Genomic DNA, 54854 nt, shown 5'->3' with positions numbered 1-54854 from the left:
CAGGGCCAGACGGCTGCGGCGGAACCGGTGCAGGCCGGTGCGGGGTTCAACATGATCGGGCATTTCGCTTCTCCTTCGTGAACGATGTCGCCCTTTTACGAATCGTCGCCCCCGCCACGCTGAACCACGCCGTTCAGTTCCCGTTTGGCTGGAAGCGATAGGTCGCGGTTGGAGGAAACGGTCAATGCGCATCCTGTTGGTGGAAGACGATCCGACCCTGGCGGAGGGCGTCGCCCGCGCGCTGCGTACCCAAGCCTTCGCGGTCGACCTTGCCACCAATGGCGAGGACGGCGCGCATCTGGGGTCGACCGAACGCTATGATGCGGCGGTGCTGGACCTGGGCCTGCCCAAGAAGGACGGCGTGACGGTGCTGCGCGAATGGCGTGCGGAGGGACGGTCGATGCCGGTGCTGATCCTGACGGCGCGCGACGGCTGGTCGGACAAGGTTGCCGGGTTCAAGGCAGGCGCCGACGATTACCTGCTGAAACCCTTCCGCGTGGAGGAACTGGTGATGCGGCTGCGCGCGCTGATCCGACGTTCGGCCGGCCATGCGTCCGCCGTCATCAGCTGTGGTCCCCTCACCTTCGACGCGCAACTGGGTACGTTCGAGCTTCATGGCCTGCCGGTAAAGCTCACCGCGTTCGAATGGCGCGTACTGTCGGTCCTGATGCTGCGGCCGGAGGTCGTGGTCGACCGCGCCGAACTGATCGAGCGGGTGTACGAGGGGGATGCGGATGTCGACTCGAACTCGGTCGAAGTGATCGTCGGGCGTCTACGCAAGAAGATCGGGGCGGACATGATCGATACGGTGCGCGGCCGCGGCTATCGCATCACGGCCGGCGCGGCATGAGGATGGTCCCGCGCTCGCTGGCCGGGCGCCTGCTCGCCATATCGACGCTGACCACAGTGGCGGCGCTGGTATTTGCCGCCTTTGCAATCGGGCACATCCTGGAACGCGTCGTGATGCGCGGTCTCGACCAGCAGCTGGAGGCGGAGGCGACGATGCTGGTCCGCGCCATCCGTCCCGACGGTACGCTCGACCGGGCGCGCGTCGTCGATCTGCCCGGCTTTGCCAAACCGGGCCAGGGCTGGGGCTGGCAGGTCACCGGCCCCGGCGGACGGTGGACCGAAGGCGACGCTTTCGACGGCGCTTCCCTCCCGCCGCCGGGGCCCGAAGCAGGACCGCCCCCGAAAACCCCGCCGCTGCCAAAGCCGGGCTCGACATCCCCGGAACCGCCTCCTCCCGGCATGGCGGGAGGAAGGCCGGCAGACGCCCTGACGGCCGATGGCGAGCCCGTTCACATGCTGGAACAGGTGATCCCGTCTGAGGCAGGGCCGATCCGCATCATGGTCAGCGGCCCCCGCCAGGTGGTTCTCGCGCCGTTGCGGGATGCGATGGCGCCCTTGTTCGGGTCGCTTGCCGTTCTGGGCGTTGCGCTGGCGCTTGCCGTCTGGGCACAGCTGCGCCTTGGCTTGCGACCGTTGCGGACCCTGCGCATCGCACTCGGTGAAGTGCGCACGGGGCGTCGCCGTCATGTTCCTGCCGACCAGCCGGCGGAGCTGGTGCCTCTGGTCGCCGACCTGAACGCCTTGATCGACCAGAACGAGGCGCAATTGGCCCAGGCACGCCGCCATGTCGCCAATCTGGCTCACGGGCTGAAGACCCCCCTCGCTGCCTTGGCCGTGCGGCTGGAGGAACAAAAACATGATCCGGACGGCGGCCTGCGCGCCATGGTCGCCGACATCGACGGCCGCATCCGCCACCATCTCGGCCGCGCGCGGGCGGCCGCGCCGGGCGGCCCTCAGCGCGCGTCCACTCCCCTCGCCACGGCCATCGGTGATCTCGTGACGGTCATGCGCGGCATCCATGCGGACCGACCCTTGACCGCCGCCGTAGACGTCGCACCCAACCTGTCCGTCGCCGCCGACCCCCAGGATCTGGACGAGATGCTCGGCAACCTCCTGGACAATGCGTGGAAGCACGCCTCCTCGGCAGTAAACGTGTCCGCCTCACGCACCGGCGCGGGGGTAGAGGTCGTCTTGGAGGATGATGGACCCGGCCTGACCGACGAGGCCGTGGCCGAAGCCCTTGTCGCCGGGCGCAGGCTGGACGAGCGTGGCGACGGCCACGGTTTCGGCCTTCCGATCGCACGCGAGTTGGCGGAGCTGAACGGCGGGTCACTCTCGCTGGCCCGGTCGGCACGCACCGGCGGGCTCCGCGTCGTCCTCACCCTACCGGTTCAGCGAGACAGGAACTCCGAGGCATAGGCGAACAGGCCCGGAACCCCGCCGGTCACCAGGAGCAGCACAGCCCGATCACGCCATTGTCTACTCTCTATGCCGGCCAGAAAGCCCGCAAAGGCGTTCCCGCTATACACCGGGTCGAGCAACAGGCCCTCACTCGTCGCCATCAGCCGTATCGCCTTGTGCATGGCCAGGCATGGCGGGCCATAGCCATAGCTATCGCCGAGCTGGCTGCCGTCGACCTGTACCTCCTCCGTCTTGAGCCGATCCCTCGCGCCCGGTCGGCTTAATTGCAGCGCGCCTGTCGCGAGCCGTCACGTCACGCATTCGGCATCCTCAGCCGGACCCATGACGGCAAAGGATCGCGTGCCCGATGCGGTGTCACCCGCCGCTATCAGCCCTGCGACCAGACCAGCATGCGTTCCCGAACTGCCGTTGGGGGTAACGATCGAACCGACACGCAGGCCCATCATCCGTTCCAGTCGCAGCAGCTCGGCCGCGCAAGCAACATAGCCCAGGCACCCCAGCGGGGTAGATCCGCCTGCACCCACCACGAACGCGCGCCGGCCACCACGCTTTAGTTCGTCGGCCCGGTGCCGTGCGAAGGCGATCGGATCAGCATCGCCCGAGAGTCGGTGCACCGTGGCTCCTAACAGATCGTCAAACACCAGGTTGCCGTTCCGTCGGTACTCAGGCTCGTGCAGCGGAACGCCGTCGGTCAGCACCAATTCGCATGACAGCCCTGATCGAGCGGCTGTCGCCGCGCTCAAACGTGCGTGGTTGGATTGCGCACCCGCTGGCGCGGGCATCACCCAGCAGGCATCCGAGCCTGCGCAGCCTGTTGCCGCCGCCGCCATGCCCATCAGGTCATCGCGCTTTACGAACAGGCGCGCACCCCTGACTTCTCGCCCAACACGGCCTCGAGGCGGTGCAGTCGCTGGATCGGCGTGACGCCATCAAAAAGCTTCTCTCGCGGGGAAAGCCTCCACCAATCCACTCAGCGTCTCGACTGACATGGTGCACTCTCCGGAACCGGTCTAAAGGCACTGGTGGCAACGCACGCCGGGATGCCAGGAACCAAACCCGTGAATCTAGTGCGCTGGCACGTTGCCTCAGCAGATTTCAGCGTCGTTCTGTCCGAATGCAGAGCGATGAGCTGGCCGCCTTCGTCGCTCGGGTGCGCGCCACGGCAATCGATGCCGATGTCAGGCAGCTTACTGGCGGACCGACTGCCGCCCTAAACAGCCGGACCACATAGACCGGCTAAGGCGAAAAAATGCGAAACCCCACCAGCCCGTTGGGATGGTGGGGTTCAAGTGGTGGGCGTGGCAAGGATTGAACTTGCGACCCCTGCGATGTCAACACAGTGCTCTACCACTGAGCTACACGCCCGCCAGGAGGGCGCGTCTAGCCGCGACCAACGGCGGTGGCAAGCGGCGTGTTCAAAAAATCACAATCCCGTCGCGGTCCCCACCTCGAACATGCGGTCGACCTCCATTACCAGGTCGCGCAGGTGAAACGGTTTGGACAGCACGCGGGCGTGCGGCACGGCCTTTCCGGCCTTCAACGTCACGGCGGCAAAGCCAGTAATGAACATGACCCGCATGTCCGGCGCGATGTCGGCCGCCTTTTGCGCCAGCTCAATGCCGTCCATTTCCGGCATGACGATGTCGGTGAGCAACAGGTCGAACCGCTCGCTGTTAAGCAAGGGCAGAGCGGCCGTGCCGCGATCAACCGCGGAAACGGCATAGCCGGACCTTTCCAGCGCCCGAGCCAGATACTCACGCATGACCTGATCGTCCTCGGCCAGCAGGATTCGTATCATCGCATATGCCTTGTTGGTGAGGTCGAACAGTAGCCCGGCAGCGGTTAAGATTTCCAGCCCTCGTTGCGGGCGACTGCGCGGGCGCCTAGCGTGATCGGCGATGACGCAACCCGCCTTTGAGCGCCTGGGGCCGGAGAGTCCCGACAGTCCCGTGGTGATGTCGGTCCCGCACGCCGGACGGAATTATTCGTCGGAGTTGCAAAACCTGCTGGCGGTGCCGCTGGGGGCGCTCACGGTTCTGGAGGATCGCCATCTGGACGCGGTCGCGATTCCGGCGCGGGGTTTGCGCACCATGCTGCTCCAGCGCGTCCCGCGGGCCTGGATAGACCTGAACCGCGACGAGGCGGAGCGCGATCCCCGCGTCGATGCAGGCGCCGTGCCCGGCCGGAGATCCGAGCAGTCGATGAAGCTGAGAAGTGGCCTGGGCCTTGTCCCTCGCCGGGCCGGCCAGACCGCCGATATCTGGCGCCGGCGCTTCACCGACGCGGAGATACGGAAGCGGATCGCGGAGGTGCACCGGCCATACCATGTCGAACTCGGCCGGCTGTTGGCCGCTGCCCGCGAGCGTTGGGGGATAGCGGTTCTGCTGGACCTGCATTCGATGCCCCCCCTGCTGCCGGCCGGGCCCCAAGTCGTACTAGGCGATCGATACGGACGGGCATGTGGCGCAAGGTTCGTCGCCCGGACGGAGCGGATATGCGCTCAGGCGGGCTTGCGCGCCGCGATCAACGCGCCTTATGCGGGCGCCCACATCCTGAACCGCCACGGGAACCCGTCCCGAGGCGTGCACGCACTCCAGGTGGAACTCGACCGGAAACTCTACCTCGATTCCGCGCTCGATCAGCCGGGAGCCGGCGTTGCCAAGGCGATCATACTGGTCCGTGCGATCGCGGACGCACTTGCGGATGAGGCTCTGTCGGGCCGGCTTGCGGCAGCGGCGGAATAAAAAAACCACCCCGTGCTGGTGCACGAGGTGGCCAAGGTTCAGGGAGGAGACACGTCCAAGGACGTGTCGCACGATGTCGCGAAAGGGGGGAAACACGACAACGTACAGTGCATAAATGGCCCGCCCGCCAATTTGTTCAAGAGGGCGATAGCAATTTTCCCCTTTCTTTTGTTTTCCCCTCGATCAGTTGACGAATTCAGGCTGCGGCGCCTTGCCCTGCTGCAACTGGCGGCCGAACACGTCGCGCATCAGCGACAGGGAGAACAGGTGGGCGTGCAGCAGCGGCAGCATGCCCGACTTCATCATCTTGCGCAGCTGATCGCCGCGCAGGTCGTTCAGCTTTTCCTCGTTCACCATCTGGAACCCGCGATAGATAAAGGGCTGAGTCGCGCCCTCAGGCTGGATCGACATCTCGCCGTCCATCAGCAGGTCCATCTCGCGCAGTTCGGCCATGAATTGCTGAGTGCGGGCGCCCGCCTGTTCGAACGATTCGGCGAACGCCAGGATGCCGCGCGTCACCTCGGTCGGCTGGCCGTCCTCGAACAGGGCCTGGCCGTCATCGAACTCGCCCAAGGACGGCGATGTCGGGTCGAAGCACAGCGACAGCTCCTGCGCATCCGGGCGCAGGCGAGCCAGCATGTACGGATAGCGGCGAACGTACGCCGGCACATAGATGTTGGGCTCCAGCAACTCGCCATTGTCACCGACGAAGACGTTCACGCCCTCGTTCATTCCCATCAGCGCGAGCGGCACGGAGTCGTCGCCGGACGAGAACACGATCGGCATGAAGCGCTGGATCAGCGCGAACTCGTCAACCGTCACCGGGATGGCGTGCTGGTTGGCGAGGAACGGCGCAGTCTCCTGCGGCTGGATCTTGTAGTTTGCGTGAAGTTCGCTCGAAAGCGGCTCCAGGCCGTTGTAGAACAAGGGAAGCGACTGCTGCTGCGGCGCGCTGGCCATGGCGGAACTCCGTCGAAAACGCGTCTGGCGGACCCCCCGCCACGTGCGCGGGGCTTATGACCTGGGACGAACGGGTGCAAGCGCCACGAGCTTTCCGGGGTTGAACAGCCAATCTGGGTCAAACGCCTGTTTGATGGCGCGCAATGCGGCGATCCGGCCCGGCGGCGACACGCGCGCCAGTTCGTCACGCTTCATTTGGCCAATGCCGTGCTCGGCGGAAATCGTGCCGCCGGCCGCGACCACAAGATCGTGGACGTAGCGGCTGATCGGCGGGCCCTCCGCCGCCTGCCACGCCTGGCGCTCGGCGCCCGCGGGCGCGCGCACGTGGAAATGGATGTTGCCGTCGCCCAGATGACCGAAGCCGCTCGCGCGGGTTCCGGGAAAGCGCGCCTCCACGTGCCTGGCCGCCTCGATCATGAAGTCCGGCATCGCATCCACCGGAACGGCAATGTCGTGCTGCACCGCCGGCCCGGTCGCGCGCTCCGCATCTGAGAGCGAGTCCCGCAAGCGCCAGAACGCCTCCGCCTGCGCCTCGCTCTGGGCAATGACCGCATCCTCGATCTGTCCGTCGTCTAGCGCCGTGCCCAACAGCCCCTGTAGCAGAACAGACGGAGAAACCGCCGCCGGATCGGTCGACACAGCTTCGATCAGCAGGTGCCAGCGATGTTCGCCAGCCAGGGGTGATCGGGCTCCGGGGAGATGGGCCAGCGCCGCGGACAAAGTCTCGGCCGGCATGATCTCGAAGCTCTCGATCGAGTCCGTCGCCGCCTGCAAACTGCGAAGCAGGGCCAGACCCTGATGCGGGCTGGTCACCCCGGCCCAGGCGACCGCTCGCTCCGCAATCGCGGGAACCAGCCGCAGTGTCGCGGCGGTGACGATCCCCAACGTGCCCTCCGCCCCGATCAGCAACTGGCCGATGTCGTATCCGCGATTGTCCTTTTTCAGCGGCGCGAGTCCGTCATGGATGGTGCCGTCGGGTAGTACCGCCTCCACCCCCGCGACCAGGCCGCGCATCGTGCCGAAGCGCAGCACCTGCGTCCCGCCGGCATTGGTGGACACCAGCCCACCGATCGTGGCGCTGCCCCTGGCGCCAAGCGTCAGCGGGAAACGACGTCCCGCAAGCAGCGCCGCGGTGTGCAGGTCCGTCAGGATCACGCCCGCTTCGGCCACCGCCAGCCCCCCCCCGGCATCCAGCGACCTCAGCCGGTTCAGCCGCCGCGTCGACAGGATCAGGGCACTGCCGTCCTCTGGCGGCGTCGCGCCGCCCACCATGGAGGTATTGCCACCCTGCGGCACCAGTGGCACGTGCCTCTCTGCGGCGGCCTGGACAACGGCCTGCACCCCTTCCCGCGTGTCGGGAGCGATGAGCGCCGGCGCGGCACCCCGAAAGCGGCAACGCCAGTCGGTCAACCACGGCTCGATATCGGCAGGTTCGGTGACCACTCCCCCGACACCCAGGACCGGTCGGAGGACATGGATCAAGTCGGCTTGTGCGGGAGTCATGCGAGTGACCTAGGCAGAGTTCATCACCTGTTCAACGACCGCACCTATTCAGCGACACGCATATCATGAGCCGAGTCCTGCTTCTTCCAACGATGCTGTTCGCCCTTGCCGCGCCAGCCGCCGGTCAGTCCGATGGGCCGGGCGAGGTGGAGCTGGCGCAGATGACTATCCGCGAGCGCATCATCGTGCGCGTGCCTCGGATGACTGCCCGCGCCGCCCCCGCCCTGCCCACTCCCATGCGGTGGAAGGAAAAGGGTGGCCCGAAGTGCGTGGTGGCCGGCGACCTGGCGGGTGCGCTGGTCACAGAGCCGGACTCGGTCGACCTGGTACTGAACGGGGGCGAACGGGTGCGCGCGCGGCTGGATGGACGGTGTCGGTCGCTGGACTTCTATTCCGGCTTTTACCTGAAGCCGTCAGCGGACGGAAAGGTCTGTGCCGATCGCGATTCCCTGCGGCTTCGCTCCGGGGCGAGTTGTGGCATCGCCAAGTTCCGGACGCTGAAGCCGGAGCGGGTTTCGCGCTGAATTCTTGACAATCCGGCCTGATTGCGCAAGCGGCGGAACGCCGGCGCGGGATGCGTGCCCGTACCATCTATCCGGACAACCTGATGAACTTTGCCGATCTCGGCCTTTCCGACGAACTCCTGGCCGCAGTGACCGACGCCGGTTACAGTGAGCCGACGCCGATTCAGGCCAGCGCGATCCCGTCGGTGCTGATGATGCGCGACATGATCGGCATCGCCCAGACCGGAACGGGCAAGACGGCCAGCTTCGTACTGCCGATGATCGACATCCTGGCCCATGGCCGCAGCCGCGCGCGCATGCCGCGCAGCCTGATCCTGGAGCCGACGCGCGAACTCGCCGCACAGGTCGCGGAGAATTTCGAGAAATACGGCAAGAACCACAAGCTTTCGATGGCGTTGCTGATCGGCGGTGTATCGATGGGCGATCAGGTGAAGGCCTTGGAGAAGGGCGTGGACGTGCTGATCGCCACCCCCGGCCGCCTCATGGACCTGTTCGGGCGCGGCAACATCCTGCTGACTGGTTGTTCGCTGCTGGTGATCGACGAGGCGGACCGGATGCTCGACATGGGGTTCATCCCCGACATTGAGGAAATCTGCACCAAGCTGCCGGCCAACCGCCAGACGCTGCTGTTTTCGGCCACCATGCCGCCGCCGATCAAGAAGCTGGCGGACAAGTTCCTGACCAATCCCAAGACGATCGAGGTGGCTCGCCCGGCTACCACGAACACCAACATCAAGCAGATGCTGGTGCCCGCCCCTGCGCAAGGCTTCAAGAAGCGCGACCTCCTGCGCCGCCTTCTGCGTACCGATGATGTCGGCACCGCGATCATCTTCTGCAACCGCAAGACCACCGTCCGCGAACTGAACAAGAGCCTAAAGAAGCATGGCTTCCGCTCAGGCGAAATTCACGGCGACATGGAACAGCCCCAGCGCTTGGCCGAGCTCGACCTGTTCAAGCGCGGCGAGATCAACATCCTGGTGGCCAGCGACGTCGCCGCACGCGGGCTGGACGTGAAGGGCGTCAGCCACGTCTTCAACTTCGACGCACCATGGCATCCGGACGACTACGTCCACCGGATCGGCCGCACTGGCCGTGCGGGCGCGACCGGGACCGCGTACACGCTGGTGACCCCGGAGGATGCGGAGAACGTTGCCAACATCGAAAAGCTGACCGGCCAGACGATCGAGCGGCTCGAACTCAGCGCCTCGCCTGAAACGGCGGAACTGGAAGAGCCGCGTACGTCGTCGAGCGACCGCGCGCGGGGTGACCGGCGCCGTGGCGGACGCGGCGGTGACGATCGCGGCAGCCGCCCCGATAGGGCCGTGCCAGAGCGGAACGCGTTTGAAGATGCGAAACCGGCTCAGCCGCGCCCAGAGCGTGGGGAGCAGCGCGGTGACGCCGAGACAGGTCGCCGCGGGCGACATGGCGGGGACCGTCGCGACCGCGAGGATGCTGCGTTTGCGATCGATGGGGTTGAGGGTGACGGCGGCTGGAACGGGCCGATCCCGGCTTTCCTGAGCGCAACCATCACCATTTCAGCCTAAAGCGGGCTAAGTTGCTGGCCTTGCCGGAGTAAATCGCTCGCCCGATAGTCGGACGCTTTAAGTCCATGCGTTAATTATGCAGCGCTGGAACGACGCTTGTTCCGGCGCAAATCCTCGCGCGCGCTCTGCTTTTCTAAGAATGGGGAGCGCTGGATCACCTTATTACAAGCTTGGAAATCGGACCCGCGCGACCTGCGCCTGTTTTCACACAGGCGCAGGTCGTAGCTCCAATCAGCGGCGGAACGGGTCGTCGAACAGTGCGCGCGCCTGATCCTCGATGCTGCCACCCTGAGCCGGGTCGCGCGACGCTGCTTCGCGTTCGGCGCGCAGGCTGGCGATCAGGGCCTCACGATCCCCTTCCAGACGCGTGTCGGTCTGCTGGTTCTCGATACCTGCCGCCTTTGCAGCCTTTGCAACCGCAGCGTCCAGTTCGCGCTGTGTCGTCAGTCCGAGCGTTACCGGATCCTTGGGCGTGATGTTCGCGATGTTCCAGTGGCTGCGGTCGCGGATCGCGGCGATGGTCGTGCGGGTCGTGCCGATCAGGTTGCCGATCGCGCCATCCGCGATTTCCGGATGGTTGCGGATGATCCAGGCGATACCGTCCGGCTTGTCCTGCCGCTTGGACACCGGCGTATAACGCGGCCCCTTGGTGCGGCGGACCTGCTCCGGCCCCTTGTTCATCTTCAGCGCGTAAGCGGGATCGGCCTGCCCGCGATCGATCTCCTCCTGCGAGATTTCGTGCGCGCGCACCGGATCGCGGCCGGTCAGCTTCGTTGCGGCGGTGTCGTCGGCGATCGCCTGCACCTCCAGGATATGCAGCCCGCAAAACTCCGCGATCTGCTCGAACGAGAGCGATGTGTTGTCGACCATCCAGGAAGCGGTCGCGTGGGGCATGAGCGGCTGGGCCACGGGATGAACTCCGTCCGATACAGAAACGGCCGCCCCTCACGGAGCGGCCTTGGAATTGCGGAGACTTAGTCAAAGGTGCGGCCAGAGGCAAGTCGCCGCCTGTTTGCAGACGGTGACGCGCAACACCGGCCGGCCGTGGGCGTTTGTGACACCAATTCAAGGAGACCGCACCATGTCCATCGCCAAGATGATCCAGCTTCACCCGGATGTGGGTGACGACTTCAACGAGCCGCTGGCAACGGCGGCGCGGCACGCGATGTGGTGCGCGCTGATGTGCACGTCCTGCGCCGACGCGTGCCTGGCCGAGGACATGGACATGCGCCAGTGCATCCGCACCTGTCTCGATTGTGCGGACGTGAGCACGGCCGCGTCTCGGTTGATGGTGCGGCGTACGGGCCAGGATATCGGCATGCTCCGCGTGCAGATGGAAGCGTGCATCCGCGCCTGCGAACTGTGCGCGGAGGAGTGCGGCCGGCACGACCATGAGCATTGCAAGCTGTGCGCGACGATGTGTCGCGAGTGCCTGGAAGACTGCCGCAAGGCGCTGCCTACGGTGCAGTGATGCCATCCCTCGATGAGGTGAAGTGGAGAAAGTGGACGAATGAACGCGCACCCATGCGCGTTCATCGTTTCCAAATGGAAACGATCGGCGACAGCGTTGCGAAAGAGCGGCAGCCCCTATGCCCGATGAGCAGGGTGTAGGACAGCGGCCGCTGCCCCACGTCAGTCGATCGTCAGCACGATCTTCCCGACATGATCCCCCGCCTCCATGCGCGCATGAGCGGCGGCGGCGGCGGCGAGCGGGAACGTGGCGTCGATCAGCGGCTTCAGCCGCCCGGCCTCGACATGCGGCCAGACCGCCCGGTGAAGCTCATCGGCCACCAAGCCCTTGAAGGCGGAATCGCGAGGGCGAAGGGTGGAGCCGGTCAGGGTCAAGCGGCGGCGCATGATGTCGAACAGCGGGACGGTCGCGGTTGCGCCGCCCTGCACCGCGATGGAGACGTGCCGCCCGTCCTCATCCAGGCATTTGAGGTTGCGCGGGACATAATCGCCGCCGACCATGTCCAGCACCGCCTGAACGCCGCGCCCTCCGGTGATTTCGCGCACGCGGTCGACGAAATCCTCCGTGCGGTAGTTGATCGCATGATGCGCGCCGATCCGCCGCGCCGCCTCGCACTTCGCGTCCGAGCCGGCGGTGACGATGATCGTGATGTCGAACAGCCGGCACAGCATGATCGCCATGGTGCCGATGCCGCTGGTGCCGCCATGGACAAGCACCGTGTCGCCATCGGTCGCGTAGGCCCGCTCGAACAGATTGGTCCAGACGGTGAACAGCGTCTCCGGCAACGCGGCCCCTTCGACATCCGACAGCGCGGAGGGCAGCGGCAGGCACTGTGCGGCGGACACCGCGACATATTCGGCATAGCCACCGCCCGCGAGCAATGCGCAGACCCGTTGGTCGAGCAGGGTCTCCGGCGCACCCTCCCCCAACGCCACCACCTCTCCCGCGACCTCCAGCCCCGGGATGGAGGGCGCGCCCGGCGGCGGCGGGTAATTGCCCCGGCGTTGAAGAACATCGGGCCGGTTTACCCCGGCCGCGGCGACGCGGATCAGCACTTCGCCCGCGGCGGGGCGCGGCACGGGACGCTCGACAAGCGTGAGCACCTCCGGCCCGCCGGGCTGGTCGGGGTCGATCGCCTGCATCGTGGCGGGGATGGCGGTCATCGGCAAACGGCTCCGGTGCCCGGAAGGGCGCGTCCTTATTGACCGCTCCCTTATTGACAGCGCCGCCGGAGCGGTCAACGCTGGTGCCATGGATTTCGACGACGCTCCCCCGCGGCCGAACGACGCCCTGGCCGACCTGGTACGACAGGATCTGGATCGGCTGTCGGTCGCGGAGCTGGAGGCGCGGATCGCCACCCTGGACGCCGAAATCGCACGCTGTCGCACCACGATCGAACGCGCCGTTAACCATCGTGCAAGCGCGGACGCGCTATTCCGGTGACCGGCATCGGGCGTGATCGCCGCGTTCCGTTGGACGCAGGGAACATCGCCCGGGTGCTTGATGCGTGGCTGCCCGATCACGACATAGGTCGAAACGGGAACGCACGGTTCTAGCGGCCCGACTGGAGTTACCATCCATGCCATCCTTCGCCCCCGCACTCGAGACTACGCTGCACAAGGCGCTCGAAGCCGCATCCTCGCGCCGCCACGAATATGCCACGCTGGAGCATCTGCTGCTGGCGCTGATCGACGACGAACACGCATCCAAGGTGATGGACGCGTGCAACGTCGATGTCGGCGAGTTGAAGACCACGGTTGCTCATTATCTGGACACCGAACTCGACGCGCTGAAGGTCGCCAGCGCCACCGACCCCTCCCCCACCAGCGGGTTCCAGCGGGTGGTGCAGCGCGCGATCCTGCACGTGCAGTCGTCGGGCCGCGACGAGGTGACGGGCGCGAACGTGCTGGTCGCATTGTTTTCCGAGCGTGAAAGCTATGCAGTGTATTTTCTGCAGCAGCAGGACATGAGCCGTCTGGATGCGGTCAGCTTCATCAGCCACGGCGTCGGCAAGAACGGCCAGTCCGCACCCGAAGCCTCCACGCCGAAGGGTGCCGAGGAGGAAAAGCCCGCCAAGCCCGGTGAAAAGGGCAAGGCCGAGTCCGCGCTGAAGCAGTTCACCGTCGACCTGAACGAGAAGGCGAAGATCGGCAAGGTCGATCCCCTGATCGGTCGTTCCGCGGAGGTCGACCGTACGGTCCAGATCCTGTGCCGCCGGTCCAAGAACAACCCGCTCTATGTCGGCGATCCGGGCGTCGGAAAGACCGCGATCGCGGAGGGTCTGGCGCGCAAGATCGTCGAGGGCGAAGTGCCGGAGGTCCTGAAGGAGGCGGTGATCTACAGCCTCGACATGGGTGCCCTGCTCGCGGGAACCCGTTATCGCGGCGATTTCGAGGAGCGGTTGAAGGCGGTCGTCAACGAACTGGAGAAGATGCCGCACGCGGTTCTGTTCATCGACGAGATCCACACGGTGATCGGCGCCGGCGCGACAAGCGGCGGGGCGATGGACGCGTCCAACCTGCTGAAGCCCGCTTTGTCGGGCGGCACCATCCGCTGCATCGGGTCGACGACCTACAAGGAATTCCGCAACCACTTCGAAAAGGACCGCGCGCTGCTACGCCGGTTCCAGAAGATCGACGTCAACGAGCCGACGGTGGAGGACACGATCAAGATCCTCGCCGGGCTGCGTTCCGCGTTCGAGGAGCATCACTCGGTCAAGTACACGCCCGACGCGATCAAGTCGGCGGTGGAACTGTCCGCGCGCTACATCAACGACCGCAAGCTGCCCGACAAGGCGATCGACGTGATCGACGAGGTGGGCGCGATGCAGATGCTGGTGCCCGCCGCCAAGCGGAAGAAGACGATCACGCCCAAGGAGATCGAGGCGGTGATCGCGACGATGGCGCGCATCCCGCCGAAGACGGTCAGCACCGACGACAAGAAGGCGCTGGAGACGCTGGAAACCGACCTGAAGCGGGTGGTGTTCGGTCAGAACGCCGCGATCGAGAAGCTGGCGTCCGCGATCAAGCTGAGCCGTGCGGGGCTGCGCGATCCGGAAAAGCCGATCGGCAACTACCTGTTCACCGGTCCGACGGGCGTCGGCAAGACGGAGGTGGCCAAGCAGCTGTCCGCGATCCTGGGCATCCCGCTCCAGCGGTTCGACATGAGCGAATATATGGAGCGGCACTCGGTCAGCCGTCTGATCGGCGCCCCTCCCGGCTATGTCGGATTCGACCAGGGCGGGTTGTTGACCGATGCGGTCGATCAGAATCCGCACTGCGTCCTGTTGCTGGACGAGATCGAGAAGGCGCATCCCGACCTGTTCAACATCCTGTTGCAGGTCATGGACAATGGTCGCCTGACCGACCAGCACGGCAAGACCGTCGATTTCCGCAACGTCATCCTGATCATGACGACCAATGCGGGCGCGTCCGACATGGCGCGCGAGACGGTCGGCTTCGGCAACCTGACCCGCGAGGGTGAGGACGAGCAGGCGGTGCAACGCATGTTCTCGCCGGAATTCCGCAACCGTCTGGATGCCATCGTGCCGTTCGGATACCTGCCGCCGGAAGTCGTCGCGCGGGTGGTGGACAAGTTCATCCTGCAGCTTGAACTGCAGCTGGCCGATCGTCAGGTCCACATCCAGCTGGACGAGGAGAGCAAGACGTGGCTGACCGAAAAGGGCTATGACCGTCTGTACGGCGCGCGTCCGATGGGCCGCCTGATCCAGGAAAAGATCAAGCAGCCGCTGGCCGAGGAATTGTTGTTCGGCAAGCTGGTCCATGGCGGCGAGGTCACGGTGAAGATGAAGGACGGCACGCTGTCCTTCGCGATCGAGCCCGCCGCGCCCAAGAAGCCGCGCAAGAAGGGTGGCAGCAAGACCGAGCCGGCCGAGGCGAAGTAAGCGCACACGCGAGCGGTCGCACGGCCGCTCTCCCCCGAACGTCGCCGAGCAAGTGACGCACATGTAAATCACACCGCCGGTCCGGCTTCTGCCTGGCCGGCGGTTGTCGTTAACGCCTCCTTTGCCGGCGCGCCTTAGGTGTCCCGCCCATGGGGCGGTGGATCGGGTTTCTGTGCTGGTTGCTGGTGGCTGCCACGTGTCTGGCGCAGCCGGCCGTTGCCCGCATCCCGGCGGGTGCCGTGGGCCAGCCGATCGGTGCCTGCGTGGCGCGCGCGGACGTGCGGCTGGATGCCCGTACGTTGCTGTCGCGACCCGGCCATTTCGATTGCCTCACGCCGCAGCGGGATTTCGGCAGCGGCGATTTCGACGTGCTGTCCGGCAAGCTGCCACGCGGCGCCGGCCAGGCGGCGCCGGCGCACCTACGGTTCGCCAGCGCCTGGCAGGAGCGGGTCACGGTGTTCGCGCATTATGCGGACGGCGTGATCGCACGCGTCGATCTGGACGGCCGCGGCATGTCCCGGACGCTGGCCTCGGGCGCGATCTTCGACGTGGCGCTGCCGTTTCGCAAGGTCGCGGTCGATCGGGTATTATGGCGGACGAAGGCTTCCGTGAACACGCGCGCGGTGGTGCTGGCCCCCACCATCGCAACCGCACGGGAAAGCGCGACGTCGAACCTGATCCTGGCCGCAACCTATTGCGGGTTCCTGGGGATCGGTCTGGCGCTGCTGATCCTGAACCTGGCGCTGTGGTTCGCGCTGAAGCACGGGTTCCAGCTGACCTATTGCGCGATGATGGCTGCGTTGATGCTGTATGCGCTGTCGTCATCCGGGTTGCTGGCCTGGCTGTGGCCGGACATCGTCAACACGGATCGGATGCGGATCAACGGCCTCACGCTGGGGGCAGCGGCGATCGCCGCGCTCCTGTTCGCACGCAGCTTCTTCGAGCCCGAGGTCTTCGGCGGTCGCACCGGACTGATGGCGCGCGGCATCATCGGCGCGCTGGTCACGACATGCGTCGCCTACACCGTCCTGGCGCCGTGGCAGGCGCGCTTGCTGGACCGGCTGTACACCTGCGCCTTCGCAGCGTTGCTGGTGGGCGTGTTCGTCGTGCTGGCCAAGGCATATCAGAAGCGCAGCCGTTTCCTGTGGCTGTTCGCCTTTGCCTGGGGCGCGCCCATCGGCTTCACCGCCTTGCGCGTCGCAGCCGCGTTCGGCCTGTTGCGGTGGAGCTTCTGGATCGACAATTCGACCATGCTGGCGATGACCTGCGAGGGCCTGTTGTCCAGCCTGGCCATCGCTTATCGCATCCACCTGCTCAGTCGGGAGCGTGACGAGGCGCGCGAGAAGGAGATCGCCGCGCGCATGCTGGCCGATACGGATCCGCTGACCGGCCTGCTCAATCGCCGCGCCTTTCTGCGCGAGGCGGTGGGCCTACCGGGCGATCGGCGGCTGGTGCTGATCGACATCGACCATTTCAAGCGGATCAATGACACGATCGGCCATGACGCCGGCGACGAGGTGTTGAGGATCGTCGCCCGCGTGCTGCGCGAGACGAGCGAGCCGGGTGCGCTGGTCGCCAGACTGGGCGGAGAGGAATTCGCGATCGTCGGCTTGCCGGGTCGCACCTGCGATCCCGAACGGCTGCTGGACGCGCTGCGCGTCGCGCGCATGCCGTTCGACCTGACGGTCACGGCCAGCATCGGCCATTGCACCGGGCCGCTGCTGCGCGAGGCGGACTGGAAGCTGTTGTACCGTGATGCCGACCGCGCGCTGTATGCCGCGAAGGAGGCCGGCCGCGACCGCGCGCGGGCCGCGACGACGCTGTCCTTTGCGGCGTGATCCGGTGCGGAGAGCGAACGGGGATGGCTCTTCGGCACGACATGGTTTATGGCGACTCCCACCGGGAGGCTGGCCATGCGACGTCGCAGGATCGGATTAGCTGTTGCGACATTGCTGCTGATCGCCGTGTCCGCCACGCGACATCCCAGCGCCGACATACGCCTGATGATGCATGACCCCGCCGACCCCGCACCGCACCGGATGCAGGCGGCGCTGGACCTGGGGCTGGTGGGCGTGTCGCTGCTCTACACCTGGACCTCCCCGCACCTGCGGTGATCCACGCGGCGCGCGGATCGGGTTGCGCGCGGCAGGTCGGTGCCGCATAGCGCGGGCATGACCACCGAAACCCCCGAATTGCCGGTCCAGGATCTGTCGTTCGAGGACGCGCTGAAGGAACTGGAGCGGATCGTCTCGCGCCTGGAAAGCGGCGACGCGACGCTGGACGAGGCGATCGGCCTGTACGAACGCGGCGACCAGCTGCGCCAGCGCTGTGCCGAGCGGCTGGACGCGGCGCAGGCCCGGATCGAGGCGATCCGCACCGATGCGGACGGTCGTGCGGCCGGCACCCGACCCTTCGCGGCGAACTGACCCGTGGCAAGCGAGATGCTGACCGCCGCGATGGCGGAGATCGCGGCGGAGATCGACAGCCGCTTCGACGACATGCTGCGCGTGCCCGACGATGCACGCGCCGACCTGTACCGCGCGATGCGCCATGCCACGATCGGCGGGGGCAAGCGCCTGCGCCCCGTGCTGGTCTTCGCCACGGCGGCACTGTTCAACGTCGACCGCGACAGCACCGCCCGCGTCGCCACGGCGATCGAGGCGATCCATGTCTATTCGTTGATCCATGACGACCTGCCGGCGATGGACGACGACGACATGCGTCGCGGCAAGCCGACCGTGCACAAGGCGTTCGATGAGGCGACTGCCGTGCTGGCGGGCGATTGCCTGCACGCGCTGGCGTTCGAGGTGCTGGCCGACCCGGCCACGCATGCCGACCCGTTCGTCCGCGCGGAACTGGTGCTGGACCTGGCCCGCGCCGCCGGTCCGGCGGGCATGGCCGGTGGGCAGATGATGGACCTGGCCGCCGACCGGGGCGGATTCGACCTGGCGACCGTCACCCGGCTCCAGGCGCTGAAGACCGGCGCGCTGATCGCCGCGTCCGTCGAGGCGGGCGCCATTCTCGGCCGACTGCCGGCGGAAGGGCGCACAGGATTGCGCGGGTACGCCCATGACCTGGGCCTCGCCTTCCAGATCGCCGACGACCTGCTCGACGCGGAAGGCGACGAGGCGGTGGCGGGCAAGCGGCTGCGCAAGGACGGCGAACAGGGCAAGGAGACGTTCCTGACCCTGCTCGGCGTCGATCGGGCGCGCGAGCAATGCCGCATGCTGGTCGAACAGGCGATCGCGCACCTGCACGCCTTCGGCACGGAGGCGGACCTGTTGCGGGCCATTGCCCGCTTCGTAGAGGAACGCGACCGGTGACGCGGATCGGCGTCTATCCCGGAACGTTCGACCCGATCACGCTGGGTCACATGGACATCATCCGTCGCGGCGCCAAGCTGGTCGACCGCCTCGTCATCGGCGTGGCGACCAACCCGTCCAAGAGCCCGATGTTCACGCTGGATGAGCGGGTCGCCACGGTGGAGCGGGAGGTGGCCGGCATCGGCGGCGACATTCGCGTGGTGCCATTCGATTCGTTGCTGATGCACTTCGCCACTGCCCAGAACGCGTCGGTCATCATTCGCGGGCTGAGGGCGGTCGCCGACTTCGAATACGAATATCAGATGGCCGGCATGAACCAGCAGCTGAATAACCGCGTCGAGACGGTGTTCCTGATGGCGGACGTCGCGCTGCAACCGATCGCGTCGCGGCTGGTGAAGGAAATCGCCCTGTTCGGGGGTGAGATCGGGAAGTTCGTCACCCCGACCGTGCGCGACCAGATGGTGGCGCGGGTCGCGGAACGGACCGGCGATCCACGCTGACGTTCAGATTGGCGCAATGGCGGATTTGCTCTACAGCCGCGCCTTCCAGATCGTTGGGGACCCGATGCGCCGCCTTGCCAGTCTTTTCGCGTTGACCGCTTTCGTCATGGCCGGCCCCGCCGCCGCGCAGACCGGAGCGACCGCGCCCGCACCCGCCGCCCCCGCCCCGGTGACTGCACCGAAGCCGGGCGACCTGCAGAACATCTGGATGCTCGACCTGTCGACCGGCGGGCGCGTGACCATCATGTTGCGCCCGGACATGGCGCCGAAGACCGTGGAGCGGATCAAGACCCTGACCCGCCAGCATTTCTACGACGGGCTGGTGTTTCACCGAGTGATCGACGGCTTCATGGCGCAGGGTGGCGATCCGAAGGGCGACGGCACCGGCGGATCGCAGCTGCCCGATCTGGAGGCGGAGTTCAACGCGCTGCCCCACGTCCGTGGCGCCGTGTCGGCGGCCCGCACCGATGCGCCGAACACGGCCAACAGCCAGTTCTTTATCGTGTTTCAGCCCAAGCTGACGCTCGACAAGAAGTACACGGTCTTCGGCCGTGTCATCGACGGCATGCAGTATGTCGACGCGATCCAGCGTGGCGAGCCGCCGGTCAGCCCGTCGCGCATCCTGCACGCCTATATTGCCGCCGACACGCCGCCGCCGTACCAGCCGGCACCGCCCGTGCCGCAGCTGACGCCGACGCCGCCTGCAAAGGCGGGGGCGAACGTCGCCGCTCCGAAACTTGCCGCGCCGACGGCGTCCAAGGCGGCTCCCAAGCGCCGGTGAAGGTCGACCTGTTCGATTTCGAACTGCCGGCGGAGCGGATCGCGCTTCGCCCGGCGGTTCCGCGCGATTCTGCCCGTATGCTGGTGCTGGCTGACGGCCGGACCAAGGATCGGCAGGTGAGCGATCTGCCCGCCTGCCTGCGAGCCGGTGACATGCTGGTGTTCAACGACACCCGGGTCATCCCCGCCCAACTGGACGGCACGCGAGGCGAAGCGCGGATCGGCGCGACCCTGCACAAGCGGGAAGGACCGCGGCGCTGGCGGGCGTTCATCCGCAACGGACGGCGCCTTTCGCATGGCGACCGGATCGACTTTGCCGACGGTGTCTTCGCGACAGCGCTGGACCGTGAGGATGATGGCAGCTGGGCTCTGGAGTTCGGCGGCGTCGATCCCGTGGAGCTGTTGCTGAACCGTGCGGGACGCATGCCCCTGCCCCCGTACATCGCCGCGCGGCGCACGCCGGACGCGCAGGACGCGGACGATTACCAGACCATGTTCGCGAGCGATCCCGGCGCGGTCGCCGCTCCCACGGCCGCCCTGCATTTCACGCCCGGGTTGATGGAAACGCTGGATGCCGCAGGCATCGGCCATACCACCCTCACCCTGCACGTCGGCGCAGGCACGTTTCTGCCGGTAAAAGCCGATGACACCAGCCACCATCGCATGCACGCCGAATGGGGTCGGATTAGCCAGGCAACCGCCGACCGGCTCAACGCGGTACGATCCGCTGGCGGACGCGTGATCGCCGTCGGCACCACGTCCCTGCGCGTGATAGAAAGCGCCACGGGAGAGGATGGCGTAATCGGCCCGTTCGATGGTGACACGGCGATCTTCATAACCCCCGGCTATCGCTTTCGCGGAATCGATGGCCTGTTGACGAACTTCCACCTGCCGCGATCGACCCTGTTCATGCTGGTCTCGGCCCTGATGGGGCTGGAGCGGATGAAAGCGGCTTACGCTCACGCGGTTGCGGCGGATTACAGGTTCTATTCCTACGGAGACGCGTCGTTGCTGCTCCCCTGACCGGGTGCGCCTGGATGGGGTGCCGGCCGGCATCTGGCGTACGCGTTGGTATCCGGACGTTTATTCGCCGCCAAATTGTCCTATTCCGATCTCATGGCTCAGCTGATGCTCATTCCCTTATTGCTGGCGGCGCTGTCGGCGCAGGCTCAGGACGGATCGCCGGAGGTTCAGGTGATCGCGCCGGGCAAGCCCAATGGACAGACACCGGCGACGCTGGTCATCGAACCGGCGGCGATGTTCATCGTCGCGTGCGATGCGGATGGTGACGGACGGACCAGCAGGACAGAGCTGGACGATTGTGTCCGGCGCAGCTTTGCCGCCATCGACACCGCCAAAACGGGCGCGCTGGGGTATATCGCCTTTGCCGACTGGCAGACGCGGTGGCTGGGGGATCAGGGCGCGCTGCCCAGTCCGTTCGAGGTCGATCGCGACGGCGATGGCAAGATCACCGAGACGGAGTTGCTGGCCCAGTTCGGCAAGCTGTTTTCCCGGTTCGACAAGGATGGCGACCATGCGGTGACTCGTCCCGAGGCGCTGACGGTACGCACCACGGCAGCGGATGGGCGCGGGCCTGTGACAGGCCGGCGCGGCGGCAAGCGCGATTCCGCCCCCCGCACCGGTGAACGCATTCCGGGTGGAAAGCCCGGCCAAGGACCGTACCTGACGAACGGGGGTGTCCGGTGAGCGATCGCTTCGCCTTCACCATCGATGCGACCGATGGCCGGGCACGCACCGGCGCCATCACCATGCGACGCGGTGTGATCCGAACGCCCGCGTTCATGCCGGTCGGCACGGCGGCGACCGTCAAGGCGATGAAGCCGGCCGACGTCGCCGCGGCGGGTGCCGACATCATCCTGGGCAACACCTATCACCTGATGCTGCGTCCGGGCGCGGAACGGGTGGCGCGGTTGGGCGGATTGCACGCCATGATGGGCTGGTCGCAGCCGATCCTGACCGACTCGGGCGGCTATCAGGTGATGAGCCTGTCCGACCTGACCAAAAGGTCGGAAGACGGCGTGTCCTTCAAATCGCACCTGGACGGCACACGCCACCTGCTTAGTCCGGAGCGGTCGATGGAGATCCAGCGCCTGCTCGGCTCGGACATCGTGATGGCGTTCGACGAACTGGTTCCGACCACCTCCACCAGGGAGGTCCAGGCGGCGGCGATGGAGCGATCTATGCGCTGGGCCAGGCGCAGCCGTGCCGCGTTCGATGGCGGCGGCGCCCATGCGGAAGGGGCGGCCCTGTTCGGCATTCAACAGGGCGCGCTGGACGAGGGGCTGCGGCGGGAATCGGCCGACGCGCTGATCGACATCGGGTTCGATGGCTATGCCGTGGGTGGACTGGCCGTGGGCGAGGGCCAGGCGGCGATGTTCGGATGCCTCGACTTCGCGCCGGGCCAGCTTCCTGCTGACAAGCCGAGATACCTGATGGGCGTGGGAAAGCCGGACGACATCGTGGGCGCGGTGGAGCGTGGCATCGACATGTTCGATTGCGTGCTGCCCACCAGGTCCGGGCGCACCGGCCAGGCGTTCACGCGGGAGGGCCCGATCAACATCCGGAACGCGCGCTTCAACGAGGATACGGGGCCACTCGACCCAAGCTGTCGGTGCCCGGTTTGTGCCACGTGGAGCCGCGCCTATCTGCATCATTTGGTACGCGCGGGAGAGATATTGGGCGCGATGTTGATGACGGAGCACAACATCTGGTTCTACCAGACGCTGATGTCCGACCTGCGCGAGGCGATCCGGGAACAGCGTCTGAGCACGTTCGCCAGCGGATTTCGCGCGCGCTACCACCAGAACAAAGGAGAGAGTGCATGAGCGATCCAGCCCCCGAGGAACGCCAGAACGAGATCATGGCGGCGGTGAAGGAAGTCGAGGCGCGCAGCGAGGGCGCCCTCGACGCGGCGCGTCAGCGCGTCAAATCCTGGCCGCTGGCGAAGATCGGCCTTGGCGTGGGCATCGGCTCGGCCGCCATCGCAGGCGCGGTACTGTTCGCCAGCCGCGGCAAGTCCGACAAGGCGCGCTGACGAGCGCGGGGCGGATACACGTTACCGCCGCGCATGACTGTCCCGGCGCGGGACGGCGCCGAAAGCGCAGGAGATTGGCAGGATCTGTGCCGCTATAGCGCCTCATGACGGATGGAGGCGTGACGCCGTTGCGGATCGGGTGGCAGGCAGTGCGGGTGGCGACATGGTCATGGCTGGTCGCCGTGGTCATCGGCCTGTCCGCCTGTGTCCTGCTGGCGGCGGGTGCCGCCATCCGCGCGATGGCCGCTCATCACGTGTCCAGCCCGACGGTGACCAGCGCCGCCGGCTATGAGGCGGATGACCATTTCCCGGGCGCCGCGCTGCTTTACGCGGCGGCTCAGGCAGAGCCGGGTTCGACCGCGAGTGCCGCCCCGGCGACGGGGGTGACGGGCACGATCGCCCTGCCCTCCCTGCCCGTGCCCGTCTCCGCGGCTGACGCGATCATTCGTGCGGAAGCTGGCGTGTTACCGGCCAGACCCTTTTCGTTGCTGCATGTGGCGGCGGTGGATCGCGGACGGGCGCTGCAGTGCCTGACACAGGCGATCTATTACGAAGCCGCGTCGGAGCCTCTCGCCGGACAGGAGGCGGTGGCTCAGGTCGTGCTGAACCGCGTCCGCCATCCGGCCTTTCCCGCCACGGTGTGCGGCGTGGTGTATCAGGGTTCGGAACGCGCGCATTGTCAGTTCAGCTTTGCCTGTGACGGGGCGATGCGGCGGGTGCCGGAGCCGACGGCGTTGACCCGAGCCGCGCGCGTCGCAGCGGCGGCGCTGGCCGGCTTCGTCTATGCGCCGGTGGGGCTGGCGACCCATTATCATACCTATGCCGTGACCCCGGCCTGGAACCGCACGCTGGTATTCACCGACATGGTAGGCGCACACCTGTTCCACCGGTGGAAGGGGTATTGGGGCACGTCGGCTGCGTTCACGCAGGTGTATCGCGGTGGCGAACCTGTACCCGGACCCAATTTGGGTGCGCCGGACATGGCCCCGCTCTTGCTCCCCATCCTGGCCGCGAATGGTGCGGCGACGTCTCCCGTAGTGGCGGCCAATGCCCCCGCGCCGCTCGGCCAGGCGCACGGTTCGGAGATTGACGGCAGCGGGACACCACAACCGGATCGCCTGCCCGCCGCCTCTACCATACTCGACAAGTGGAAGGATGTGGGAACGCTGCGCTGACCTTGCGATCGGCAATGGCGGGGAACAGCCGCCCTCCTTCACCGGTTCTTCGGCAGCAAGGAGAGTGAGCCATGGACGATTCCATCAAACCGACCACGAAAACCGACAATCCCAATCTGTCCACCGAGCATCAGGGCAAGGGCGATGCCCGCCGGCCAAACGAGCGTCTCGACAAGGATCGGGAGAGCAGCGAGGCGATCCCGCGCAAGTCGTCGCTTCTCGGCGACGATTGAGGGGGCGGCGGCCAGAAACCGGGACGCCCCCACTTTCAGCGATACGACTACTCGGCCGCTTCCAGCTTCCTCCCCTCGTCAACATCGGGTTCTTCGTCGGTGTCGACGCCCTGGTTCAACGCAGCCTCGTCGCGGGCCAGGGTGTCCGCGTCCTCGGGGTGGATGCCGAAGCGCGCCGCGACGTCGGGGGCGAAGCGCAAAAGGTCGGGACGCAGCTTCAACAGACTCACGTCCTTCGATTTGCCTTCCATCATCACGTCGAAGACCAGACCCTCGGCCATCCGCATGAAGGTCGCGAACTCGAACGGATTGGTGAAGTCCGCATGGCCGGTCCAGATCGGTGGCCGCAGGACGGTCTTTATCCGGGCCGTCGGCGTTACGGGTGCCTTGAGGATCTCTCCCTTTGCAGTCTTGCCCTTGCCGGCCTTGGCATTCTCGCGCTGCCTGGCGGTGATCTTCTGCTTCACCTCGCGCATTTCGGTGCGGGGTGAGGAGAAGTGGATCTTCGGCCGCACGCCTGCCGGCCAGCTTGCCAAGAACTTCTCGAGCGTCTGCCGCATGTCGAGCCGCTCCGGATTCAGGCACCAGAAATGCTGGTAATCGAAGATCAGCCGCACGCCTGTCCGCTCATGGATCCACAAGGCGTCGGCAGCAGAGAAGCGGATGTCGTCATTCTCCAGTACCAGGCGGCGCTTCACATGGTCGGGACATTTCTCATATCCCTCGATCCAGCGCGCACGGCTGGCCTCGTGGTCGTCATACACGCCGCCGACATGGGTCACCATGACAGCCTCGTCGTTCAACTCCATGCGGTCGAGCATCTCCGCCTGGCTGGACAGGTCCCAGATGCTCTTGGCGGTCAGGTCGTCGTTCGGGCTGTTCAGCAGCACATATTGCGACGGGTGGAACGACAGGCGAATATCCAGCGCGCGCGCCTTCTGACCGAACGCACGCAGTTCGGCATCGCTCTCCCTCACCATGTCGTGGAATTGCGGCATGTCCGGATGGGTCGCGTACGGCGCCAGGTCGGACGACATGCGATACATGTCTAGCCGTTCGGACGCGAGATAATCCAGCACCCGGCTCACTTCCTCCAGCGAGCATTTCAGGTGAGGGTTCTTCTGCCACCTGCGCGTGTCGTTCGACTTCATGTCGGGCTTGCCCATCACCTTGACGGGAAAGCCGAGCCGAAGCGGGCGTGCGGGATCGGTCATGCGGCAAATGTCTCCTCGGGAAAGCCCAGCCCCTCGACGAACGCGTTCCAGTCGGCCTGGCGCAACGCACCGCCCGTCGCCTGAGCATGGCCGGAGCCGTAGTGCGCGTCGGCGCCGGCCAGGCGGTGATCGGCCAGGAACCGGATCAGGTCCGTGCCCGTGGCGCTGCGGGCGGCGAAATGAACCCAGCCGTCGCGATAGCCGTCGTTGGCGGCGAGAACGATCTTGTCCTTTAGCCGGCCGCGCCATTGCTGGGCGATCAGCGGGTGGATCTGGCAGGGAGAATGAAAGCGGATCAACGCAACGTCGCCCCGAACCTTGGGCGCGATACGACGCGCGATTTCCACTTCAGCGCGGACCTCGGCCTTGGCGACACGCAGGGCCTGGGCATCCTCGCCGTCACCCTTCGTAAGCGCTTTCGGGCCATCCTTATCCATCAACAGCCGGAGCGCGGGTGACGGGTCGGCGCTGGCGGTGCGTCGTGGCGCGTTGACCAGGGATACGGCGTCGCGCAACGCCGTCTTGCCGTACACCGCCTGCGCCGCGGCGATTTCGGGGAAGTCCTCGTCGCGCGCCATGTCGCCGATCAGGCCCATGGCAGCCAGCCAGAGCAGCGGCTCCGCCTCCGCTGTGCCACCGACGCAGTGCCATGCCAGCAGGGATGATGTGGGTTCCGGCTGCAATCCATGTCCGCTGATGACGACAGCATCGCCTGGCGTTCCGGTTGGCCGATGGTGGTCGACGATAATCGTCGGCGTTCCGTGTAGCAGGTCGCCGCCCCTGACCCCCAAGTCAGTCGCGATCAAGCCACCCGGCCTGCGTTCCTCAAGCTCTAGCCGAAAGCGGGGATCCCACGGGTTCTCGCCCTTGCCGACGGGCCGGGCCTGCACCTGGAGGCCTGATGCCCGCAGTGCTCGGACGATGATCGCGAGCGCGCTCAGCCCATCTGCGTCGAAGTGACCCAAGACCAGCACCGGACGCCCGCGATCGAATCGCGCAATCGCGGACAGGAACATGGCTCTCGCCAGGCTGCGCCAATCTTGGGCGTGGAGGAGCGGGTGGTCCATGTCTGCCGAACGATCCCTGTCCGTCATGGTTGCCCGACATGGATCCGGATTCCTGCGGCTGGCAGGTCGTAAGTGACTGAACGATCACCCATGTTGTTGGCATGCACGAAGCCGCCCCCTCGTCATCTCCTTTGATCCTCGCCTTAGGTGACAGTCTGACGGCCGGATATGGGTTGCCGCCGGATCGCGGTTTTGCCCGGCAGTTGCAGCGGGCTCTGCAGACGCGAATGCCTGGCGCTGCAGTGATCGATGCGGGCCGATCGGGTGACACGACTGCTGGAGGGTTAGCACGTCTGCCCGGCGTGCTGGCGCGATGTGCACGCTCTCCCGACCTGTGCCTGGTGGAACTTGGGGCGAACGATGCAATCCGGGCGATCGATCCGGCGCGAACCAGCGACAATCTGGACGCGGTCCTGTCCATGCTTGAACAGCAGCGCATACCGGCCCTGCTGTGCGGGATGATCGCTCCGCCGTTCCTTGGCATCTACGCCACGCGCTTCAACGCAATTTTTCCGGCCGTGGCCGAGCGCCACCAGGCATCCTTTTACCCGTTCTTTCTGGATGGCGTGGTGGGCGATCCGACCCTGACACTGCCGGACGGGTTGCATCCCAATGCACGCGCGATCGAGATTGTGGCGGAGCGTGTCGTGCCGCATGTGGAAAAGGCTTTATACCGAGGCCGAGAGCGAGCGGCTTAGACCGGATCGCGGCTACCGCTGAACGCCAGCCCAAACGCGACGAACGGCGATGCGGCTTCTTGCAAATGCGCGTCTGGGCGCGCATCATGACAAGGTCATGACAGTCCCTCCCCCGGATGGATCGCGCGACCGCCGGATCGAGGACCCGACAAACCTGTGGGTTATCCATCCGACGGCTAGGGCGCTGCTGCCGCGTGCGCTATCCGCGCGCGTGTCCGCCAATGCTGTGTCCGTCATTGGGCTGGCGCTCGGGACTGCCGCTGCATTCTGCTACAGCGACTGGCGCAGCGTTCCGAGCGTCCTGCTGGGCCTGTTGCTCTGCACCGCCTGGCTGATCGCCGATGGACTGGACGGCATGATCGCACGCGCCACCGGAACGGCGAGTCCACTGGGCCGCTTCCTGGACGGGCTGTGCGATCACGGCGTTTTCATCCTCATCTACGTCATGCTCGCGGCCTCGATCGGCACGGCGGGGGCATGGGCGCTGGCGATTATCGCGGGTGCGGCGCACGCGGTGCAGTCGATGCTGTATGAGGGCGAACGGGCCCGGTTTCATCGCCGGTTGAAGGGCGTCGCCACCGGTGCCGTCCCGCCGGTCCTCACCCGCAATCCGCTCCTGAGAGGTTATGACCGTCTGGCCAGCCTTCCCGAACGGGGGGCCGGCCAGTTCGAGCGGTTGCTGTCCAATGCATCCGATCCGATCGGGCTGGGTCAGGACTATGGGCGAAGGGCCGCGCCGGTGATGAAGGTCATGGCGCTCCTCACGGCGAATGTCCGCGTCCAGGCGATTACGGTCGCATGTCTGCTGGGGATGCCCAAGCTGTTCTGGTGGTTCGAGATTGTGCCGTTGACGATCATCACCGCTATCTGCATCGCGCGCCATCGCCGGGTCGAGTTGAGCTTCGTTCGACCATCACGCTTTCCGGATCGCGACCCTCTCGCGACCGCGCTTTCAACAAGGGAACATCGTCACTCATGACCAGCATCAGGATCGCCGTTGTCGGCATCGGCAACTGCGCGAGCTCGCTCGTCCAGGGTTTGGAATATTATCGCGAGGGCACCAACGACACCGTCGGCTTGATGCACCTGGAGATGGGCGGCTATCGCCCCAGCGACATCAAGGTCGTCGCCGCATGGGACGTGGACAGCCGCAAGGTGGGCAAGGACGTGTCGGAGGCGATCTTCGCCAAGCCCAATTGCACGGCCGTTTTCGCACCTGGCGTACAGCCGACCGGTACCATCGTGCGTATGGGCGCGGTGCTGGACGGCGTGGCGGACCATATGGACGAATATCCCGATGAGCGGACGTTCCTGGTCGCGAACGACGCGCAGCCGTCCAAGGAGGACGTGATCGCGGAACTGAAGCGCTCCGGCGCCGACGTCCTGATGAACTACCTGCCGGTGGGCAGCCAGGAAGCGACCGAGTTCTACGCCCAGTGCGCGATCGAGGCGGGTGTCGCATTCGTCAACAACATCCCGGTCTTCATCGCCTCCAATCCGGAATGGGCAGCAAAGTTCGAGGCAGCGGGCGTGCCAATCATCGGCGATGACATCAAGGCACAGCTGGGCGCCACGATCGTGCACCGCGTGCTGACCGACCTGTTCGCCAAGCGCGGCGTCAAGCTGGACCGCACCTACCAGTTGAACACGGGTGGCAACACCGACTTCCTCAACATGCACAATCATCGCCGCCTGGCCTCGAAGAAGATCAGCAAGACCGAGGCGGTGCAGTCGGTCGCGGCTGAGCGGCTGAGCGACGAGAATGTGCATATCGGCCCGTCCGACTATGTGCCGTGGCAGAACGACAACAAGGTCTGCTTCCTGCGCATGGAGGGGCAGTTGTTCGGCGGTGTGCCGATGAACCTGGAACTGCGCCTTTCCGTCGAGGACAGCCCGAACTCCGCAGGCGTTGCGATCGACATGATCCGTTGCGCAAAGATCGCGAGTGATCGCGGTTTGAAGGGCGTGGTGGATCCTGCCAGTGCCTATTTCTGCAAGCACCCGCGTCATCAGGTTACGGACGATCAGGCGCATGAGGCTGTCGAACAGTTCATCCGGGCCGCCTGATCGCCGGAAAGCACGGCCGATGACCATCACCACCGCGATCGTCCTCGCCGCCGGCGAGGGCAGTCGCTTGCGGTCATCGGCCCCGTACAAGCCTTTGTGCGAGGTCGGCGGGAAGGCCCTGATCGACCACGCGCTCGACGGGTTGGCTGCAGCAGGTTTGAGTCGAGCGGTCGTAGTGTTGGGCTACGGCCAGGCGGCCATCCGCGACCATCTTGCGCGGCGGACGGCGTCGATCGCTGTAGAGATCGCTACATCCGATCCGCGCCTGCCGAATGGAGTGTCGGTTCTTGCTGCGGCAGCCCATGTGAGTGGTGAGGCGTTGCTCTCCATGTGCGACCATCTGGTCGACCCTGCCCTTTATGCTCGACTAGCAAAAGCAGGATCCGGGTCCGGCCTTCGGCTTGGCATCGACCGCAGGCTGGGTCACGGTTGGGTCGACCCGTTGGATGTGACCTGTGTCAGGACTGATGGTGATCGCATCGTCGCTATCGGCAAGGGGCTGGAGCCGCACGATGCATATGACACCGGCGTGTTCGCTGTCGGACCGGCACTATTCGAGGCGCTAGGCACGCTCGCGGAGCCGTCGCTCACAGAAGGCGTGCGTGTGCTGGCCGCGGCAGGAACGGCGGAGATCGTGGACGTATCGGACTGCTCCTGGATCGACGTCGACGACCCACCAGCTCTTGCTCTTGCGGAAGGATGGATGGCCCAGCCCGCCGCTGCTTAGCTTGCAGACGGCGGCTTGGTGTACTCCTGGTACTTTGGCGTCGGCCACTTGGAAGTGTGAGGGGCTTAGCTCAGGCTGCTCCCGCAGCCTCGCTGAAGCCGGAACCACGATCCGCCGCCAAGGTCGGAGCCGGGCCTGTCGCCGGGCGCAGGGCCTCGCGTTCTTCTGCAGTCGGAACAGCTGTGGGATCAGGACGGAATGCCTCTGGAACACGATTGTGGGCGCCAGGGGTGCTCTCCGACAACAGGTCGGTTGGCACATGTCCTTCGCCAGCCGTGCTGCCCTCGCGCGGGAGGTTCTTTTCCGTTTCCGCCATTCCGACCGGGGCGGCGGCCATGGTTGCGGGGCGCGGGTTCATTGGGGCGGTGACGCTGTCGCCTTCGACGACATCGCCGCCGTCCTTGACGGCTTGGGTGGTTTGCGAAGCATCAGCCTCGTAGCGGCGGCGGCTACCTCGGCGAGGGCCGAAGCGGGCTACGCCGACGGTCCAAGCGGCCGCTCCGGCGCCAAACGCGGCGAGGCCGAGGCCAAGTTTCTTCCAATCCATGTTCTCGACCTCAACTCTTGGACAGTTTTGCGCCGCGCGGTTCAGCGACAGCGGACGGGTTGGTTGCTGCGCTCGATCGCACGGCCGGCGAGTGCGCCGCCGGCGGCGCCGAGGACGGTGCCGAGCAGGTCGGAGCCACCGGGTGCGATGATGTTGCCGAGGATGCCGCCAGCCGCGCCGCCGACGATCAGACCGGTCGTGCCGTCGTTGCGGCGGCAATAGTAGCGGCCGTCCTGGCCGCGATAGACGCGGTCGTTGCGGGACAGGCGGCGCTCGCGATAGCGGCGGTCGTCGCGGTAGTACCGGCCGGCGTCATAGCTGCCGTAAGCGGGATCGGGACGGTTATAGTCGTACCCGGCATAGCGACGGTCGACGCCGTAGCCACCATCGGAACCCATGCAGCCGGAAACCAGCGTGGCGGCGGCGACGATGCCGAGGGCCAGGGTACGCATGTTCGTCTCTCCCCAAAAATCGATGGGGTCATAATGGATGGGGGGCCGGAAGGGTTGCATCCGGCCCCGGACGCACATCAGTCCTTCAGGCTGGCGGGAACGGTGCCGCCGTTCTTTTCCAGTTCGCGCATGACGGCCTTGTGCAGCCAGATGTTCATTTCGGCGGAGCCGTCCTTGGCATCGGTATAGCCGAGTTCGGTGGCCAGTTCCTTGCGGTTGTCGAGGCTGGAGTCGATGTCGAGCAGCTTCATCAGGTCGACGATGGACGTGCGCCAGTTGAGGTTCGGATTACCCTTGGACTGGGCGATGCCCGTCAGGACCTGCTCGACGTCGACCGGCTGTTGCGGCGCGGCGGAGGGGTTGGGCTGGGCCGGGTTGGATTGGGGCGCGGGCTGGATTGGCGCGGCGCCGGTGGTCTGGGGATGGCCGGAGGTGGTGTCGGCAGTGTCCTTGTGACCGGAGAACTGGCCGCCGAGCGGACCCTTGTCGCCGAAGATGGCGTGCTTGATCTTGCTGAAGATGCTCATCACTTCCTCCAAAAGCCGGCGCGCCAAGGGGGTCGGCGGCGGCATGGGGCGATGAACGCTTTCGATGTGGTGCGGTTTCGCGGGGCGTGACGGCCCTGCCCGGTCAGTCGCCGATCCCACCGCCCGCGCGCGGCGGTGGCTCGCCATTCCGCCACAGGCCGGCGTCGGGGACGAGGTCGTGATAGCCGTCGACCGGCAGCGAGGCGCAGGCGGGGGCGAAGATGCCGGCGACGCGCGATGCCGTCGCGGGTGGCGTCTCGAGCGGTGCGGCGGATGGTTGCGCGTCCGAATGCGCTGCGGACGGCATCGCGCCGGCGCGTGGGGCTGTGGTTTCGTGGGTGGCGGACGGGCGCGCGTCGAATTGCGCTGTGGACGGCGCCGCGACGGCGCCTGGGGCTGCGGTTTCGTCGGTGGCGGAGGGCTGCGGCGTTAGGGTGGAGGCGGTTCGGCGGTGGGCAGGTGCCGGCTCTGTCGAGACGCTCGCCGGGGAGCGTGAGGGCGCGGTGTCGGCGGGCGTTGACGAATGTTGCGGATCGAACGGCGTGGTTGTGAGCGTCGGGGTTGCCGGGAGCGGTGGCGTCGGGGTGATCGGGGCGGCGTTCGGGGTGGTTGGCTGTGCGGATGGGACTGACCCAGCGCAGGCCGAGTGGATGGCGCAGGTGGCCGTGGCGGGGTTCGGGACGGCGTCGGGCTTTGCGGACGGGATCGGGTCCGCGCAGCGCGAGTGGGCGGCGTGGGCGGTGGGGGCGCGGTTTGGCAAGATGGTTGGCGACGCGGATGGCACGGGCTCCGCGCGGGGCGAGTGGGTGGCGCAGGTGGCCGTGGCGGGGTTCGGGACGGCGTCGGGCTGGGCGGACGGGACAGGCTCCGCGCAGGGCGAGTGGGTGGCGCGGGTGGTCTTGGCGGGCTTCGGGACTGCGGCGGGCTGGGCGGATGGGACCGGCTCAGCGCAGGGCGAATGGGTGGCGCGGGTGGTCTTGGCGGGGTTCGGGACGGCGGCGGGCAGGGCGGACGGGATCGGCTCCGCGCAGGGCGAATGGGCGGCGCGCGCGGTGGTGGCGCGGGTGGCGAACCAGGTGGTGCGGGCGGCGTCGGAGGCCTGGCGCTCTCTGGCGAGGGCGGCGGTACGCAGGGGGTGTACGACCGCCTCCTCCTCCTCGGTCAGTTCGCGCATATAGTCGGGGGCGCCATAGCGCCCCTCCTCCAGCCCGTCATAGTCGGCGGGCGGGGCGAAGTCGGTCATCCAGCACTCGCGTTCCTCATCGAACCAGACGGGCTCCCCACCCTCCGGGTCGAACAGGTCGGGATCGGGCGCGGGGGCGTGGTCGTAGGGGGCGTGGTCGTAGGGGCCGTGGTCGTCGTACCCGTCGCCTTCGCCGTCCCCTTCACCTTCATCCTCCCCTTCCCCGTCGTCGTCCTCGTAATCGGCGTCATCGGCGACTTCGTCGTCGTCCAGGTCGTCATCGTCGCGGTGAAGTGGAGAAAGTGGAGAGCTGAACGCGTCATCGTCCGGGTCGGTGACATGGGGTGCGGGCGGCGCGAGGGCGACCAGGCCGGCGGCCTCCGCGCGGGTCCATTGATCGGCGGTCCAGTCGTGGCGCGCGTCGGGGTCTAGGTCGGCGGTATCCACCTCCGCCGCCGCGCCGGCATGGGCGCGCAGGTAGCGGTCAGCGCGGGCGAGGGCGAGGACAGGCGACAGGTCCGCCGCCTCCATGCCTGCGCCGAGCAGCGCGGGGTCGCGGGCGGCCACGAAGAGCCCGGCGCGGGCGGGACCGGCGTCGCGGTCGATCAGGTCGAGAAAGCCGTCGAACTCCTGCGCGACGAGGCGGGCGGAGGCGTTGGCGGCGGCGCTGCCGGTGTCGGTCGCCTCCGCCATGCGATCCAGCCGGGCGAGCATGGTCGAGGCGAGTCGGTTGTCGAAGCGGTGCCGCTCGATCACGTCACCATTGGCGCGGGTGATGGTTTCGGTCTGGCCGTCGATGGCGCGGGCGAGCATCGCGTCGGCGACATGATCGCGCGCGATCAGCGACGCGGCGCGCCAGCCGAGCGCGAAGGCGGCCCCGGCGGCGCGGCGGCGAAAGGCATAGGCGCTGGAGGGGGACATGCCGGCGAGGCGGCAGGCCCCCTCCGTCGAGTGGCCGTCGGCGATGCTTTCGAGGAAGATGCGCTGTCGATCGGCGGTCCAGCCGTCATGGCGCTGACGGCGATAGGATGCGGCGGCGGCAACGGCGGCTTCGGACGCGAGGTGGTCGGGATGGAGCGCGGGATCGGGCGGGCTCGGCACGCTGCCGTGGGCGATGGGCGCGATGGCGTTCACGCGCCGCGCTCCCACACGGAACGCGGGTTGCGGAAGGAGCGGAACAGCGCATCGGTGGCGTGGAGGATGGCGAGCGCGTCCGGGTTCGGCGGCGGACGCGTGCCGATGCGCCCGGCGTCGACATGCGCGGCCCAAGTGCGGACGGGCTCCGCCTGGGGATGCTCGGCGGGGTGGACGAAGGTGCAGCCGGCATGGGGCAGCGTGGGCGTGGAACGGGGCATGCGCGTCCTCCTGTGCGGATCAAGGGGACGGGGGATGTATGCCGGCTGGGGGCGTGTAGGACAGCACGCATTTCACGAGAAAATAGCGCAGCTATTTGCGAGTGTCCGCCAAATGCGTGCCCGGCCAGCGGCGCTACAGCGCCGACTGACGACGCGGGATTTACTCCCGCGTCGGGGCCGTGTCAGGGATATTGCTGCCGCGCATGCAACACCGCCAGAATGTCAATGTTTTCGGCAACGCGATAAACAAGGATGTAGTTGGGGTGCACGATCGCCTCCCGCGTTCCCGCCACACGGCCGGGACGGTGCATGTACGGATGCTCCGGAAGCCGCTCCGCTGCATGGCGGATGGCAATACCGAGGCGGTCGGCCGCGTCGACATTGCGCTCGCTGATGTAGCCGACAATACTATAAAGATCGTGAAGCGCCTCCGGGCGCCAGAGTACCGGCAGCGTCACCGCTTTCTGGCGCGCTCGATGATCGCCTGCATGTCGGCCATGACCTGATCGTGCGGAATGCCGGGAGTCGTGGATGATAACGCCTTCTCCACCTTGGCCCGGAACCAAGCGTCATGAGCAGCAGCATCCTCGCTGGTCGCGAACTCGGACTCGATCGGCGTGAACTTGGTCATGCCGTGAAGCTAGTCCGCCGAATGCCAAAATCAAAGCAATGAAGTTATGAAGATGGAGGGCAGCCAGCGGATTTGGTGTAGAACGCGAAAGGGGGCCAGCGCATCATCTCTATGAGGAAGTGCAATGAGCGAGAACAGCACTGGTTCGAGCAGCTATTGGGTTGATCCCGACGACGCGCCGGAATGGACAGCAGATGTTCGCCGAGGCGGAGGTGCGCGTCGGTGAGGCGGTGATCCGGCCGGGTAAGTGGCCCGGTGCGGGGTGCCCGCCGCTAGGTGAGGCCGCGAAGCGTCAGGTGACTTTACGGCTGGACCCTGACGTGATCGAGCGGTTTCGGGAGGGCGGGCCGGGGTGGCAGCGGCGGATCAATGAGGCGCTACGGAGGGCGGTGGGGTTGTAGGCTATTTATAGAAAGGTTCAGCCAGAGACTCGGCTACGGCCTCCTCTATCTTTTCAAAGATAAGGCTGCCCACGCAGGAACCTATCAATTCACCATTCACAGCTTCTGCCCCATAGGACGGCGGCGCGATAACAAATTCCCAAGAGGCGCTTGCCGCAAAGTTCCTGAAGTTGCAGGTCAGGGCTTCAAGAACTGCATCATCGGCATATACCCCCGCACACACTGCACGGGTTGGCGAAAGTGGAAATAGAACGCCTTGTATATCGTCAAGGCCTGTGAACATCGCTGGCATTGCACCTCTGCTCGGATCATGCGCCAATGCGATAGCGTCGGTCAGGACAAAGGTGGGCGTCGTCCCTACTTTAATCTGCCAATCCAATACCTCTAACGCAGAAACGCGTTGTGTTGGCTCGAAGTCATGTAAAAGAACCTCATTGTGAGCCTCGCGTGCTATCCCGGCAATGTCCGTCAGACCAGCGACCGATTTCATATCAAGACCACTGCTGAATAGCTCGTCCCATCTCTCGTTCATCTGCGTGAACATAAAACGGCGAAATCCATGTCTACTTACACGCACCCTTCCAAGGTGCTGCTGGCGTTTGTTATATTCATCATCAAGAACTTTTTTAATGCGGACAGGTGGTTCTGTAAGACCGAATCCCATCATACGCTTCACGTAGCTTACGTCGGACAAAAGCTCAGTCACACGTGAAAGCGCGTAGGCGTTAGCAGCGGCCGCAGTTGACCTTATATGATTGCCTCTAACACTCAGGTGAGTTAATAGTCGCGCAACGTCACTGCTATCGACATCTCCAGCGTCATGTTTAACAAGCTTTCTGAATAAGTCAGCATACTCACTCTTCGCATATGTAATTCGATCATCAAGAGTGACTGAGTCGTCACTTAGTTTGGAGTAGAATTCTCGCTGCGCTGCTATACCGTCAGTTGGCACAACAAAGCTTTTACCCCGTGTAAAGACTCTGATTTGAAGCTTATCACCGGAAGCGGGCTCTGCGAAAGATCTCAGTAGGAATTGCGGAATGTAATGCTGTTTACGACCAGCCACTCTACTCCGCCGCCTCCTTTTCCGCACTGGCACCACTCCCCTTCCCCCGCTCCAGCAACGGCGCAAGATACCGCCCCGTGTAGCTCCGCGGCTCCTTGGCCACGTCCTCCGGCGTGCCGACCGCGACGATCTCGCCGCCCTTGACGCCGCCCTCCGGCCCCAGGTCGACGATCCAGTCGGCCGTCTTGATGACGTCGAGATTGTGCTCGATCACGACCACCGTATTCCCCTGCTCGACCAGCGCGTGGAGGACCTCCAGCAGCTTGCGGACGTCCTCGAAGTGGAGGCCCGTGGTCGGCTCATCGAGGATGTAGAGCGTGTTGCCGGTGGCCCGGCGGGCGAGTTCCTTGGCGAGCTTGACGCGCTGTGCCTCGCCGCCGGAGAGGGTCGTCGCCTGTTGCCCGACCTTGACGTAACCCAGGCCGACCTCCGCCAGCATGGCCATCTTGTCGCGGATGGGGGGCACGGCCTTGAAGAACTCGGCGGCGTCGTCGACGTTCATGTCGAGGACGTCGGCGATCGACTTGCCCTTGAACTTCACCTCCAGCGTTTCGCGATTGTAGCGGGCGCCGTGGCAGACGTCGCAGGTGACGTAGACGTCGGGGAGGAAGTGCATCTCTATCTTGAGCACGCCGTCGCCCTGGCACGCCTCGCACCGGCCGCCCTTGACGTTGAAGGAGAAGCGGCCGGGCTTGTAGCCGCGCGCCTGCGCCTCCGGCAGGCCGGCGAACCAGTCGCGGATCTGGGTAAAGGCGCCGGTATAGGTGGCGGGGTTCGAGCGGGGGGTGCGGCCTATCGGGGACTGGTCGATGTCGATGACCTTGTCGAGCTTGTCCAGGCCGGTGATCCTGTCGTGCTTGCCGGCGAGGATGCGGGCGCCGTTCAGGCTGCGGCTGGCGGCGGCGAACAGGGTGTCGATGGTGAAGGACGACTTTCCGCTGCCGGACACGCCGGTGATGCAGGTGAAGGTGCCGAGCCGGATCGACGCGGTGACGCCGCGCAGGTTGTTGGCGGTGGCGTTGTGGACGGTGAGCTTCTTGCCCGCGCCCTTGCGGCGTTTGGCGGGCACGGCGACCTCTCGCGTGCCGTTAAGATAGTCGGCGGTGACGCTGCCCTGTGACGCGAGGAGTTCGGGGAGCGTGCCCTGGGCCACGACGCGGCCGCCATGGACGCCGGCGCCGGGGCCCATGTCGATCACGTAATCGGCGGTGCGGATCGCGTCCTCGTCATGCTCCACCACCAGCACGGTGTTGCCGAGGTCGCGCAGGCGGCGCAGCGTGGCGAGCAGCATGTCGTTGTCGCGCTGGTGCAGGCCGATCGACGGCTCATCGAGGACGTAGAGGACGCCCGACAGGCCGGAGCCGATCTGCGACGCCAGGCGGATGCGCTGGCTCTCGCCGCCGGACAGGGTGCCGGACGTGCGGTCGAGGTTGAGATAGTCGAGGCCGACATTGTTGAGGAAGCCGAGCCGCTCCACGATCTCCTTCAGGATGCGCTCCGCGATGGCGCGCTGCTGATCGCCGAGGTGGTTCGGCAGGTCGGTGAAGAAGGCGAGCGCGTCGACCACCGACAGGCGGGTGGCGTGGCTGATGTCCTGGTGCGCGATCTTGACGGCCAGCGCCTCCGGCTTGAGGCGGGCGCCGCCGCACGTCTCGCACGGGCGGGCGGATTGGTAGCGGGACAGCTCCTCGCGCATGAAGGCGCTTTCGGTCTGGAGCATGCGGCGGTTGAGGTTGCCGATCACGCCCTCGAACGGCTTCTTCACGTCGTAGGACTTCTTGCCGTCGACAAAGGTCAGGGTGACGGGTTTGCCCTTGGTGCCGTGGAGGATGGCGTCCTGCACCTTCGGGTCGAGGTCGGACCAGGGAGCGTCGATGGAAAAGCCCAGCTCGCGCGCGAGGGAACCGAGGACCTGCATGTAATAGGGCGATGGCGGGTTGGACTTCGCCCAGGGGACGACGGCGCCCTTCTTGATGGAGAGGGCGTGGTTGGGGACGACGAGATCCTCGTCGAACAGCAGCTTTTCGCCCAGGCCGTCGCAGGCGGGGCAGGCACCCTGCGGCGCGTTGAAGGAGAACAGGCGCGGCTCGATCTCCGGAATGGTAAAGCCGGAGACGGGGCAGGCGAAGCGTTCGGAAAAGACGATGCGGCCGGGAGGGGCGTGGTCGCCGAGGACGGCGGATTTGGGCGTGTGCGGCTCGACTGGATCGGCTGGGTCGACATAGGCGAGGCCGTCGGCGAGCTTCAGCGCGGCCTCGAAGCTTTCCGCCAGGCGGGTGGCGATGGAGTTGTCGCCGTCACCCGGACGCACGACGAGGCGGTCCACGACGACCTCGATGTCGTGCTTGTACTTCTTGTCGAGGGCGGGCGCCTCGTCGATCTCATGGATTTCCCCGTCGATGCGGACGCGGGTGAAGCCGGCCTTTTGCCACTCGGCCAGTTCCTTGCGGTATTCGCCCTTGCGGCCGCGCACCACGGGGGCGAGCAGGTACAGGCGCGTCCCCTCCGGCAGGGCCATGACGCGGTCGACCATCTGGCTGACCTGCTGCGCGGCGATCGGTTCCCCCGTGGCGGGCGAATAGGGGATGCCGACGCGCGCCCAGAGCAGGCGCATGTAATCGTAGATCTCCGTCACGGTGGCGACGGTGGAGCGCGGGTTGCGGCTGGTCGTCTTCTGCTCGATCGAGATGGCGGGCGACAGGCCCTCGATATGGTCGACGTCCGGCTTCTGCATCAGCTCCAGAAACTGGCGCGCATAGGCGGAGAGCGACTCGACGTAGCGGCGCTGCCCCTCGGCATAGATGGTGTCGAAGGCGAGGGACGACTTGCCGCTGCCGCTGAGGCCGGTGATCACCGTCAGCGTGTCGCGGGGGATGTCGATGTCGACGTCCTTGAGGTTGTGCTCCCGCGCGCCGCGGACGCTTATGGTTGTCAGCATACGGAACACCTAAGCTGAGAAATCTGAGTCAGGGACATGGGGTAAGTTCTACTTCCGTTCCGAGCGGGATACCAGATGGCAGGAGGTAGGAATGCAGGCGGGAAGTTGCCAGCGTGCCGATGGCTGCCCTTGCGCGTGAGCCCCAGTGTCTTACATTGCTGACACACAATCGGCGGAGGCGGGCGATGGGCAAGAATAACAAGAAGGCCAAGGCACAGGCGAAGGCGCAGGCGGCGTCAGGGGCGGCCGGTCAGGAGACGAAGCTGCCCAAGGACATATTGGGCATCCGCATCCCGAAAGACCTGCGCGAGATCGGCGGCGCGTTGCTGGACAAGGCCAACAGCCCGCAAGGCCGCGAGATGCTGGCGGCGGGGCTGACCATGGCGGCGGCAGCGGCGAGCGCGGCAGTCGCGAACGGCAAGGCGAAGCGAGAGGCGGCGGGTGCGGCCGGTGCGACGCCAGCCGGTGCGCCCAAGCCTGCGTCGCCGCCCGCTCCGCCCGCTCCCCCGGCACCCCCATCGCCACCCTCCCCACCTGCGCCGCCGCAGGGCACCCACACGCAGCCCGATCCGCAGGCGATCGCTGAGGCGGTCGGCAAGGCGGCGGAGGCAATGCTGGGTCGCCTGTTCGGGGCGAAGAAGGCGTAGGGGGTCGCGCGCGGGCGTGGCGTGCGCAGACTGAGCATCACATGGGCGCCTCGGACGAGGTGACCACGATGCGACGGGATGCCGGCCCCAACGTCCGACGCTTCCCGCGCTGGTTGCGGCGGATGCGCCGATGTGCCGGGCCAAGCGCCACGCACCGAGCATTTGCGCAGAGGGCGGTGCATAAGTGGCCACCACACCGACGCCATAGGGCGCCGCCTGCGCTACCGTCGGCGTATGGCGACGAGGCGCGCGCGATCTGGTCTGTGCTTCGGCGCGTGCCTGAACGGTGCCGGGCAGAACACTCGCGGGAAGCGATGATACGAGCGAGCCATGCTGGCGCTCCGGTGGGCGGCGGGTTTGCAGGTTCGGGTGAGTTGGCCTTGAGGACGCGGACCGTGGTATGAACCGGCCTCTTCATCCATGACCGCCCGGTTCGTCCCGACGATGGGAGACGGCTGGCCGACCTGTTCCACCACGTGACGCCGGAGGACCTGCGCTTCCGTTTTCTTAGCGAAATGCGAGAGGTTGGGCACGACCGGCCCGCCGCGATGAGGCCGGATCGATTACCGCCGCACGATCAGCTTCCTCGTCTTTGCCGATGCGGTGCCGGTCGCGACCGCGATGCTGGCCTGCGATCCCAATCGGTCGCGCGGCGACGCGACTTTGGGGGCTGGCATCAGCTGGAGCATGGTCCGGCATGTCCTGCGCCACGCCAAGCCGGAAGGAATCGCGATGATCGAGGCGGTGGCATGTCTGTCGGCACGCCCATGCGCGGCTAGGTCAGGTGATTGCCGGTTCCGTTTCGTCCAAGCGCGTTCGGCGGGCGTCGAGGAACAGCGCGAAGGCCGCCTCCGCACCCGCGACCGCGTCGTCCAGCCACTGCGCGCCGCCTGCCTCCGCCCGTGCATCGATAGCCGCGAGGAGCGCGCGCCAGCCGCCCTGTTCGTGCCGCGCGGCCATGTAAGCGTGCGGCAATCCCGGTCCGACCGACCGGGCGAGCATGGCGTTGCCCAGCCGCGACCCTTCCAGCACATAGAGCGCGCCCCACGCCTGCGCCGCGTTCGCCAGGGAAAAGGGCAACGGTGCGGGGAGCGCCACGTCCAGTCCGTCGAGATCGGCGGCGAGCATCGGCATCCGTGCGCGCCATGCCGGCAGTTCGGGCCAGTGGCCAAGCGCCGCCTCCGCGGCCGCGACCGCACGGGCGTGGACCGTCAACAGCTGTGCGTAGGCGCCGCGATCGCCGAGGTCGTGTGCGCCGAATGCCGTGTCGACGGCATCATGGCAGGCCCGGGTGCGGTCGCGAAGATCGTGGGTGGGAGTCATGCGAGCGCCTTTACCGCGTTGCCGCGTGCAGGTCGAAACGGGCAAAAGGCGCGCGGCGGGGGCGGATAGCGGCGAAGGACATCGGCTCCAATACCCCGCATGCGGTATGGGGGCGAGCAGACCCGTGTTTCCGCACAACCTCGATCAATTTTGTAAATAAATTCGGCTAGCCGCGGCCACATTATTCTTTTCGTACGACGCATGTGGGTACAAGAGGCGCGGCGTGTTGACGCAGATCGTCTATCAGAGTCGTGCCGCGCAACCTTTGACACGACGGGGCTATGACGAGCTTCTGCGCGAGTGTCGAAGGCGCAACGCAGGCGACGGCATAACGGGGCTGCTGGTCTCGGACGGTTTGACGTTCCTGCAAGCCTTTGAAGGCCCGACCGACGCCGCCACTGCCTGCCTGGCGCGAATCGCCAGTGATCGCCGCCACCATTCGATTGTCATGATCCGGAAGGTGGATGTTCCGGCACGCGAATTCGGGACCTTTGCGATGCTGGGCCTGCTGCCCGGTCTGGCGGAAGCCTCCTCGTTCGTCGACCGAACCAAGGAGGCGGTGGAGGACGTGTACTCGCCGTCGCTCCAGGCGCTGTTCATCGGCTATGCCACGCTGGGACGCAGCAAGATGCCGCAGTTGCGGTCCTTGTGACGCAGGACATGTTCCGGCGCTGAACCCGACAGCGAGGCGGCGTCTCGGTGACCCTTCTCGGCCTCGTCGTACCTCCTCGCTGCGACGCCCTCTCGCCGAGGGCGGCTGTTAGAAATGAACGCTGTTGTCGTGCGGGCGGCCACGTCGCACGTCAGGCGGGAGGTTGACCAGCGACGCATTCTGTTGTGTATTCGCAACGAATCCTGTGGATTCGGGGGTGTTCGTCAGGGCCATGCACAACAGGATCGCCGTGTTCCGCGCCGAATATCGCTTGTCTCGGCGGCAACTCGCGGAGGCGGTGGACGTCAACCCGCAGACGATCGGCTATCTGGAGCGCGGCGATTACAAGCCGAGCCTGGAATTGGCGCTGAAGGTCGCGGCGGTGTTCGGCGTGCCCGTCGAGCTGATCTTTTCGCTCACCCCGTTCGAGGCGATTGGCACCAGTTTGCGGCGAACAGGAGTGGAGCAATGAGCGACCGGCAGCAGCGTTTCCTGGCGTGGCTCGACGGGCTGGTGATGTGGACGGGGGTGCCCGCCATGGCCGCGGGCACGCCGCGCAGGCGGCATTTGCGCTGGCCGCCGTTGCTGGCGCTGATGGCCGCGAGTGCGGGGCTGATCTGGTGCCTGGTGCGGCCGGATCGGAGTTACTGGGTCGGCTATGCGCTGATCATGCTCGGCTTCTTCATCGCGAACCTGATGCCGATCTGGGGACCGCTGCGTCGGTTCAACGAGCGGGCGGACGAGTTCGAGCGCCAGCAGCGGCGCGAATCCCTGCTGGTCGCACTGGCGGCGGTGGCGGCGGCGGCGTTCGCGGGCATCTGGCTAACGGTGTCGATGCTGGCGCTGGAGCTTTGGTCGGCGCGTGTCGCGCAACAGGAGCTGACCGCCCTCACCTTTTACATGATGACGTTGTTCAGTGCGGTGCCGACGCTGCACGCGAGTTGGCGGACGCGGCCGTTGGGCAGCGAGGAGTAGCGGGTCGATCGTCGGGGTGTGTGCGGGAAACGGCGCGGGCCGTGGCCGCAAAGAGCCTGCCTCGCTTCGCCGGTCCTTCCGACGGGAACAAAGCCGTGGACTGCGCCTTGCTGCCGATCGCTTGCGGGTCATGGAGGTGGGACGCGGCTCGCTGGGCGAGAGGCCGAGCGCGACAGCTGGCGGGGATGGACCCGATGAAAGGGTCCGGGGGAATTCTGTTGCCCGGCTCCCCCGGAGGCCGCTGGTTTCCCCTTCTGTTGCCCGGTGGGGTCCGAACCGCGCTATCTTGGAGTAACCTTAGGCCGTGAGGCCCTCAGTTACGCCGCAATCGCGAGTGCTTCGTTATCGTTGGCACTTGTGTAATGGGCCGTTGCGGTGGTCCCATTCCGAGCGAAAACAGCGCTTTTCAACACACGTCGATCCTGGTTCGGCCCCGTCATTCGACCTAAGGCCCGGTGCCACGCGTGAACCGTGGCGCCGAGCGCCTCAGCTCGGGTGGTGGAGCCGCCGGGTACTGCCCCCGGGTCCGCTGCGCCTATTGTACGCCGCAGTTTATCGCCATAGCCGGTGAAACCGACCCGGCCGATATAGGCGCAGGCCCGCGGCATGGGAAGCCCGGGGGCGCATGCTTTTTCAAACGTTGCGGGCGTCCGCGCCTTTCCCCCGCCACAAAGCGCGGCCATATCGGGCCGACATGCTGACCCAACGTTCCCGTTACGCGCTGCGCGCGATGCTGTTCCTGTCCGACGTCCAGCCGGGCCATGCACCGGTGCCGATGACGCGCATCGCGGCGGAGGCGAACGTGCCGCGCAAGTTCCTGGAGCTGATCTTGGCCGACCTGCGCGAGGCGGGCCTGTTGCTCAGCCAGCGCGGCAAGATGGGCGGGTACACGCTGGCGCGGTTGTCGCACCTGATCTCGCTCGGCGATATCATCCGGGTGATCGAGGGGCCGCTGGCGCTGGTGCCGTGCGTCAGCCGCACCGCCTATCGCCGCTGCACCGACTGCAAGAGCGAGGCGGATTGCGCGATCCGCCACGCGATGATGCGGGTGCGCGACGAGACGGCGCGCATCCTGGACGGGACCAGCCTGGCCGATGCGACGGCGGCAGATCTGGCGGTCGCCTGACGCGGGATGGCGTCAGGGCCGCGGCCGGCTGACCCGGCCGGACCGGGTCGTGGACTTCAGGCGTTCGGCCGCTTCTTCAGCTCATCGAGGATCTGGCGGAGCAGGCCGATCTCGACCGGCTCCGGCGGCGGCGGGACGGCTTGTTCCTGTTCGTGGCGCAGGCGGGCGGCCTCTCGCTCGAACAGGGCGGACGCGCGGTTGATCGTGCGGACCAGCATGAAGATGATGAAGGCGACGATGACGAAGTTCACCGCCTGGGTGATGAACGCGCCATAGCCGAGCAGCGGCACGCCCGCCTTTTTCAGCGCCTCGTAATCGGTGGAGTTGGCGAGGTTCGCCGGCACCGGCCCCAGCTTGATGAAGTAGCTGGAGAAATCCAGCCCGCCGAACAGCTTGCCGATGACCGGCATCAGCACATCCTCGGTCAGCGAGGTCACGATCTTTCCGAACGCGGCGCCGATGATGACCGCGACGGCCAGGTCCAGCACGTTGCCGCGTGCGATGAACGCCCTGAACTCCTTGAACATGCCGGCTCCCCATTGGTTTAGGGGCCAATGTCCCGCAACGCCGACGCGCGTGCAAGCCCTACGGAGCATCCATGACCGACACCGCCGCCGCCCCCGCACCCGCGCCCGAGACGGTGTGGGAGGGCAAGTACCTGACCGCGATCAAGGCGGGGCATTGGGAATATGCCGAGCGCAAGGGGCGGATCGGCGCGGCGGTGATCGTGGCGGTGAACGATGCGGGCGAGCTGATCCTGGTGGAGCAGGCGCGCATCCCGGTCGGGCGCCGATGCCTGGAACTGCCCGCCGGGCTGGTCGGGGACGAGAGCGCGGACGAGACGCTGGAGCAGGCGGCGATCCGGGAGCTGGAGGAGGAAACCGGCTATCGCGCGGAGCGGATCGAGGTGCTGGGCGAGTACTATTCGTCGCCGGGGATGACGTCGGAGGCGTTCACCATGGTGCGGGCGACCGGCCTGACGCGGACCGGCGATGGCGGCGGCGAGGAGGGCGAGGACATCGTGGTCCACCGCGTGCCGGTTGCCGACGTGGAACGCTTCGTCGCGGAAAAGCGTGCGGCGGGGTTGGGCATCGATGCGAAGCTGCTGGCGCTGTTGGGGCCGAAGCTTTGATGGCGTGAGGGTTTGGATAGGCGCGTGAGGCTGCGTCGGCTGCGGGCGTGAGGGTCGCGGACGCGGCCTGTTAGGGAGCAATGACCCCAGCGTTTGCCGGTGCGCCACCGGCTTGCAACGCCATCGATCCGACGGGAGCCATCGTGGCATTCATACGATCAGCGGAAGTTGCGGCGCGTACCGAAGCGCGAGATTCCCGCCTTCGACGGAATCTCGCACCGACTTGGGACAGCGCGGTCACCGGTGCGGCAGTGGCGGCCGAAGCGGATGGGCGCCTTCGTGGCGCCCATGCCGTCAGCGGAAGTTGTCGGCGTAGCTTTGCAGCTTGAGCGTCTTTTCGGGCGCGGGGATCACGGTGTAGGTCCAGCCCTGTTTCTCGCAATAATCGATCGCCGCCTGCGAGGTCGGGAAGCCCAGGCGGACCTGGTCGCGCGTGTCGCCGCTGCCGGCCCAGCCGGTCAGGGGATCGGGCTTCTTCGCCTCGGCGGGCTCGAACTCGAGCTGCCAGCGGTCGGTCCGGTAGCGGCCGGACTGCATGGCGTTCTTGGGACGCTGGAAAATGCGGGCGGTAGGCATGATGCGGTTCCTTAGCGCGTGTGCGGCGTGGGCGGAAGCGGGTCTATGCCAAGACAGACACCTATCACCGGCGGGCGGCGGCGCGGGCGTCGGCGTTCTTGGTGCGCAGCGTCGCGGCGGCGGCGGCGGGATCGTCCGGCCAGGGGTGGCGCGGATAGCGGCCGCGCATCTCCTTCGCGACGGCGCTCCAGCTGCCCGCCCAGAAGCCGGGCAGGTCGCGGGTGGTCTGGATCGGGCGGCCGGCGGGGCTGGTCAGGCTGAGCACCAGCGGCACGCGGTCGGTGCCGATCACGGGATGCTCGGACAGGCCGAACAGCGCCTGGACACGCAATTCGACCCTCGGGCCGCCCTCCGCCGCATAGTCGATCGCGTGGGTGCTGCCGGCGGGGCTGGTGAAGTCGGCCGGTGCGAGGCGGTCGATCTGGCGCTGCGCGTCCCAGCCGAGCAGGTTGCGCAAGGCGTCGGTGAGCGCGGGCGCTGGGATCGCGTCGAGGCGGCGGCGGCCGGTGAGCAGCGCCGGCAGCCACTCGTCGAGCCGGTCGAGCAACGCCGCATCGTCGAGCGGCACACCGGCGAAGGCGGCACGCGCGCGCAGGGCCTGGGCAGTGTCGCTCCACGGCAGCAGGGCCAGCCCCCCTTCCCGCACGCCGGCCATCAGCGCGGCGGCAATCTCCGCCGGGTCGGCCGAGGAGTCCGGGCCGCTGCTCAGCCGGATCGCGCCGAGGCGGCGTTCGCGCAGGGCGGAGACGCCACCGGTGGCGGGGTCGAAGCGGACGGTGCGGCGTAGCTCCAGCCGGTCGGCGAACAGGGCCTCCACCGCGTCCATGTCGATGGCGGCGGCGGACAGGATGCGGGCGCCCGCCGCCGCACCGGCGGTGTCCGCCACCGCGAGCCACTCCGCGCGGGCGAGCGACGAGGTGCCGTCGAGACGGAACCCGCGCCCGCCCGTCGACGCCCAGCTTTCGCCCGAGGCGTCGCGCCGCTTCGCCACGCGATCGGGAAAGGCGAGCGCGATGCTGGCCGCGACCCCGTCGCCAGCCCAGCCCGGCGGATCGGCGGGCCGGGTGCCGGCGAGCCGGGCCCAGCGGGTGGCGAGGCCCCGCGCCGACTCCGCCTTACGCCCGCGCTCCGTCCGCCAGCGGCGCAGGCGCAGGTCGAGATCGGTGTCGTTGCCGCCGAGGCCACGTTCGGACAGCAGCACCGCCACCTCCGCCGCGATCGCCCCCAGCCCGATCTCCCCCGCGCGGACCAGCATGTGCGCAAGGCGCGGCGGCAGCGGCAGGCGGGCGATCGCGCGCCCGTGGCCGGTGGGACGACCATCCGCGTCGAGCGCGCCGAACGCGGACAGGCGCGCCCGCGCCTCCGCAACCGCAGCCTCTGGCGGGGGGTCGAGCCAGGCGAGCCGGCGCGGGTCGGCCACGCCCCAGATCGCGGTGTCGAGGACCAGCGCCGACAGGTCCGCCTCCAGTATCTCGGGCGGGTCGAAGCGCGGCAGGCCGGCGGTCGCCGCCCCCTCCCACAAGCGAAAGGCGACGCCCGGCCCCTGCCGCGCGGCGCGGCCGGCGCGCTGGGTCACCGCGGCCTGGCTGGCGCGCTCCGTCACCAGCCGGGTCATGCCGGCGGCCCGGTCGTAGCGCGGGCGGCGCGCCAGGCCGGGGTCGACCACGATCCGGATGCCGTCCAGCGTCAGGCTGGTTTCCGCGATGGAGGTGGCCAGCACCAGTTTGCGCCGGCCGTCCGGATCGGGCCCGATCGCGGCACGCTGCGCCTGCGGGTCGAGCGTGCCGTGCAGGCGGTGGAGGACGACGTCGCCGGGCAGGCGGTCGAGGCGCTCGGCCGTCCGCTCGATCTCCGCGACGCCGGGCAGGAAGGCGAGCACCCCTCCCTTCTCCTCCGAAAGCGCGCGGCGGATCGCGGCGGCGACGCTGTCCTCCAGCCGGGATTCCGCCGCGCGGCCGATGTGGCGGATGTCGAGCGGGAAGCTGCGCCCCTCGCTCTCGATCACCGGTGCCCCCGTGTCGCCAAGTCCTAGCAGGCCCGAAAAACGTGCGCCGTCCAGCGTCGCGGACATGGCGAGCAGGCGCAGGTCGGGGCGGAGCGCGCCCTGTGCGTCGAGGGCGAGGGCCAGGCCGAAATCGCTGTCCAGGCTGCGTTCGTGAACCTCGTCGAACAGCACCGCCGACACGCCGGCCAGTTCGAGATCGGCCTGGATGCGGGCGACGAAGATCCCCTCCGTCACCACGGTCACGCGGGTCTGGGCGGAGCGTTTGGTGTCGAGGCGGGTGGCATAGCCATAGGTGCGGCCAACGGGCTCACCCCGCCCCTCATCGGCAAGCGCCGCCATCCGCTCCGCCGCCGCGCGCGCGGCGAGACGCCGGGGGGAGAGCAGCAGCACCTCGCCCGTGCACCATGGCTCCGCCAGCAGGGCCGGCGCGACGGCGGTGGTCTTGCCCGCGCCCGGCGGCGCGACCAGCACCGCATTCGATCCGCTGCGCAAGGCGGCGAGCAGGTCGGGCAGGACCTGAAGCACGGGTAGCGCCGGGACCGATGGCGAAGGAGCGGCGTCGACCGGCATGACCCGCCCCTGCCATAGCGGCCGGGTTGCGAACAGGGGTGATTGGCGTGGGGTGCAGAGGTGGGGGCAGCGGTTCGGGCGGATGGCAGGTTAGGCGAGGGAGGCGCCTTAGCTGTCTCTTTACGCCCACAATCAGATGTCCAGGCCGAGTGCGCGTAAATCGATGGCAGCCACATTCAAGCCAAGCTAGGTTCGAGTTTATGGCTGAAACAGGAACTTCTCTTGCCGAGCTTTCAGCCTTTCTGGTGGGGCTGCAGGAGCATCGCATTCACTACCAGCTTGCAAGCGTGCGCGAGGGAGCTGTGATGGTGCAGGTCGCCGTGCCGGGTGAACGGTGGGAGGTTGAGTTCTTCCCGGACAGAGGTCCCGACGTCGAGATTTTTCGTAGCAACGGTGATATTCTGGGGTCTGAGCAGCTGACCCGCCTTGTCGCCGATTTTGGCGAATAGTGCCCAAGTTGCGAGCATGAGCGGTCTCGTACACAACGCCCTCATGCTGACATTCTTACTCCTGAGTCTGACTGTCCTCAGCCGTATGCAGGAGCCGGTGGTAGCTCGAAGCTCAGTGAAGTCGTTGCAATGCCAGGCTGCGGTTGAGCTTATTCAAGATGCCGTGTTGCCAAACGATCGAAAGATCGAAGCCCGCGACATCGTCTTTCGACAAGACGTTCGTGTTGCTAGTGGTACTCAAGGAGGATCGCTAACGGATCGCTTCAAAGACAATCCGCCTGGCCCTCCCTCAAGCCTGCTCTTGAGATTAGAGGCGCAAGGCGACGTCGATGCAGTCGAACGATGTCCGGAAGTTCGGGTTCTTCTGCATCAGAAGGGAGTTCGCTTTGACCAGCGTTCGGTTGAACGGGGCTCCCGCTTGAAGCGGAACCTTGCATCACGCGCGATCATATACGGTGCATCCTTACCGGTACTGAGTGACGACGGAAGGCAAGCCTTGTTTACGCAGAACATGTTTTGCGGTGCTCGTTGCGGCAGCGGCGAACTGATACATGCCGAGCGGTCGGCCACACGGAAGTGGGTCGTTGTTAGTCGATATTTGCTGTGGGTAAGATGAATTAGTGTCAGCAAACGGCAGCTAACCAACGCCCGGCTCCGAAAGCAGCTGGGCCACTCACCCACATTCCGACATTGCCATACTGGCGCCATTTATTCGGTGGATGGCCGCAGCAAGAGGGAGAGGGCTGTGCCGGTTGCAGGAAATACCCGTTATCGGACCGCTGCATACGTCCGCTTGCGCCCCCTAGCGGACGTTGCGAAATCGCCCTGACATCTGCATTCTTTCCGCTGGCTCAGCCAAGGTGACGTGCATGCGAAAGCTAATGTTTGCGGCCCTTCTACCGGTCACCATTGCAAGCGTAGCGCAGGCCCAAAGCGGCCCCGCTGAGGTGCGCAGAGCCATTGCCGGCATGAACGTCGCGGCTTCCAGACTCGACGCGGATGCGTTCATGACATCGTATTGGAACTCTCCATCGCTCGTCATCACGTTCGACGGCGAGGTGACACGAGGATGGCAAAACATCCTGGCCGCACAGCGGGGCTGGTGGAGTGATAAGAGAAGCGGAATACGTTTCACGGAGGCGCGTGAGCCCGAGGTTGTGTCGCAAGGCCGCGACATCATCACAACGATCCAGTGGATGAACGTTGCAGATCCGAAATCAGCCTCGCCTTCAAAACTGGTCATCACTTCGGTGTGGCGGAAGCGAGCAGAAGGTTGGCGGATCGTCCTTGCTCATGAGTCTTTGGTACCGCCATCGCCATAGCGCCGGACGTCCGCTTTCCACCCAATCCTGACATGTTGCGCTAGCGCGAGTCTGAGCGAACACCGATGGCGCCACGTATGTTCGCAGGTTCGCAACACAGGGTGAGAAAGTTGTTCGCCCGTTTTGCCCAACGTCGTTGCAGGATTTCAGGGCTGTTCTGCGGAACGACGTGTACGGGCCGACGAGCTTGGAGGCGCCAAGTCTACCGATCGTGGCCCGCTGCCACGGCGACGGATCGGCAAGGGTGACGGCGTAGCGCAATGCGTGACAGAGCGGCGGCGGTTCAGTCGGTCGGCGGGGTCGCGAGGACTGCGGCCTCTCCCGTCACCCGTCGCAGGGCGGTGGCGAGTTGTTGGGCGGAGTATGGCTTGTGCAGCAGGTCGAAGCCGTGGCCGCCCTCCTGCGCCAGGATGTCGCTGTAGCCGCTGGTCAGAAGAACCGGCAGGTCGGGGAAGCGGTCGCGCAGCACGGTTGCCAGCTCGATCCCGCCCATGCCGGGCATGACCACGTCGGAGAAGACGACGCTGAACGCCTGCTGCGCGCGGTCCAGTTCCTTCAGCGCTTCCTCGGCATTGTGCGCCCACACGGTCTGGTAGCCGAGATCGGCCAGCACGTCGGTGCAGAACCGCCCGACGCCCAGATTGTCCTCCACCACCAGCACGCGCTGTCCGTCGGCATGCGTGGCGAGTGCCGTGCCGGTGTCGGCGGCGGCGGTTTCGCGATCGGCGTCGACCTGGGGCAGGTACAGGGTGAAGGTGGTGCCCCGCCCGGGCACGCTGGACACCTCCACGTCGCCGCCGGACTGCTTCACGAAGCCTAGGACCTGGCTGAGCCCCAGCCCCGTGCCCTTGCCCACCTCCTTGGTGGTGAAGAAGGGTTCGAAGATGCGCTCCACCTGCTCCGCCTCGATGCCGGTGCCGGTGTCCGCGACGGAGATCGCGGCAAAGGCGGCATGCGAGCCCGAATGGCCGCGGATCGGCGGCATCACGCTGTCGCAGCGGACGCTGAGCGACAGCGTCCCCTCCCCCGCCATGGCGTCGCGCGCGTTGACCGCCAGGTTGACCAGCGCGGTTTCGAACTGGTTGAGGTCGACCAGGACGTAGCAGGGATCAGGCGGCAGGTCGGTGACGACGCCGATGCGGCCGCCGGTCACGGTGTCGAGCATGTCGGCAACCCCGCGCAGCCGGGCGCCGACGTCGCAGACCTGCGGCTTCAGCGTCTGGCGGCGGGCAAAGGCGAGCAGCTGGTTGGTCAGCTTCGTCGCGCGTTCGGCGGTGGAGGCGATCGCCTCTACATACCGGTCGCGCTTTTCCTGCGTCAGGCCGGGGCGGCGGAGCAGGTCGACCGAGCCGCGGATCACGGTCAGCAGGTTGTTGAAGTCGTGCGCGACGCCGCCCGTCAGCTGGCCGATCGCCTCCATCTTCTGCGCGTGGCGCAGCGCCTCCTCCGCCTGCGCCAGCGCCTCCGCCTGGGTGCGTTCGGCGGTGACGTTACGCCCGAAGGCGTAGATGACCTGACCCGCGCGCGCCGCGACCCAGGATATCCAGCACAGCGTGCCGTCCTTGTGCACGTAGCGGTTGACCATGCGCGGCGAGCCACCCATCGCCGCCAGCTGGTAGGCGGCGATCGTGTCGGCATGATCCTCCGCCACGACGAATTCGTTGACGTGGTGGCCGACAAGCTCGTCCGGATCATAGCCGAGGGTCGTGACCCAGGCCGGGTTGACGCGCCGGAACACGCCGTCGAAATCGATCACCAGCAACAGGTCTGGGGACGTGTCCCACAGCCGGTCCAGTTCCGTGGTGCGATCCTGCACCTGCTGTTCCAGCGTGTCGTTCAGGCCGACAAGCTGGGCCTCCGCCCGCTTCCGCTCCGTCACATCGTTGAAGAAGATCGCGATCCGGCGTTCGCGGGGGTCGCCGATGCGGATCGCGCGCACGTCGAACCAGCGTTCGAAGGTGTTCGCGTAGTTCTCGAAATTCGCGGGTTCGCCGGTCTTTGCAACATGGCCATAGGTTTCGAACCAGAAGCGTTCGAGGTCGGGGGCGTATTCGGTGACCCATTTGCCGACCAGATCGGCGCCGGACTGACGCTCGAACGCGGGATTGGCCTCAAGGAAGCGATAGTCGACGGGCGTGTCGTTGGCATCGAACTTCACCTCCACGATGGCGAAGGCGGTATCCACCGCGTCCAAAATGGTGCGCAGCCGCCCCTCGGTCGCGCGAAGCCGCCTGATCTCGACCCGCGATTCCTCGCGGGTCAGGTCCTCTCCCTTGCCGATCACCATTCCGCCCTTTGCCGCAATCCGGTTCGTCATAGACGAGAAAATCCGCCTGAAAAGCGGGCGTTGGCACGACGGGGCGTTTCGGATCGGGCAAGTTGCCGGTCGCGCGCGGCTAGTGCGGCACCGCCGGTCGATGCTAAGCGGCGGACGGCTGACGAAAAACGGATCAAGCGTGTCGGGGCATCATCACCATCAATCCCACTCCCACGGGCATGGACACTCGCAGGGACATGGGCACGGGCACGGGCATTCGCACGGCCACCACCATGCGCCGGCTACCTTCGACCGGGCGTTCGCGATCGGCATCGGGCTGAACATCGCGTTCGTCGTGGCGGAGGGCGCGGCCGGGTTCATCGCGGGATCGGTTGCGCTGCTGGCGGATGCGGGACACAATCTGTCGGATGTGCTGGGCCTGGCGGTGGCCTGGGGCGGCGCGCGGCTGGCGCGCACGCCGCCGAGCAAGCGTTTCACCTATGGCCTGAAGGGATCGACGATCCTGGCCGCCTTGTTCAACGCGCTGCTGCTGCTGGTCGCGCTGGGCGCGATCGTGCTGGAGGCGGGACAGCGCTTCGCGGACCCGGAACCGGTGCCGGGACTGACCGTATCGGCGATCGCGGGCGTGGGCATCCTGGTCAACGGCGTCACCGCGTGGCTGTTCGCGAGCGGGCGCAAGGGCGATGTGAACATCCGGGGCGCGTTCCTGCACATGGCGGCGGACGCGCTGGTGTCGGCAGGCGTGATGATCGCGGGCGTGGCGATCTGGGCCACCGGCATCGGCTGGATCGACCCGCTGGTCAGCCTGGTGATCGCGGCGGTGATCTTCCTGCAGACGTTCGGGCTGCTGCGCGAAACGGTGGAAATGGCGCTGGGCGCGGTGCCGCGGGGGATCGATTTCGACGCGGTGCGGATGGCGCTGCGGGCGCTGCCCGGCGTGTCGCATGTCCACGACCTGCACATCTGGCCGATGTCCACCACGGAGCCGGTGCTGACCGCGCATCTGGTGATGCCGGACGGACACCCCGGCGACGGGTTCCTGGGCGAGGCGCAGACGCTGCTGCACGACAGGTTCGGGATCGGCCATGCGACGTTGCAGGTCGAAACGGGCGCGGCGTGCGGGCTGGCCGACCCGGCGACGGTGTGAGGGTCGGCCTGTTCGGGGCCGGGCGGGGAACCGGACGGGCTGATGCAGGTTAAACAAGGTGCTTGCAGCCTCCTGCCCTTGCGGGGGCAAGGGAGTGGAAGCTCGCGACGCCCTGTCGGTGCGCCGGTTCGTCAGGCGGCTCGGCAGGGCGTTTTCGGTTCTGGGCACCGGGTCGGTAGATCGCGCGGTGGGCATATTGGGCCCGTGGTCAGGCACTTTCATGCTTGTCTTCGCTGTCCAAGAGAAGCCATTCACGTCGGATAAGAGCGACGCTTTCTACGCGAGCAAGACGGGGGCATCGATGCGGGCAGGTCTACTTCCGGTTCTCGGCGCGGCACTGATCGCCCCGACCCCGCTCTTCGCGCAGAGCGCGAGCCCGGTCGTGCTCGCACCCGGCGAAGTCCTCGCGCAGTCCGCAGGAACGGGACTGGTTCGGAGCAGGCCCGAGATTGCGCTCTTCCGCCTCACTGTCACCGGGCGAGCCGATGATGCAGGTGCCGCTCGCGCCGCCTGCGAGGCCGCGCTGCACGACCTTCGCACCAAGCTGCGAAGCGTAGGAGTGCCGGACGCTGCGGTGACCGTATTGCCGGCGCAAACTGCGCAGATCGGGTTCATCGGGAACGAAGCTTACTCCGACGATGACGCTCCTAACCCTGCCGCTGCTGCACCGCTGATGGCGATGGATAAGCAGCGGAAGGTTGTTACGGTCGGCGTTCAGATCGAGCTGACCGATATGAGCCGCCTTGCCTCGGTTCGTCAGCTTCTTATGGGTCGAGACGATGTTGTCGCTCAACCTCCGACACTCTCTCTCCGTGACGACACCGCTGCACGACGATCAGCCATCGCCCAGGCAATTGCGAAGGCCAAAGCGGAAGCTGATGCTTATTCCGTTCCTCTAGGGCTTCGTGTGTCACGCATCATTCGTGTGTTCGATCCGGCTGCGACATCCGAACAGCCGCAGGTCTGGTCGCAGATGACCGCAATCATGAACGGCAGCAATGGCAATGAGGTGATTACGGACGCGCGCGTTGGCATGGATGTCGTGCTGGCTCCGCGCTGACCTGTACGGCAACGCCCGCTTTAGCCCGTTGCCTCCCGCAAGCCGCCGTTCCGCCTTCCTCCAGACGCCGCCTTCTCCGCTCCACCGTCGAGAAACGAGAACGCCTGCCCAGCCAAACGATCTAACATGGACCGCATCGTTCCTGCGTCCTAGGTTGGCGTTACACGCAAGGGCAACACCGATGGTGCCGATGTGGGTTGATATGGTCGTCGCGCTCGCGATTGCAGTGACGGCTTTCGGAAACGGGCAACGCGTAGCTGGGCTGGGAATGGTGCTTGCGGCGCTCGCCTCAACCCTGTGGACCGCTTATTCAGTTGCTCGGCAGCGAAGGCGTGATTGCGCCTGCTAGGCGCCCCGCCTCGCAGGGGCCGATTTTCTGGGAAGGCGGAGCGGCGCTACGTCGGCTATCCTCATCGGCCTTCCCGTAAGCTGACGATCCGAAATCCGACAGAGTACGTACCTGCCCGACAGCGGGCAGCACGCCGCTTCAGGCGCTAAGCAGCGAAGCTCCCGCCCCTGCCCCCTCAGTACGCGCGGGCGACCGCGAAGGCGACGGCTTCGATCATCGCGTCCTTGGCGGGGCTGGCGGGGAACATGGCGATGGCGTCGATCGCGCGCTGGCCATAATGGCGGGCGCGGGCCAGCGTGTCGTCGACGGCGCGGGAGCGGCGGACCAGGTCGACGGCGTGGGCGAAGTCTGCATCGGTGTCGCGGCGGCCCTCCACCGCGTCC

The 54854-nt window shown here is 66.6% G+C and carries 60 protein-coding genes, 1 tRNA gene and 1 other RNA gene (2 of these 62 cut by a window edge); 35 read left to right on the top strand and 27 right to left on the bottom strand.

Annotated elements, in window-relative coordinates; genetic code table 11:
* Positions 1-63: the 5' end (the start) of a hypothetical protein gene (locus tag BMX37_RS06710; protein WP_093664739.1), read on the bottom strand. It extends 516 nt beyond the left edge of the window; 63 of the gene's 579 nt are visible here — the first part of the coding sequence; the start codon lies at positions 61-63; its stop codon lies off the left edge, out of view.
* Positions 64-184: 121 nt separating this feature from the next.
* Between BMX37_RS06710 and BMX37_RS06705 the strand changes: the two genes are divergently transcribed.
* Both BMX37_RS06705 and BMX37_RS06700 read left to right on the top strand, forming a co-directional pair.
* Positions 185-850, top strand: coding sequence for a response regulator (locus BMX37_RS06705; RefSeq protein ID WP_093664737.1), 666 nt, complete (start codon positions 185-187; stop codon positions 848-850).
* Complete coding sequence (locus tag BMX37_RS06700) at positions 847-2268, top strand: sensor histidine kinase (protein ID WP_093664735.1); 1422 nt, start codon at positions 847-849, stop codon at positions 2266-2268. The genes BMX37_RS06705 and BMX37_RS06700 overlap by 4 nt, the downstream gene beginning before the upstream one ends.
* Here the strand turns inward: BMX37_RS06700 and BMX37_RS18995 are convergent.
* The 4 genes from BMX37_RS18995 to cpdR all read right to left on the bottom strand — a co-directional run bounded on the left by BMX37_RS18995 (position 2241) and on the right by cpdR (position 4069).
* A complete protein-coding gene (locus BMX37_RS18995) occupies positions 2241-2411 on the bottom strand; it encodes a hypothetical protein (RefSeq protein WP_212611402.1) in 171 nt (56 codons plus the stop codon). The genes BMX37_RS06700 and BMX37_RS18995 overlap by 28 nt on opposite strands.
* A gap of 147 nt (positions 2412-2558) precedes the next feature.
* On the bottom strand, positions 2559-3053 hold the full coding sequence (locus BMX37_RS18990; protein ID WP_244501433.1) for a pyridoxal-phosphate dependent enzyme: 495 nt from the start codon (positions 3051-3053) through the stop codon (positions 2559-2561).
* 508 nt (positions 3054-3561) lie between these two features.
* A tRNA-Val gene (locus BMX37_RS06690) sits at positions 3562-3636 on the bottom strand.
* A 58-nt stretch (positions 3637-3694) separates the two neighbouring features.
* Positions 3695-4069, bottom strand: coding sequence for a cell cycle two-component system response regulator CpdR (cpdR, locus tag BMX37_RS06685; RefSeq protein WP_093664733.1), 375 nt, complete (start codon positions 4067-4069; stop codon positions 3695-3697).
* Between the two features lie 100 nt (positions 4070-4169).
* Here cpdR and BMX37_RS06680 point away from each other — a divergent pair, with 100 nt between their 5' ends.
* Positions 4170-5015, top strand: coding sequence for an N-formylglutamate amidohydrolase (locus BMX37_RS06680; protein WP_093664732.1), 846 nt, complete (start codon positions 4170-4172; stop codon positions 5013-5015).
* 183 nt (positions 5016-5198) lie between these two features.
* On the opposite strand, the gene BMX37_RS06675 is transcribed toward BMX37_RS06680, so the two are convergent.
* Entirely contained in the window at positions 5199-5975 is a 777-nt protein-coding gene (locus tag BMX37_RS06675) for a SapC family protein (RefSeq protein WP_093664731.1), read from the bottom strand.
* A 54-nt stretch (positions 5976-6029) separates the two neighbouring features.
* Positions 6030-7478 carry an FAD-binding oxidoreductase gene (locus BMX37_RS06670; RefSeq protein ID WP_093664730.1) on the bottom strand — a complete coding sequence of 483 codons (1449 nt, stop codon included), beginning with the start codon at positions 7476-7478 and terminating at the stop codon, positions 6030-6032.
* A 65-nt stretch (positions 7479-7543) separates the two neighbouring features.
* On the opposite strand from BMX37_RS06670, the gene BMX37_RS06665 reads away from it, so the two are divergent.
* Complete coding sequence (locus BMX37_RS06665; RefSeq protein WP_093664729.1) at positions 7544-8002, top strand: hypothetical protein; 459 nt, start codon at positions 7544-7546, stop codon at positions 8000-8002.
* Between the two features lie 83 nt (positions 8003-8085).
* A complete protein-coding gene (locus BMX37_RS06660) occupies positions 8086-9546 on the top strand; it encodes a DEAD/DEAH box helicase (RefSeq protein ID WP_093664855.1) in 1461 nt (486 codons plus the stop codon).
* A 231-nt stretch (positions 9547-9777) separates the two neighbouring features.
* Here BMX37_RS06660 and BMX37_RS06655 read toward each other — a convergent pair whose 3' ends face one another.
* A complete protein-coding gene (locus BMX37_RS06655; protein WP_093664727.1) occupies positions 9778-10455 on the bottom strand; it encodes a DUF1013 domain-containing protein in 678 nt (225 codons plus the stop codon).
* Positions 10456-10627: 172 nt separating this feature from the next.
* On the opposite strand from BMX37_RS06655, the gene BMX37_RS06650 reads away from it, so the two are divergent.
* Positions 10628-11017, top strand: coding sequence for a four-helix bundle copper-binding protein (locus tag BMX37_RS06650; protein WP_093664725.1), 390 nt, complete (start codon positions 10628-10630; stop codon positions 11015-11017).
* Between the two features lie 161 nt (positions 11018-11178).
* Here BMX37_RS06650 and BMX37_RS06645 read toward each other — a convergent pair whose 3' ends face one another.
* Complete coding sequence (locus BMX37_RS06645) at positions 11179-12180, bottom strand: NAD(P)H-quinone oxidoreductase (protein WP_170841869.1); 1002 nt, start codon at positions 12178-12180, stop codon at positions 11179-11181.
* Between the two features lie 88 nt (positions 12181-12268).
* On the opposite strand from BMX37_RS06645, the gene BMX37_RS06640 reads away from it, so the two are divergent.
* The 14 genes from BMX37_RS06640 to BMX37_RS18760 all read left to right on the top strand — a co-directional run bounded on the left by BMX37_RS06640 (position 12269) and on the right by BMX37_RS18760 (position 23987).
* Positions 12269-12460, top strand: coding sequence for a DUF1192 domain-containing protein (locus BMX37_RS06640; protein ID WP_093664723.1), 192 nt, complete (start codon positions 12269-12271; stop codon positions 12458-12460).
* Between the two features lie 136 nt (positions 12461-12596).
* The gene (gene clpA / locus BMX37_RS06635; RefSeq protein ID WP_093664721.1) at positions 12597-14921 is read left to right on the top strand and encodes an ATP-dependent Clp protease ATP-binding subunit ClpA; all 2325 of its coding nucleotides are present in this window, start codon (positions 12597-12599) and stop codon (positions 14919-14921) included.
* A 149-nt stretch (positions 14922-15070) separates the two neighbouring features.
* On the top strand, positions 15071-16759 hold the full coding sequence (locus BMX37_RS06630) for a GGDEF domain-containing protein (RefSeq protein WP_093664719.1): 1689 nt from the start codon (positions 15071-15073) through the stop codon (positions 16757-16759).
* A gap of 75 nt (positions 16760-16834) precedes the next feature.
* Complete coding sequence (locus BMX37_RS06625) at positions 16835-17035, top strand: hypothetical protein (RefSeq protein ID WP_093664717.1); 201 nt, start codon at positions 16835-16837, stop codon at positions 17033-17035.
* Between the two features lie 57 nt (positions 17036-17092).
* Complete coding sequence (locus BMX37_RS06620; protein ID WP_093664715.1) at positions 17093-17347, top strand: exodeoxyribonuclease VII small subunit; 255 nt, start codon at positions 17093-17095, stop codon at positions 17345-17347.
* Between the two features lie 30 nt (positions 17348-17377).
* Complete coding sequence (locus BMX37_RS06615) at positions 17378-18244, top strand: polyprenyl synthetase family protein (RefSeq protein ID WP_425288440.1); 867 nt, start codon at positions 17378-17380, stop codon at positions 18242-18244.
* Complete coding sequence (coaD, locus tag BMX37_RS06610; RefSeq protein WP_280139229.1) at positions 18241-18744, top strand: pantetheine-phosphate adenylyltransferase; 504 nt, start codon at positions 18241-18243, stop codon at positions 18742-18744. The genes BMX37_RS06615 and coaD overlap by 4 nt, the downstream gene beginning before the upstream one ends.
* A gap of 64 nt (positions 18745-18808) precedes the next feature.
* Positions 18809-19525, top strand: coding sequence for a peptidylprolyl isomerase (locus tag BMX37_RS06605; RefSeq protein ID WP_093664851.1), 717 nt, complete (start codon positions 18809-18811; stop codon positions 19523-19525).
* On the top strand, positions 19522-20547 hold the full coding sequence (queA, locus tag BMX37_RS06600) for a tRNA preQ1(34) S-adenosylmethionine ribosyltransferase-isomerase QueA (protein ID WP_093664710.1): 1026 nt from the start codon (positions 19522-19524) through the stop codon (positions 20545-20547). The genes BMX37_RS06605 and queA overlap by 4 nt, the downstream gene beginning before the upstream one ends.
* A 105-nt stretch (positions 20548-20652) precedes the next feature.
* Positions 20653-21231 (top strand): EF-hand domain-containing protein, encoded by a 579-nt coding sequence (locus tag BMX37_RS06595; protein ID WP_139198041.1) that lies wholly within the window; start codon positions 20653-20655, stop codon positions 21229-21231.
* The gene (gene tgt, locus BMX37_RS06590) at positions 21228-22370 is read left to right on the top strand and encodes a tRNA guanosine(34) transglycosylase Tgt (protein ID WP_093664708.1); all 1143 of its coding nucleotides are present in this window, start codon (positions 21228-21230) and stop codon (positions 22368-22370) included. Before BMX37_RS06595 ends, tgt begins: the two co-directional genes overlap by 4 nt.
* Positions 22367-22579 carry a hypothetical protein gene (locus tag BMX37_RS06585; protein WP_093664706.1) on the top strand — a complete coding sequence of 71 codons (213 nt, stop codon included), beginning with the start codon at positions 22367-22369 and terminating at the stop codon, positions 22577-22579. The genes tgt and BMX37_RS06585 overlap by 4 nt, the downstream gene beginning before the upstream one ends.
* Before the next feature lie 119 nt (positions 22580-22698).
* Positions 22699-23754, top strand: a complete 1056-nt coding sequence (locus tag BMX37_RS06580) for a cell wall hydrolase (RefSeq protein ID WP_244501425.1) — start codon at positions 22699-22701, stop codon at positions 23752-23754.
* Positions 23755-23825: 71 nt separating this feature from the next.
* Positions 23826-23987: a hypothetical protein gene (locus BMX37_RS18760; protein WP_170841868.1), complete on the top strand. Its 162-nt coding sequence runs from the start codon at positions 23826-23828 to the stop codon at positions 23985-23987.
* Between the two features lie 47 nt (positions 23988-24034).
* Here BMX37_RS18760 and uvsE read toward each other — a convergent pair whose 3' ends face one another.
* Positions 24035-25201, bottom strand: a complete 1167-nt coding sequence (uvsE, locus tag BMX37_RS06575; protein ID WP_093664702.1) for a UV DNA damage repair endonuclease UvsE — start codon at positions 25199-25201, stop codon at positions 24035-24037.
* On the bottom strand, positions 25198-26268 hold the full coding sequence (locus BMX37_RS06570; protein WP_212611400.1) for a single-stranded-DNA-specific exonuclease RecJ family protein: 1071 nt from the start codon (positions 26266-26268) through the stop codon (positions 25198-25200). Before BMX37_RS06570 ends, uvsE begins: the two co-directional genes overlap by 4 nt.
* A 101-nt stretch (positions 26269-26369) precedes the next feature.
* On the opposite strand from BMX37_RS06570, the gene BMX37_RS06565 reads away from it, so the two are divergent.
* The 4 genes from BMX37_RS06565 to BMX37_RS06550 all read left to right on the top strand — a co-directional run bounded on the left by BMX37_RS06565 (position 26370) and on the right by BMX37_RS06550 (position 29760).
* Entirely contained in the window at positions 26370-26966 is a 597-nt protein-coding gene (locus tag BMX37_RS06565) for an arylesterase (protein ID WP_093664698.1), read from the top strand.
* A gap of 97 nt (positions 26967-27063) precedes the next feature.
* The gene (locus BMX37_RS06560; RefSeq protein ID WP_093664849.1) at positions 27064-27945 is read left to right on the top strand and encodes a CDP-alcohol phosphatidyltransferase family protein; all 882 of its coding nucleotides are present in this window, start codon (positions 27064-27066) and stop codon (positions 27943-27945) included.
* Positions 27942-29033 (top strand): inositol-3-phosphate synthase, encoded by a 1092-nt coding sequence (locus tag BMX37_RS06555; RefSeq protein ID WP_093664696.1) that lies wholly within the window; start codon positions 27942-27944, stop codon positions 29031-29033. Before BMX37_RS06560 ends, BMX37_RS06555 begins: the two co-directional genes overlap by 4 nt.
* A 19-nt stretch (positions 29034-29052) precedes the next feature.
* A complete protein-coding gene (locus tag BMX37_RS06550; protein WP_093664694.1) occupies positions 29053-29760 on the top strand; it encodes a phosphocholine cytidylyltransferase family protein in 708 nt (235 codons plus the stop codon).
* Between the two features lie 70 nt (positions 29761-29830).
* Here the strand turns inward: BMX37_RS06550 and BMX37_RS06545 are convergent, their stop codons facing one another.
* The 7 genes from BMX37_RS06545 to relB all read right to left on the bottom strand — a co-directional run bounded on the left by BMX37_RS06545 (position 29831) and on the right by relB (position 34455).
* Positions 29831-30307 (bottom strand): hypothetical protein, encoded by a 477-nt coding sequence (locus tag BMX37_RS06545; RefSeq protein ID WP_093664692.1) that lies wholly within the window; start codon positions 30305-30307, stop codon positions 29831-29833.
* 41 nt (positions 30308-30348) lie between these two features.
* Entirely contained in the window at positions 30349-30759 is a 411-nt protein-coding gene (locus BMX37_RS06540) for a glycine zipper 2TM domain-containing protein (RefSeq protein WP_093664847.1), read from the bottom strand.
* Between the two features lie 77 nt (positions 30760-30836).
* Positions 30837-31286, bottom strand: coding sequence for a DUF3597 domain-containing protein (locus tag BMX37_RS06535; RefSeq protein WP_093664846.1), 450 nt, complete (start codon positions 31284-31286; stop codon positions 30837-30839).
* 103 nt (positions 31287-31389) lie between these two features.
* Positions 31390-33603, bottom strand: a complete 2214-nt coding sequence (locus BMX37_RS18475) for a hypothetical protein (RefSeq protein WP_139198040.1) — start codon at positions 33601-33603, stop codon at positions 31390-31392.
* The gene (locus tag BMX37_RS06515) at positions 33600-33824 is read right to left on the bottom strand and encodes a hypothetical protein (RefSeq protein WP_093664687.1); all 225 of its coding nucleotides are present in this window, start codon (positions 33822-33824) and stop codon (positions 33600-33602) included. The genes BMX37_RS18475 and BMX37_RS06515 overlap by 4 nt, the downstream gene beginning before the upstream one ends.
* 182 nt (positions 33825-34006) lie before the next feature.
* A complete protein-coding gene (locus BMX37_RS06510; protein WP_093664685.1) occupies positions 34007-34282 on the bottom strand; it encodes a type II toxin-antitoxin system RelE/ParE family toxin in 276 nt (91 codons plus the stop codon).
* Positions 34279-34455: a type II toxin-antitoxin system RelB family antitoxin gene (gene relB / locus BMX37_RS06505; RefSeq protein WP_093664683.1), complete on the bottom strand. Its 177-nt coding sequence runs from the start codon at positions 34453-34455 to the stop codon at positions 34279-34281. Before relB ends, BMX37_RS06510 begins: the two co-directional genes overlap by 4 nt.
* Before the next feature lie 194 nt (positions 34456-34649).
* Between relB and BMX37_RS06500 the strand changes: the two genes are divergently transcribed.
* Positions 34650-34856, top strand: coding sequence for a BrnA antitoxin family protein (locus tag BMX37_RS06500; RefSeq protein WP_093664681.1), 207 nt, complete (start codon positions 34650-34652; stop codon positions 34854-34856).
* Position 34857: 1 nt separating this feature from the next.
* On the opposite strand, the gene BMX37_RS06495 is transcribed toward BMX37_RS06500, so the two are convergent.
* Together BMX37_RS06495 and uvrA are read right to left on the bottom strand one after the other, a co-directional pair.
* The gene (locus BMX37_RS06495; protein ID WP_170841867.1) at positions 34858-35922 is read right to left on the bottom strand and encodes a DUF4238 domain-containing protein; all 1065 of its coding nucleotides are present in this window, start codon (positions 35920-35922) and stop codon (positions 34858-34860) included.
* 1 nt (position 35923) lies between these two features.
* Positions 35924-38860, bottom strand: coding sequence for an excinuclease ABC subunit UvrA (gene uvrA, locus BMX37_RS06490; RefSeq protein ID WP_093664677.1), 2937 nt, complete (start codon positions 38858-38860; stop codon positions 35924-35926).
* Between the two features lie 185 nt (positions 38861-39045).
* Here uvrA and BMX37_RS18755 point away from each other — a divergent pair, with 185 nt between their 5' ends.
* Positions 39046-39507 carry a hypothetical protein gene (locus BMX37_RS18755; RefSeq protein ID WP_170841838.1) on the top strand — a complete coding sequence of 154 codons (462 nt, stop codon included), beginning with the start codon at positions 39046-39048 and terminating at the stop codon, positions 39505-39507.
* Positions 39508-40287: 780 nt separating this feature from the next.
* Here the strand turns inward: BMX37_RS18755 and BMX37_RS06480 are convergent.
* Positions 40288-40830, bottom strand: coding sequence for a biliverdin-producing heme oxygenase (locus BMX37_RS06480; protein ID WP_093664675.1), 543 nt, complete (start codon positions 40828-40830; stop codon positions 40288-40290).
* Positions 40831-41056: 226 nt separating this feature from the next.
* On the opposite strand from BMX37_RS06480, the gene BMX37_RS06475 reads away from it, so the two are divergent.
* The 3 genes from BMX37_RS06475 (at position 41057) to BMX37_RS06465 (ending at position 42457) form a co-directional block, all read left to right on the top strand.
* Entirely contained in the window at positions 41057-41482 is a 426-nt protein-coding gene (locus BMX37_RS06475) for a BLUF domain-containing protein (protein WP_170841866.1), read from the top strand.
* Positions 41483-41699: 217 nt separating this feature from the next.
* Positions 41700-41954, top strand: a complete 255-nt coding sequence (locus BMX37_RS06470; protein ID WP_244501424.1) for a helix-turn-helix transcriptional regulator — start codon at positions 41700-41702, stop codon at positions 41952-41954.
* Positions 41951-42457: a hypothetical protein gene (locus BMX37_RS06465; protein ID WP_093664669.1), complete on the top strand. Its 507-nt coding sequence runs from the start codon at positions 41951-41953 to the stop codon at positions 42455-42457. The genes BMX37_RS06470 and BMX37_RS06465 overlap by 4 nt, the downstream gene beginning before the upstream one ends.
* Before the next feature lie 243 nt (positions 42458-42700).
* Here BMX37_RS06465 and ssrA read toward each other — a convergent pair.
* Positions 42701-43074, bottom strand: a transfer-messenger RNA (tmRNA) gene (ssrA, locus tag BMX37_RS06460).
* A gap of 77 nt (positions 43075-43151) precedes the next feature.
* On the opposite strand from ssrA, the gene BMX37_RS06455 reads away from it, so the two are divergent.
* Positions 43152-43583, top strand: a complete 432-nt coding sequence (locus BMX37_RS06455) for an RrF2 family transcriptional regulator (RefSeq protein WP_093664667.1) — start codon at positions 43152-43154, stop codon at positions 43581-43583.
* 56 nt (positions 43584-43639) lie between these two features.
* Here the strand turns inward: BMX37_RS06455 and mscL are convergent, their stop codons facing one another.
* Complete coding sequence (gene mscL, locus BMX37_RS06450; RefSeq protein ID WP_093664665.1) at positions 43640-44110, bottom strand: large conductance mechanosensitive channel protein MscL; 471 nt, start codon at positions 44108-44110, stop codon at positions 43640-43642.
* A 71-nt stretch (positions 44111-44181) separates the two neighbouring features.
* On the opposite strand from mscL, the gene BMX37_RS06445 reads away from it, so the two are divergent.
* Positions 44182-44715 carry an NUDIX hydrolase gene (locus BMX37_RS06445; protein ID WP_093664663.1) on the top strand — a complete coding sequence of 178 codons (534 nt, stop codon included), beginning with the start codon at positions 44182-44184 and terminating at the stop codon, positions 44713-44715.
* 294 nt (positions 44716-45009) lie between these two features.
* On the opposite strand, the gene BMX37_RS06440 is transcribed toward BMX37_RS06445, so the two are convergent.
* A complete protein-coding gene (locus tag BMX37_RS06440; protein WP_093664661.1) occupies positions 45010-45291 on the bottom strand; it encodes an ETC complex I subunit in 282 nt (93 codons plus the stop codon).
* A gap of 64 nt (positions 45292-45355) precedes the next feature.
* On the bottom strand, positions 45356-47866 hold the full coding sequence (hrpB, locus tag BMX37_RS06435; RefSeq protein WP_093664659.1) for an ATP-dependent helicase HrpB: 2511 nt from the start codon (positions 47864-47866) through the stop codon (positions 45356-45358).
* Positions 47867-48066: 200 nt separating this feature from the next.
* On the opposite strand from hrpB, the gene BMX37_RS06430 reads away from it, so the two are divergent.
* Complete coding sequence (locus BMX37_RS06430; protein ID WP_093664657.1) at positions 48067-48315, top strand: hypothetical protein; 249 nt, start codon at positions 48067-48069, stop codon at positions 48313-48315.
* A gap of 869 nt (positions 48316-49184) precedes the next feature.
* A complete protein-coding gene (locus BMX37_RS06425; RefSeq protein ID WP_093664655.1) occupies positions 49185-49637 on the top strand; it encodes a YybH family protein in 453 nt (150 codons plus the stop codon).
* 283 nt (positions 49638-49920) lie between these two features.
* Here BMX37_RS06425 and BMX37_RS06420 read toward each other — a convergent pair whose 3' ends face one another.
* The gene (locus tag BMX37_RS06420; protein ID WP_093664653.1) at positions 49921-51954 is read right to left on the bottom strand and encodes a hybrid sensor histidine kinase/response regulator; all 2034 of its coding nucleotides are present in this window, start codon (positions 51952-51954) and stop codon (positions 49921-49923) included.
* A 139-nt stretch (positions 51955-52093) separates the two neighbouring features.
* Between BMX37_RS06420 and BMX37_RS06415 the strand changes: the two genes are divergently transcribed.
* Positions 52094-53062, top strand: coding sequence for a cation diffusion facilitator family transporter (locus BMX37_RS06415; RefSeq protein ID WP_244501423.1), 969 nt, complete (start codon positions 52094-52096; stop codon positions 53060-53062).
* Positions 53063-53156: 94 nt separating this feature from the next.
* Entirely contained in the window at positions 53157-54122 is a 966-nt protein-coding gene (locus tag BMX37_RS06410) for an SIMPL domain-containing protein (protein WP_093664651.1), read from the top strand.
* A gap of 524 nt (positions 54123-54646) precedes the next feature.
* On the opposite strand, the gene BMX37_RS06405 is transcribed toward BMX37_RS06410, so the two are convergent.
* Positions 54647-54854: the final stretch of a polyprenyl synthetase family protein gene (locus BMX37_RS06405; protein WP_093664649.1), read on the bottom strand. The gene runs 821 nt beyond the window's last position; the window shows 208 of its 1029 coding nt (coding positions 822-1029); the start codon falls outside the window, past its right edge; it ends in the stop codon at positions 54647-54649.

It is taken from the genome of Sphingomonas gellani, assembly GCF_900110035.1.
Taxonomy (GTDB): domain Bacteria; phylum Pseudomonadota; class Alphaproteobacteria; order Sphingomonadales; family Sphingomonadaceae; genus Sphingomonas; species Sphingomonas gellani.
Note: the sequence above shows the minus strand (reverse complement) of the source record. Positions and strands in the feature narration are given on the sequence as shown.

Coding starts and splice junctions, on each gene's coding strand:
- BMX37_RS06615 (WP_425288440.1), top strand. CDS start 17,378: ATGGCGGAGATCGCGGCGGAGATCGACAGCCGCTTCGACGACATGCTG.
- relB (WP_093664683.1), bottom strand. CDS start 34,455: ATGACCAAGTTCACGCCGATCGAGTCCGAGTTCGCGACCAGCGAGGAT.
- BMX37_RS06700 (WP_093664735.1), top strand. CDS start 847: ATGAGGATGGTCCCGCGCTCGCTGGCCGGGCGCCTGCTCGCCATATCG.
- mscL (WP_093664665.1), bottom strand. CDS start 44,110: ATGTTCAAGGAGTTCAGGGCGTTCATCGCACGCGGCAACGTGCTGGAC.
- BMX37_RS06555 (WP_093664696.1), top strand. CDS start 27,942: ATGACCAGCATCAGGATCGCCGTTGTCGGCATCGGCAACTGCGCGAGC.
- BMX37_RS06465 (WP_093664669.1), top strand. CDS start 41,951: ATGAGCGACCGGCAGCAGCGTTTCCTGGCGTGGCTCGACGGGCTGGTG.
- BMX37_RS06705 (WP_093664737.1), top strand. CDS start 185: ATGCGCATCCTGTTGGTGGAAGACGATCCGACCCTGGCGGAGGGCGTC.
- BMX37_RS06455 (WP_093664667.1), top strand. CDS start 43,152: ATGCTGACCCAACGTTCCCGTTACGCGCTGCGCGCGATGCTGTTCCTG.
- BMX37_RS06585 (WP_093664706.1), top strand. CDS start 22,367: ATGAGCGATCCAGCCCCCGAGGAACGCCAGAACGAGATCATGGCGGCG.
- BMX37_RS06560 (WP_093664849.1), top strand. CDS start 27,064: ATGACAGTCCCTCCCCCGGATGGATCGCGCGACCGCCGGATCGAGGAC.
- BMX37_RS06595 (WP_139198041.1), top strand. CDS start 20,653: ATGCTCATTCCCTTATTGCTGGCGGCGCTGTCGGCGCAGGCTCAGGAC.
- BMX37_RS18990 (WP_244501433.1), bottom strand. CDS start 3,053: ATGCCCGCGCCAGCGGGTGCGCAATCCAACCACGCACGTTTGAGCGCG.
- BMX37_RS06540 (WP_093664847.1), bottom strand. CDS start 30,759: ATGCGTACCCTGGCCCTCGGCATCGTCGCCGCCGCCACGCTGGTTTCC.
- BMX37_RS06645 (WP_170841869.1), bottom strand. CDS start 12,180: ATGACCGCCATCCCCGCCACGATGCAGGCGATCGACCCCGACCAGCCC.
- BMX37_RS06640 (WP_093664723.1), top strand. CDS start 12,269: ATGGATTTCGACGACGCTCCCCCGCGGCCGAACGACGCCCTGGCCGAC.
- BMX37_RS06535 (WP_093664846.1), bottom strand. CDS start 31,286: ATGAGCATCTTCAGCAAGATCAAGCACGCCATCTTCGGCGACAAGGGT.
- BMX37_RS06670 (WP_093664730.1), bottom strand. CDS start 7,478: ATGACTCCCGCACAAGCCGACTTGATCCATGTCCTCCGACCGGTCCTG.
- BMX37_RS06630 (WP_093664719.1), top strand. CDS start 15,071: ATGGGGCGGTGGATCGGGTTTCTGTGCTGGTTGCTGGTGGCTGCCACG.
- BMX37_RS06480 (WP_093664675.1), bottom strand. CDS start 40,830: ATGACTCCCACCCACGATCTTCGCGACCGCACCCGGGCCTGCCATGAT.
- BMX37_RS18755 (WP_170841838.1), top strand. CDS start 39,046: ATGGGCAAGAATAACAAGAAGGCCAAGGCACAGGCGAAGGCGCAGGCG.
- BMX37_RS06620 (WP_093664715.1), top strand. CDS start 17,093: ATGACCACCGAAACCCCCGAATTGCCGGTCCAGGATCTGTCGTTCGAG.
- BMX37_RS06665 (WP_093664729.1), top strand. CDS start 7,544: ATGAGCCGAGTCCTGCTTCTTCCAACGATGCTGTTCGCCCTTGCCGCG.
- BMX37_RS06650 (WP_093664725.1), top strand. CDS start 10,628: ATGTCCATCGCCAAGATGATCCAGCTTCACCCGGATGTGGGTGACGAC.
- BMX37_RS06545 (WP_093664692.1), bottom strand. CDS start 30,307: ATGGATTGGAAGAAACTTGGCCTCGGCCTCGCCGCGTTTGGCGCCGGA.
- hrpB (WP_093664659.1), bottom strand. CDS start 47,866: ATGCCGGTCGACGCCGCTCCTTCGCCATCGGTCCCGGCGCTACCCGTG.
- BMX37_RS06675 (WP_093664731.1), bottom strand. CDS start 5,975: ATGGCCAGCGCGCCGCAGCAGCAGTCGCTTCCCTTGTTCTACAACGGC.
- BMX37_RS06425 (WP_093664655.1), top strand. CDS start 49,185: ATGCGAAAGCTAATGTTTGCGGCCCTTCTACCGGTCACCATTGCAAGC.
- BMX37_RS06420 (WP_093664653.1), bottom strand. CDS start 51,954: ATGACGAACCGGATTGCGGCAAAGGGCGGAATGGTGATCGGCAAGGGA.
- BMX37_RS06500 (WP_093664681.1), top strand. CDS start 34,650: ATGTTCGCCGAGGCGGAGGTGCGCGTCGGTGAGGCGGTGATCCGGCCG.
- BMX37_RS06570 (WP_212611400.1), bottom strand. CDS start 26,268: ATGGACCACCCGCTCCTCCACGCCCAAGATTGGCGCAGCCTGGCGAGA.
- clpA (WP_093664721.1), top strand. CDS start 12,597: ATGCCATCCTTCGCCCCCGCACTCGAGACTACGCTGCACAAGGCGCTC.
- BMX37_RS06660 (WP_093664855.1), top strand. CDS start 8,086: ATGAACTTTGCCGATCTCGGCCTTTCCGACGAACTCCTGGCCGCAGTG.
- BMX37_RS18760 (WP_170841868.1), top strand. CDS start 23,826: ATGGACGATTCCATCAAACCGACCACGAAAACCGACAATCCCAATCTG.
- BMX37_RS06430 (WP_093664657.1), top strand. CDS start 48,067: ATGGCTGAAACAGGAACTTCTCTTGCCGAGCTTTCAGCCTTTCTGGTG.
- BMX37_RS18995 (WP_212611402.1), bottom strand. CDS start 2,411: ATGGCGACGAGTGAGGGCCTGTTGCTCGACCCGGTGTATAGCGGGAAC.
- BMX37_RS06605 (WP_093664851.1), top strand. CDS start 18,809: ATGCGCCGCCTTGCCAGTCTTTTCGCGTTGACCGCTTTCGTCATGGCC.
- BMX37_RS06565 (WP_093664698.1), top strand. CDS start 26,370: ATGCACGAAGCCGCCCCCTCGTCATCTCCTTTGATCCTCGCCTTAGGT.
- BMX37_RS06440 (WP_093664661.1), bottom strand. CDS start 45,291: ATGCCTACCGCCCGCATTTTCCAGCGTCCCAAGAACGCCATGCAGTCC.
- BMX37_RS06445 (WP_093664663.1), top strand. CDS start 44,182: ATGACCGACACCGCCGCCGCCCCCGCACCCGCGCCCGAGACGGTGTGG.
- BMX37_RS06550 (WP_093664694.1), top strand. CDS start 29,053: ATGACCATCACCACCGCGATCGTCCTCGCCGCCGGCGAGGGCAGTCGC.
- BMX37_RS06680 (WP_093664732.1), top strand. CDS start 4,170: ATGACGCAACCCGCCTTTGAGCGCCTGGGGCCGGAGAGTCCCGACAGT.
- BMX37_RS06625 (WP_093664717.1), top strand. CDS start 16,835: ATGCGACGTCGCAGGATCGGATTAGCTGTTGCGACATTGCTGCTGATC.
- uvrA (WP_093664677.1), bottom strand. CDS start 38,860: ATGCTGACAACCATAAGCGTCCGCGGCGCGCGGGAGCACAACCTCAAG.
- BMX37_RS06515 (WP_093664687.1), bottom strand. CDS start 33,824: ATGCCCCGTTCCACGCCCACGCTGCCCCATGCCGGCTGCACCTTCGTC.
- cpdR (WP_093664733.1), bottom strand. CDS start 4,069: ATGATACGAATCCTGCTGGCCGAGGACGATCAGGTCATGCGTGAGTAT.
- uvsE (WP_093664702.1), bottom strand. CDS start 25,201: ATGACCGATCCCGCACGCCCGCTTCGGCTCGGCTTTCCCGTCAAGGTG.